Source organism: Ruminobacter sp. RM87 (assembly GCF_000701925.1).
Lineage (GTDB): Bacteria > Pseudomonadota > Gammaproteobacteria > Enterobacterales > Succinivibrionaceae > Ruminobacter > Ruminobacter amylophilus.
This window is the reverse complement of sequence record NZ_JNKD01000015.1, coordinates 1-54376: the sequence shown is the minus strand read 5'-3', so window position 1 is coordinate 54376 and position 54376 is coordinate 1. Positions and strand designations below refer to the sequence as shown.

The following is a 54376-nucleotide window of genomic DNA, read 5'->3' as shown; positions in this document are numbered from 1 at the left end:
AACAGTTCAACGTCTTGTGAAAGGATCTGATTAGCAAAATTGTCATATTCATCAATCATTACATAAAGTCGGCCTTTACTTCCGCTGCCTTGGCCGTTTTTTACGTAAAAATCGTTTGCATACCTCGAATAGGCTGATGCAAATTTATTAAACAATGTAACAGAGTCAGATGTATCCAGATTATTGTAGCTGAATACAAAGTCAGGATAGCGAATCATGAAGTTGTCTATGCCGTTTGCCACGGCAGAGAAAAAGCTGTTCATCATGGCTGTAGTGCTTTGAGTGTTAACTTTGGAAAAGTCAAAATTGATAACATGGTAGGAGTTATGGCTGGGGAGATTTTCAGTGTAGATGGCCTTTCCGGAAAAGATTTCCTCATATCTGTCTTTGTATGAAATGTCATAGAAGCATTTCAGCATCTGGATAAAGGTGCTTTTACCAAAGCGTCTCGGACGAAGGAGAACCGGGTAGCGCGGCGTGTTTTTACTTTCCAATTCTTTAATTACGGCACTTTTATCCGCAAAAGCAAATCCGAGTTCACGGAATGATTCATAAGCAACCTCACCATAAGGAGTGCTTAACAGTTCAACTTTATATTCACTCATAACGCCGCCATCTTCTCCATTAATCCTCAAGCCGTACTTTTACTTCTGTAGGATAGCAGATAATATTTACATTGTTCTAATTAATTACTCTTTTTGCACAAAGAGACAAAATATGCTTAAACCGCTACTATCAAATATTAAAGACATTTGCCCCAAATATCAACATCGACGGCTGTTTTATGGAATGTTTATGGATTTGAACAGCCGCATAACAGTGAAGCCGGCATTGTTTAAAAGTCCGGACGGGAGCCGGCAGAATGTAAGACAAAACTGAAATTCTGACTCGGTTGTACATTTGCCGTCATAAAGCTGTCGCCACGGATTCAATGGTTAATACAGGAAGTTAAACTTGGCTTGAAAGCTTGATTTTTGGCATAAAACATCCAAAAATCCCCGATTATTTCGCGGAATTTTGATAAAATACGGCTGTTAGGGGTGTGCTTTTTTGGAAAGCACTCGCTGTTAGTTTCACCATGGGACACTGTTTTTTCATGAAGTCTTTTATTATCCTGCCATTAATGATAATGCTGGGCATTATTCTGCTGACAGGGCCTCAGGCCTCTGCGGATGCCGGTATGACACAGGACAGTCTGATATACTGCTCAGAAAAAAACATTTCTCATATGAACCCTCAGCGGCATCCGATTTCCTCAATGGCCTCCTCCATTTCCTTTGCCGTGTATGACCGTCTGCTGAGCATTGATCCGCAGACAAAATCCACTAGAAGTTCCATCGGCACCCTGGAAAAAATTTATCAGAACGACACCGTATACGTTTTTAATATTGCAAAGGATATTTCGTTCCAGTCAAACCAGTTCTTCACTCCAACCAGAAAACTCAACGCTGAAGATGTTGCGTTCAGTTTTGACCGAATGATTAACAAGGGTAATCCTTTCTACAGACCTATTGAAGATTTTCCGTACATATCTCATATGGATATCGTGAACAATCTGATAAGCGTAAAAGCCGTCGGTCCGTACAAGGTTGAATTCAAAGTCAAACAGCCAACAAACCTTCTTCAGCCGTTCCTTGCCACCGACAATTCAGTAATTCTCAGCAAGGAATATGCCGATACCATAATTAAAAAGAACCTTCCCATAGATACCATCGATCACTATGCAATCGGATCCGGCCCGTATCAGCTGAACACTTTTGTCAGGGGCAGATATGCCAAACTGAAAAAATTTTATGATTATCACGGTCCGAAACCGCAGGTTCAGAATCTGATTCTGACCAATTCTTACAGAGCAAACAAGCTTCTGTACAAACTTTTTACCGGCGAATGCCACATCATCAGTAACCCTACAGCCAGCCAGATGAGTTTTCTGCAGAAGGTTCCAGAGGATTTCAACATCCTTCAGAAAAACACCATTAACGGCACCTTTATAATCTATAACACGAAGAAACCTTATCTGAGCACGGGAGCCCTCAGAAGAACACTGTCATCAATGTTCAGTCTGGAAGAACTGAACAGTACCGTTTTCTTTGATCAGGGGCATTACATTGTCGAACTGTTCGATGAAAAACCTGCCGATTTTCTGAAAATTCAGAGTAACTCCCCTTCGCCTGCTACCGGCTCTTCCTCCATAGATGATGTGGAAAAGGAACTGCTCGGAGAGAACGTAAGCAAACCGCTGGTACACGAAAGATCCGACAAGTTCGTCAATCAGTTTAATGAAGATATTCCTGAATACGCCATTCCTAAAAAAGAGATTCCAGAACCGGGATACGAACTGTTTGCTCACGTACTGACAAGAGATGAATATCTTGAAGCCTATGAAACACTTAAGCAGCAGGAAATTGAAATCACCATATTCCAGTCTAACGTGATTTCCAATACCGCCCACTCCAAGATTGCCCAGTTTCTCAAATCAAATTTTGAAAAAAAGGGAATCAAAGCCAGAATTAAGACATACAGAACAAATCAGGGGCAGAACAGACTTAAAAAGGGACTGTTTGACATCGCCATCGTAAACGTATACTCAGATTCAGAAAGTCTTATCTATCAGATGATTTCCTGCAGAAAAAACAACCGCAGACGCTCATCACTGAATTCAAACATCAGCTATACCGGAAATTACACCGGCTGGTGCAATGATACTCTGGAAAACATGTACGAGGATCTTTCTTACCTTGATAAGAACGATCCCGACGCCATACGTCTGCAGAAGTACATTATGAACATACTGGTAAACGAAATGCCGGTATATCCGCTCATATACAACATTAATCTGTTCGTGGCCATGGAATACATTAAAGGACTCGAACCAACCCCTTACGGCGGTGTATCCTTTGTCAACGCCTATATTGAAAAAAACAGGGGGACAGATAAATGATTGAGTTCATTTTCAAAAAGATGCAGCTTTTTCTGATCACCATGTTTATTCTGACTCTGATCCTTTTCTGGGCTCATATCAGACTCGGCGACCTGGAAATCAACAGAATAGTTCCCGACTACATTCATTATGCGACAGACCTCATCACCTTAAAATTCGGAAACAGCAGTGAAAGCGGCATGCCTATTATCGAAGAAATGAAGCTGTTCTTCCCCCCTACCGTTGAACTCCTGCTGCTGTCGCTGGTAATATCGTTCGGCTTCGGTATCTTTCTGGGAATAGTAGGTGGTCTGAACCATCACAGTTTTACAGATAAATGCATCTACGGATACTGTCTGCTGAGCAGTTCGGTTCCCGTATACTGGAGTGCACAGATTTTTATTCTGCTATTCTGCATTTACATAAAAATATTTCCGACAAGCGGTAATATATCACTGCTCTACGACGTTCCCAGATACAGCGGATTCATGACCATCGATGTAATCATCTACGGAAACTACGACGTATTTATGGACATGCTCAAGCATCTGGCCCTGCCACTGACGGCACTGAGTATAGTGCCTTGTGCAACATTCGCCAGAATCACCCGCAGAGCTACAATAAATCTTACTCAGAAATACTTTATAAAAGCGGCATACTGCCGCGGTGAAAGCAAGTTTGACATCGGTGTTCATCATGTACTGAGAAACATTCTTCCGGACATTATCCAGAAACTGAATATTATTATCTGCAATCTGTACTCCAGCTGCATCCTTGTGGAAGTTATATTTGAATGGCCGGGTACCGGACTGTGGATTACCCAGAGTATTTCAAACTCTGACGGCAGAATCATTGAGGCAACTACCTTTGTGCTGGGAACCAGCTTCCTGATACTGAACATAACCCTGGATATTCTCAGTACCCTGGTAATCAACCGAACCCGTTTAACACACAGCTGATAACACAGGAACCGCCATGTTTGATTTAAACAGAGAAGCAAAAGAGCTCCAGTCTGACAAGGACATAGCCTGGCAGATATACAAAAAGAGCACTACGGATGTAATCGGTCTCTACACACTGGTTCTCTGTATCTGTGTTATTTTCATTCTGCCTCTGTGCGTCAACTTTGACCCGCTGACTCAGAATGTGGCCGAAAGACTGCTGCCTCCGTCATGGAGTGACAGAGGTAACCTGCATCACTTTCTGGGTACGGATGAATTCGGTCGAGACTTCCTTTCCCGACTGATGATCGGCGCTCAGAACACCACCAAATACGCCTTTCTGGCATGCACTGTTTCCATGATTGTGGGAACCTGCTTCGGACTTTCAAGTGCCATGTCCCGGCGCAGAGCGCAGAAAAGCGTGCTTCATCATATATTCGATATTCTGTTTTCCATACCGTCCATCCTGATAGCCCTTATTACCATCGGCATACTTGGCCCCAGTCTTCCCCACGCGGCCCTGGCAATAGGCATATCCCTGCTGCCGAGATTTATTCATGAATCATATCATGCTTCCCAGACGGAGTTGGAAAAGGAATACGTGCGTACGGAAATCGCCGAAGGTTCTTCCAGAATGCATCTTTCCTTAACAACCATTCTGCCGAACATAATGAGTACCATTATCTCCAACATGTCTCAGGGGCTTTCCATCGCCATCATGGACATAGCCGCGGTCGGTTACCTCGGTTTCGGAGCCCAGCCGCCTACTCCGGAACTCGGAAACATGATGGCATCAGGCATAGACATCATCTACATAAGCACTTCCAAAGCAATTATTCCGGGAGTGGCAATGATTGTACTCATTTCATCCATTCAGCTGGTGGGTCACGGTATCTGCCGCGTTCTGAACACGGGGGTGTCTGATGCTGCTTGATATCCGAAATCTTACCATTCTGCTTAGAAATGAAACGTCATATGTTCAGGTATGCAAAAACTTTGACCTGATGATAAATGACGGGGAAATCTGCAGTCTTGTAGGCAGTTCAGGCTCCGGCAAGAGTCTGATTATCAAGGCCATCATGGGAATGTACGGTCATGACATGAAGGTTACCGTGGACTACTTTAAATTCAGGGACATGGATCTTACAAACCTCAGCGTCAGCGAACGCCGTAAGATACTCAGCAGAGAGGTGGGCATCATCTTTCAGGAGGCGAGAGCCAGCCTGGATCCGGAACTGCCTATCGGTGTGCAGATGAGAGCATCTCTGAACAACAGCTGTTTTGACGATAAATGGTACCGCTGGCCGTTCTGGAGATTCAGAGCGGTTAACAATATTCTGCACAAGGTAGGCATCAAAAACACCAAACCGGTATTAAGATCCCTGCCGTATCAGCTTTCCGAGGTTCTCTGTCAGAAGATAATCATAGCCATGGCTCTGTCCAGAAAACCGAAACTGCTGATTGCCGACTCACCCATCAGCGGTATGACCAGTACGTCACAGGTACAGATTCTCAAACTGTTCCACAGCTATATTGAAAACAATAACGGCACTCTGCTGTATATAACCAATGACCTGGGACCGGCCTCCAATCTGATGGATAACATAAAAATGCTCTACTGCGGCCAGATTGTTGAAAGCGGTCCGAAAGAACAGGTTATCAACTCCCCTCATCACCCGTTCACCCAGTCAATGATTAATGCCATTCCTGAATTCAACCGTCAGGTAAAAGTAAAAATGAAACTGGACGTATTGAGAGGTGACCCGCCGGAGTTTACCCAGACACCTATCGGATGTCCGCTGGGACCGAGATGTCCTCACGCGGATCGCGAATGCAACACCATGCCGCCTGTAGTCAAGACCAAGAACGGTTTCTTCAGATGTTATTATCCTTTGAATATGGAGAAGGAAAATGAGTCAAAATAAGCATATTCCTTTACTTCAGGTAAGCAATCTGGGAGCCACTATTCGCAACCGCAAGTATCTGTTTTTTCACAAAAAGATTGATATACTGAAGAATATCAGCTTCACACTGGAACAGAATCAGACTCTGGTACTGACTGGTGATGCAGGCTCCGGAAAATCAACACTGCTGAAAATTCTGAATAATCCGTACATATCGCATACGGGAGAAATTCTCGTTCACGGAAAACCGTTAAGGGATTACGAACGAAGAGACAGAATAAGCTTTATCCAACTGCTGTCATCCGACTATGAAAATGCGGTAAATCCGCATAAACGAGTCAATTTCATTCTTGAACAGCCGCTCAAACTCAATACCGATTACTCGGCGGTTCAGAGGGATTACCGTGTAGACCAGATGCTTGAATATGTCGGCCTGTCCTCCACCATAAAATACAATTATCCCAGCTTTCTGACATCAAATCAGCTGCTGAGACTCGCTTTTGCCAGAGCGCTTATCATGGAACCGGAAATTCTGCTGGTTGACTCAAATATTGAAAAGCTGGATGCACAGCTGCGTTCACACTGTCTGAACCTTCTGATGGACTGTCAGCAGGAAAAGAAAACAGCTCTCATCATCTGTCTCAATGACATCGGTCTGATCAAGCACATTGCCGACAATATTCTGGTACTGAGTCACGGCAACCAGGAAGACTACGGCAATGCAAAGTTTATTATCAGCAAGCCTGAAAAGGAAATCACCAAAAGACTGATTCAGGACTACAACAACGAATACAGAATAAGACCGGAAAGATAAGCCGCTGAACCGGTAGTCTGTCAACTGCCATTAAAGGAGACAAAACCCTTATATGAAAAATTTCTCACGATATGCAATGCTGAGCCTGCTGATTATGACGGCACTCTCCGGATGCAGCAGTCACAGCGATAAAAAGCCCCCCCTTTCGGATGAAAATTTTGAGCTGGAAATTCTCCATGTCAACGACCTGCATTCCTACACCGATCCCGTAAGCATAGGTATCAATACTCCGAAAGGAATGATTAAGGTTGACGTCGGCGGTGCCGAAGCCCTGAAATCCGTTGTTGAAGAAAGGAAACGGCAGAATCCGGATCTTATTGTGATTTCGGCAGGAGATCAGATTACGGGCAACGCACTGAACTATGATACGTTTCACGGAGAAAGTGACGCCGTACTTCATGGTCTTTTACACACGGACTACTACATGCTGGGAAATCATGAATTTGACCACGGAGGGGACGGCATTGAAACCTTCATGAATTTCATGAAACATTACAGTCCCCAGAGCCTGATGATAAATTCGGATATGACCGCAGCACCGGACAGCAAAGTGACTGACAGAGGTTTATCCTCTCATATCCGAAAAGTATCAGGAAAAAACGTAGCCTTCTATGCCGTAACCAACGAAAGCAAAATTGTAAGAAGTTCATCCCCCGAAGAAGGAATGAGCTTTAAAAAGACGGTTCCGACCATCAACGAACTAACCTCTGAAAATGCTGACAGAGCGGATATCCATATTCTGATTACCCATCAGGGGATTACTTCAGATAAGACCAATGCATCCCTGCTTAATGATGTAGATATCATTATCGGAGGAGATTCTCATACCCTGTGCGGTAATTTTTCAGACAAGGGAATTTCGGTGGACTGTCCTTATCCGATAACGGCAACCAATGCCTCCGGGCATAAAATCTGTATTGTGCAGGCGTACGAATACGGCAAGGTCATCGGGGATCTAAAGGTTACCTTTGACGGACACGGCAATGTACTGCAGTGCGGAGGTACTCCGGTTATGCCTCTGTGGACCGATACCGCGGAACCTCATAAAAACAGTACACTGTCAAAAAAAGAGGCTGTTGAGGAAGCCGGCCGTCTGCCGAATCTGCCGGACTCTCCCTACATAAGAGCCTCTAAGAATAATGAAGCGACAGCCGCCCTTAAATCATACAGGGATGTTCTTGAAACCAGAAAGAAGGTTATCGGCAGATCACCGAGAGACTTCTGCAATACCAGATACCCTTATGCCTACTGCAACATAAAAGGCAAAAGCAATCCGTACGGTTCTGAAACCTGTCAGACTCTCGGTAAAGTCATTCTTGAAAACACCGGTGCCGACATTTATCTGGTAAATTCAGGCATGTACAGAACCGACATCAGCAAAGGAGATTTTACTGAGGAGGATCTGCTGAACGTTACACCGTTCGGAAATGACGTTGTGGAAATTACAATGAGCGGAAAGGACATCTACGAAGTTCTCAACGATACCATGAAATTCGTCAATGAAGACCTTCAGTCCAGATCAGGCGGAGTACCGTGCGGGTACGGCTTCAGTTACAGTCTTAGGGGAAAAGGCAATACCCCTGTCTCCGACATCAGTATTCTGACACGCGAAGGCAGAGAGGAATCCCTGGACATGAACAGAAACTACAGAGTACTGATAACCACCTACATCCTGAAGGGAAAGGACGGCTATAGTCTGTTAAAAGGGAAAAAGCCTCTGAAAAACATCGGCAGTGATGCAGATATCATCCGCAGTTATCTCAGGGATCACGCACTTCCTGATATTCCTGAAAACATCAGAACCATCAGATCCTTCTCTGCAGAATAACCCCAAATTTTGCGGGTATAGATAAGTACGCAATGTAAAAAATTCAAAGAAACACCATTTTTCGTGGTGTTTCTTTGTTTTATATGTTATACAAGATATGTTGTATTAATATCTATCTAGGCGAATTATGTTAGTTACTAAACCGGAATTACCTTCTCTTCTCTGTATGAAATCAGGAAAATGCTTCTCCATGTATTCTTACAAAAATGCATGGGATGAAGTCAAAAAACGCTCTTATCGTGAAAAGGGTTCAACCAAGGCTGTCGGTACCATCTTAGGCGGTGAAAAAACCGGAAAAATTCAATGGAAGGATGACTTTGTTGCGCTTCATCCTGAGCTTGAAGATTTCACTGCGCAAAGAATGGAGGACGGTTCCATTGTGTTCTCTCCGATTGATACCGATAAACAGATTACGGTTAAAGATGCTCTTTCTGCCAAAAAATATGCTGCAGGCGCCACCTGGGTATTCGATCAGATGATTGCAGGAACTCCTTTGGCAGAGGCTCTTAACAGAGTTTTCTGGGCTCGTAACGTCAATAAAAAAATTCTTTCTCTGGCCTACTTTTTAAACATAAACGAAAATAATGCCATGAGCAGATATGAAGGTTTTGCCGAAAAACACAGACTGCCATGGCAGAAGCAGTTGACTCCTTCAGCCATCACCAGAATATTCCAAAACATAACATCCGATAAAATAGACAGGTTCATTGCTCTTCTGAACGAACTGACAATGAAAAGGGATGAAAAGCTTAAATCCTGTAAATACTGGGCGCTGGATTCAACTTCCATCTCCACCCACTCAGTTAAACTGGCAAAATCCGCATACGGACACGACAAAGACGGGGACATGCTTCCTCAGATAAATGTTCTCATGGTGGTTAACCAGCTCACGGGTGAACCTGTGTATTACAGAACATATTCCGGAAACATTCCCGATATCTGCACCGTAAAACACCTGCTTCAGGAACAGGCCCGGATTAAACTTGACGGCAATGCTGTATTTGTTGCCGACAAGGGATATTCAAGCATTAAAAACATTAATCGTTTTTGCCAGAACAAAGTCTCCTTTCTCATGAATTTAAAAACTTCATTCACCACGTGCAGGAATCTCTTTAAGGATATACAGGCAGATCTGCTTGATCCTGCCGCGTACGATGATGAAATAGACTGTCACGCCATGACCGTTGAAACGGTATGGAGTTATCCCGTTAACTACAGGACAAACTGCACCGTACGTCCGCCCAGAGAAAGAGACAGGGTTTATCTGCATTTCTACTACAATGACGAAATTTTCAATTCAGAAAAGAAAAACATTACCGCCAAGATTTCAAAGGTCATAAAACTGCTTAAGGAAAACAGGGAATTTCCCCAAAACCTTAAGTTAATCAGAGAGGTTTTTGTCACTGAAAAACACGAAGTCCGCATCACTGACGATAATAATAAAGAAACAGTGACAACTTATGCCACAAACCGTCAGGCTTTGAATGACTACCTGCTTATGAAAGGCATTCGCGTTCTTATCAGCAATGAGGTACGGGATCCGATAGAAGCCCATAAGGCCTATTTCGACAGGAATGAAGTGGAATACGCATTCAACCTCTATAAACAGCGTTTGGGCTGTAACAGATTCAGGGTAAGTTCCAACGAATCTCTTGAAGGAAAAGCCTTTGTTCAGTTCATTGCAACATCAATAGCCATCATGTTCCGCAGACGTGTTAACAATGCCACCAAAAAAATGCAGAATCTAAAGCTTAAATACGACAGCGATTCTGCAGTAATCGATAAGCTGAATACGATAGAAATGACTCAGTTCAGCTTCGGCAATTATTACACGGAAATTGTTGGCGGACTTAGAGACCTGTTACACGCAATGGATATCCCGGAGCCGAGTGAAGAACTTGCGCAACAGGAATGTCAGGAGGATTTAAACGCATCTCTTGCGGATGAACTGGAAGAGGAATTCTCTGAATTGGAAATCTCCGACTACGAAAAACTCTAGAAATGTAAAATCCCTCTCTCGAGAGATTTTTATGAATCTAGTTTTTATACCAGATCAGTTAAAACTCGCAAAATTTGGGAATAACACTCCGTTTAAAAGGATACGGGCTTTCCGCCTGTATCCTTCCATATGAAAAGACCTGAAAACATCAGCTTTCAGGTCTTTTCCGTTCAGTTATGACAGTCTGAATTAAGCTAAGAGCTTATCAAGTTCAGCGCTAACTTCACTAACCTTCTTGGTACCGTCAACCTTGATGAACTTGCATTCATTCTTGGCAGCCTTGGCTGAGTAGAAGGCAACCAGAGGTTCAGTCTGAGAATGATATACATTCAGACGGCTGCGTACGGTAGCTTCTTCATCGTCCTTGCGGATAACCAGATCTTCACCGGTAACGTCATCCTTGCCTTCAACCTTAGGAGGATTGAATACAACGTGGTAGGTACGGCCTGAAGCGAGGTGTACTCTGCGGCCGCTCATACGCTTAACGATTTCATCGTCAGGTACGGCGATTTCAACAACTGCATCGATGCTGATATTGTTTGAATCAAGAGCTTCAGCCTGTGGAATGGTACGAGGGAAACCGTCAAGAAGGAAGCCCTTTGCACAGTCAGCCTGAGCAACACGATCCTTAACAAGACCGATGATGATATCGTCAGATACCAGCTGGCCCTTATCCATAACTTCCTTGGCCTTAAGACCTAACGGAGTACCGGCCTTAATGGCTGAACGAAGCATATCACCGGTAGAAATCTGAGGAATACCAAACTTCTGCATTAAGAACTGAGCCTGAGTACCCTTACCGGCACCTGGAGCACCTAAAAGAATAATACGCATGAGTAATACCTTTAATTATCTGTAAAAAAATATGCGGAAAAATCCGCCGCAAAAAAACCTGTAACATTATAAGCAAATAGAGCCCTGCGTACAAGATATAAGGAAGGCCATACGGAAATCCGTACGGCCTCCTGCATTACAGTGTTACCCGTAAACTGTCAGATTAAGCCAGTAATAATGAATTTACCAGTTTAACGTAGGCAACAGGATCCTTTAGACCGCGCTGATCGGCAAGTAAAGCCTGATCCAGAACCAGGGTAGCCCAGTCCTTGAACTTGGCATCGTCTGCTTCAGCACTCATCTTCTTGATGATTGCATGATCAGGATTGATTTCAAGAACAAACTTTTCTTCCGGAAGCTTCTGACCGCTTGCTTCAAGAAGTCTGCGCATCTGAGCGGTTAACATGGCGTTACCTTCGCTGATTACACAGCTTGGGGTATCAACCAGACGGCCTGAAACCTTAACTTCGCTGACTTCACCTGCAAGAGCGTTCTTGATTCTTTCAAGAAGATCCTTGTTTTCGGTAGCCTTGGCTTCCTGTTCTTCCTTTTCAGCCTTGTCTTCAAGCTCACCTAAATCAAGGTCTGCAGAACATACGTTGATGAACTTCTTGTCCTTGTATTCAGAAACCTGATTCATTACCCATTCATCTACACGTTCCCACATCAGCAGAACTTCAACCCCCTTCTTCTTAAGGGTTTCAAGATATGGACTTGCAACGGCAGCCTGATATGATTCAGCTGTGATGAAGTAAATGTTCTTCTGCTTTTCAGGCATGCGTGAAATGTAGTCTTCAAGTGAAACATTCTGTTCACTGCCGGTATTGGCGGTTGAAGCGAATCTTAAAAGACCGAAGATTTCATCACGGTTTTCATAATCTTCAACCAGACCTTCCTTGAGCACTGAACCGAACTGAGCCCAGAAGGTTTCGTACTTGGTCTTGTCATCATCCTTGGCAAGCTTTGCAATCATCTGCAGAGCCTTCTTGGTGCATGCCTTCTTCAGCTGGGCACTGATCTTGTTGCTCTGAAGAATTTCACGAGATACGTTAAGAGGAAGATCGTTTGAATCAAGAACCCCCTTAACAAAACGTAAATATCCAGGCATGAACTGATCAGCGTCATCCATGATGAATACACGCTGAACATACAGCTTCAGACCGTGCTTCTGTTCTCTGTTGAACAGATCAAACGGAGCACGCTGAGGAATGTACATCAGGCTGGTGTACTCCTGACTGCCTTCAACCTTGTTATGAGTCCAGGTGAGAGGATCCTGGAAATCATGAGAAATGTGCTTGTAGAATTCCTTGTATTCGTCATCGGAAACATCTTTAGGATTCTTGGTCCACAGAGCCTTGGCGTCGTTAACCTGCTTCCATTCGGTGTATTCGGCTTCTTCGCCTTCCTTCTTGTCATCACCTTCCGGCTTAACGGTTTCAAGCATCTGTACAGGTACGCTGATATGATCTGAGTACTTGCTGATGTTTGAACGGAGAGTCCAGTCTTCAAGGAATTCAGTTTCGTCATCACGGAGACTTAAGATAATTTCGGTACCGCGGTCAGCCTTTGTAACCTGACTTACTTCGAATTCACCGCTGCCGTCTGATACCCAGCATACCGCTTCATCGGCATTTGACTTGTATGAACGGCTGATTACGGTAACCTTGTCGGCTACAACGAATGCAGAGTAGAAACCTACACCGAACTGACCGATAAGCTGTGAGTCCTTTGACTGATCACCGGTAAGATTCTTGAAGAATTCGGCGGTACCTGACTTGGCAATGGTACCTAAGTGATCAATGGCTTCCTGTCTGGTCATACCGAGACCGTTATCGGAAATGGTCAGGGTCTTCTTTTCCTTATCGGCTGAAACACGGATACGGAATTCAGGATCGTTACCTAAAACTTCAGGCTTTTCGAGAGAAATAAAACGCAGTTTATCGATAGCATCTGACGCATTGGAAATAAGTTCTCTTAAAAATACTTCCTTGTTTGAATATAAACTGTTAGCCAGCAGACCTAAAAGCTGTTTAACTTCTGTCTGAAAACCATGCTTTTCAACTTCGCTCATAATATCCTCTGTTTTTTTCAAATGGATTATCAAACTAAATAAAATCGGTAAAAACAGACCGCGACTTATGCATATGCGGCTGTTTTTTCATATATCTAAAGTCAATATGGGGTTAAAAAACAGGATTTCAAGAAAATGATGTCAATTCGTGCAAATTTTCTTAAAAAAGCATAAAAAAACATCCATTTATAAATTCTGAAACGGAAAGAAAAGACCGGAGCAGCGGCTCCGGTCATCTGTCTATAAAGGACTTCTTCCTGCAAGAGATCTCATGATGGTCGAACCGTCAATCGATTCGAGTTCTCCGCCTACAGGTATGCCTCTGGCAATTCTGGTGGCAACCACATTGCGTCTTCCTGCCATATGAGCAATGTAATGAGCCGTTGTATCACCTTCCACCGTAGGATTGGTGGCAAGAATGATTTCATGATATCTGCCGGTATCGAGAAGTATGGCAAGTTCATCAAGTCCAAGTTCACCGGGACCGATGCCTTCTATCGGAGACAGATGTCCGTGAAGCACGAAATAGGTTCCGTTATATTCACCTGTCTGCTCTATGGCCAGAACATCGGCTGGACTTTCAACCACACAGATTATTCCGCTGTCCTGACGTCCGGCATCCCTGCAGATTTCACATTCCTCGCCGTCACTGTACGAACGGCATTTAGGACAGTAACTGATATTGTTCATGGCCTCAGTAAGAGTTTCGCCAAGCTTTAACGCACCGTCTCTGTTGTGATCCAGAAGATAAAAAGCTATTCTCTGGGCACTTTTTGGACCGATACCCGGCATTATCTGCAGATCATTTATCAACTTTTCAACCAGAGGACTGAACTTCATAACAAAAGAGCTCCACTACAATCAACCGCGGTACGACGGAACATCCGCCGTTATTCCGCTTCAGGCTTCCGCCGAATTATATTCAAATAGGGAACGGAAGTTTCACCATATTAAAAAATCCCTTCAGTCAGAAATCGTGAAGGGATCTTTCAAAACCTAAAAATATTCCAGACGTGTTTTAGAACGGGAACTTGAAGCCCGGTGGTAAAGGAACGCCGTTGGTTACCTTACTCATACGTTCGGTTGAATATTCACTGATCTGACGGGCTGCGTCATTTGAAGCAGCAACAATCAGGTCTTCACACATTTCACGATCATCACCGAAAGCTGATTCAGAGATTTCAACCTTCAGTACCTGATGTGCACCGTTCATGCGAACCTTGACAAGGCCGCCGCCGGCAACACCTTCAACTTCATGAGCTTCAATTTCATCCTGAGCTTTCTTCATGCGTTCCTGCATTAATTGGGCCTGTTTCATCATGTTGCCCAAACCACCCATACCATTGAACATATTAAATTCCTTTTTAAGTTATATTATTTATCAAACAGTCACGATGTCATATCTGACAGTATGCGTGACTACATAGCTCTTATTATGCAAGATTTTTGCAAACTGTCAAACTAAGACAGTCAAAGTATCAGAAAATTAAGACTGATCTTTAGTTTTAGGCTGAACCAGTTCAATTTTTGCCTCACCGATATCAAGTCCCAGCATGTTCTGAACTTCGGCAAAGCCTTCAGATTCGACAATACTACGCTTCTCGCTTTCAAGATTCTGCTCATAGAACTGATTATCCAGAGCTTCCGGACTTCCTTCAATTTCCCCGGCATCCACAAAATCAAATTTAAGACTGATGTTTCTTCCAAGTCCGGCACTGATCTCGGCTGCCATGTCGCTTAAGGCATTTCTGTTCAGAATACCGTCGATAACCTTCGGCAGACGGATAATCCACTCGTTTTCATTCGCTCCGAATTCTCTGATTCCGCGATTGAGTATTACCAGATTCTCCATGGATACACCGGCCGCAACCAGATCCTGAGTATAGGAATCAGATACCTGACCGAGCAGATCCATAGGCATTCTGATTTCACGTCCGTTAATCTTTCTGCGGTGGTGAACATTCTTCTGCGCGTCAGATGAAGGAGCTCTGCCGCCGTTCTGAACTGAAGGAGTGAGATCAAGCGACGTGTAGTCAACACTGTTCGCTCTGTCTGCCTCATCATCACTGTCTGAAGCAAAATCCCTGTATTCAGGCATCGGCACGTCATCGAACTGTTCGGCATAATCGCCGCCGTTCTGACTTTCAGGGATATAACCTCCGATGTTACGTCCGCCTGCATAATCCGGAACCATGCCGCTCATAACGTTATTATTTACGTTCCCGGACTGAACAGGCATCTGTGGCTGATTCATGCGAACGGAGGAATTGACAGTCCCCTGCTTCACGTTACCGGCAGCAGGACCCCTGCCCGGCTGACGCTGTTCATGCTGAACCGCAGGATGAGAAGCATCCTGAACCGGATGTCCGGCATTGACCTGATTTCTGCTTGAACGGGTCCAGCTGTTGACCGGAACCTGCTGATGATTATCGGGAATGTACCTCGGAACAGCATTGCTTTCCTGACGTCTCTGACTCATTACCGGTCTCTGAGGTCCCATTGAAGCATTGGAAGCCGCGGTCATCTGCTGATGCTGAGTTGATGCCGGAGCCATGCCGTCACCGTATTGCATATCCCCGGAAGAAGGCATGTTCATCCCGGTCTGAGCCTGAATTGCTCCCGCAAGGGTGCTGCCAGGAATATTCTGCAGAGCCTGACTGCTTCTGTCCTGCTGAATTCTGTTTGCCAGCGCATGTTCACGCTGTTTGTACTCTTCCTCGCGCTTCTGTGTCTGCAGTTTCTGTTCGTTGGCAGTAATCTTGTAATACTGGTTTTCTATTTCCTTGTCCTGCCTGTCAATTTCCTTCTGAAGCAGGGAAATATAATCAAAAAGGTTCAGGTAGCCGTTAACTGTTTCACTGCTGATATGACTTTCCGAGGACTGCTGCTGTTTTTTCTGCTTTGCCTGAGTCTCGTTTTCCTGTCTCGCGGCATCTCGCTGCTCATTGAGATGGTCAAAAGCCACCAACGGATCATTGATTTTATCCAGCGCCAGATCCGGAAAATCTACCTTTCTGAAACTACCGGCTGTTTTTTTTTTAAATTGAACGCCAGAAGACGAAGCATGGTCATCTCAAAAGCAGACATGCCGTCAGGTGCGAAAGGAAGTTCTCTTCTTCCTTCAAGAATAATCTGGTAATAAAGCTGAACTTCTTCAGGACTGAAGAGACCTGAAAGTTCGGCAATCACATCACTGCGCAGAGAGTATATGTCAGCCTTGCTGCCTGCCACCTGGTAAAGAGCGATGTCATGAAACACTCTGGCAAGACTCAGATGCAGTGTATCAAAATCAGGAGTTACCGAAGCCACGGTATTGAGTACTCCGGACAGGGCAACGCCGTCATTGGTTGCTATAACCTTAAGGATTTCAATGAGGTATGATGAGTCCAGAGTTCCCACCATGTCGTATACGCCTTCAAGGGTAACCTTTCCTCCGCCAAGGGCTATCGCCTGATCAGTAAGACTCAGAGCGTCACGCATTGAGCCTCTGGCAGCTCTTGCCAGTTCAACCAGACCGTCTTCCTCATAGGAAATCTTTTCCTCGTCAAGCACGTATTTAAGCTGTCCCTTGATGTCGTCAATTGACAGAGCCTTCAGCTGGAACTGCAGACAGCGTGAAACAACGGTAACGGGAAGCTTCTGCGGATCTGTTGTCGCAAGGATGAATTTTACGTATTCAGGAGGTTCTTCCAGAGTCTTAAGCAGAGCATTGAAAGAACTTGTTGAAAGCATGTGTACTTCGTCGATGAGATAAACCTTGTAACGGCCCGCTATCGGCTTGTACTGGACATTCTCCAGTATCTCGCGAGTATCCTCCACCTTGGTTCTTGAGGCGGCATCGATTTCAATGAGATCCGGATAATTGCCGTTGGCAATGGCCCTGCAGCTCTCACACTCACCGCACGGATGAGCTGTAATCCCCTTTTCGCAGTTGAAGCATTTGGCGAGAATACGGGCGATTGTGGTTTTACCCACACCTCTTGTTCCGGTTAAAAGATAGGCGTGATGAAGTCTGCCTGTTTCCAAAGCATTTATCAAAGCGGCAAGAACATGTTTCTGACCGACCATATCCTCAAAGGACTGCGGACGGTATTTTCTTGCTAAAACTGTGTAATCTGCCATCTGCCTTTCTCAAAATGAAATAACCTAAAACCGCCTGACTGAAACCGGACTTCTGTACAACAAACAACCAGCTTCCGATATACGGATTTCCCCGTACCGTCAATGCGCTGTATAGCTTATCACTATCACGCCAAAAATCAAAATATAAATTGTCAGTCGTAGGGAATGATTCACAATACGCAAACAATCTTCATCCGTCCGGCACTGACTTTCTGCAGGCCGGGCAGGATGTTCTAAATGCAGCTGCCGGCTTTCAGATTAATGTCCCGGAAACTCCATGATGCAGCGGCTGTCGACACCATATCTGTTCTTAAGCATTTCCACTCCGCCGAGATCCGGAAGTGAAATTGCAAATACCGCACCGGCAATGGTGGCATTGAAGCGGTTCACCAGTTTAATCTGAGCCTCAACCGTACCGCCGGTGGCAATCAGATCGTCAACAATCAGAATTCTGTCGTCACTGCTGATGGCATCCTGATGCATCTCAAGCACGTTGGTACCGTACTCAAGTTCATAGCATTCACTGTAGACTTCTCTTGGTAACTTGCCCTGCTTTCTCGCCATGACAAAACCGCAGCCGAGAAGAGCGGCGACAGGAGCACCGAATACAAAGCCTCTGGCTTCACTTCCAACCACCTTGGTAATGCCCGCATCGGCGTACAGCTCAGCCATCTTTTTACAGATAAGAGGGAAAGCCTCAGGATTTTCACATACGCTGGTTATATCCCTGAACACGATTCCAGGCTTAGGGAAATCCTTAATTGACTTTACACAGGACTTTAAGTATTCAATCTCATCCATGTTGCGCTACCTTGATATGTATCTTTACTGAAAATATTCCTACTGATTTCATTTTATTAGCAGAGACCGAAATGTCAACGAAAACAATGCGTGATTCATAAGTTTACGAAATGAATATACCGGCCTCCAGAAATCTGTCAGGTATTTCAGACGCATCATGACCAGTGTTCATCTTTCGCCACCGTTCTCAAACTGAGGTATTCTATCAGAATATATAAAAAAACAGACAGCGTTCCCTGTCAAAGGTAAAGAGTGAGATAATCGTGTGGTATAATCTGACGTAGATTTTTCACTTTAAAACCGATAACAGACACTATGAGTTCAAATTATGAAGCCGTCCTGTTTGATCTGGACGGAACCCTTCTCGACACTGCCCTTGATCTGGGTAAAGCCACAAATCACGTTCTGTCTCTCTACAACAGGGGACCGATTTCCGACGACACGGCAAGAATGTATGCCTCAGACGGAATGAGAGCCCTGCTCAAATCAGGCATACCGGAAGAAGAACAGGCGCAATATGATTTTGAAAAGATGAGACTGGAATTTCTTCCCTACTACCATGAGCACATAGCTGACAGAACCTGTTACTTTGACGGCACGGCCGAACTGATTAACGCCCTGAAAAAGAACGGTATTCCGTATGCGGTGGTAACCAGCAAGCCGGATCATCTCGCATGCAGGGTTCTCGGCAAATTCAAGGAACTCTCGGACATCGGAGTAATCGTCGGCTGTGACACTCTTCCGGTATCAAAGCCGAATCCGGAACCGCTTCTCTACGCCTGCAGAAAACTCAACGTGGAACCTAAAAACTGTCTTTATGTGGGAGATCACATCAGAGATATTGAAGCCGGCCACAATGCGGACATGAAAACCGCCCTGGCTCTGTGGGGATATATCAGGGACAAGGAGCATCCTGAAGTCTTCGGTGCTGATTTTGTTGCCAAAGATTTCAGGGAACTGGCCGGAATCATTGGAATCAGCCTCTGATACACCGAATGAAAAAAACCGTAATCTGACGGAAATTATAAAGGCAAAAAAAAAGTGCATTGACTTACAGTGGATCGGCAGGTCAATACACTCCGCAAAGATGCATAATAAGATAAAAGTTTAAGGATAAATCAATCACTTTTCACAAAGTCATAGTGAATACTCCCGCATTCACTGATTATTATTATACAAACAGTCTCAGCGGAATGTGTTTCAATCTCTATACAAATTGTTACAAAATGTTACAAATGATTTTAAAAACGTACAGTTACTGAAATATTTATAAAAATCTGATTACTGACCGCAGGCCTTCAGAATGGTGAACAGAGCCTCCCTCAGCTCTCTGGCTTTTTCCGGAGTAAATTTACATCCCCTTTCAGACATTGAACCGCAGACATGTTCCGGAATATCCTTTGCCTTTTCGTAAAGAGCCATTCCCTCTTCAGTTATTCTGACAATCACAACCCTTTCGTCATTCTCACTTCTGAATTTGCTGATATACCCGTCCTTCATCAGTTTCTTGATGACGGGAGTAATCGTACCTGAATCGAGATAGAGTTCCTGACAGAGATCCTTTACCGAAATCTCCTCTCTCTCCCACAGAACCATCATGGTGACATACTGTGTGTATGTGAGGCCGAGAGGTTCAAGATAAGGAGCATAGTTATTTACCACCTTTCTGGCACAGGCATATAAAGGGAAACATAACTGACTCTTTAATGTCATGGATTCATCTATTTTCATGGCAGTTCCGGTATTTAACAAATCATCTTCAGATCTCTGAAGAATACACTTTATCATGCCTCCCTTCGGGAAAGGCGGAATGAGTCACAGTTCTATTGAAATCAGAATACGTATCCTTCTTATTTCAGTAAAACAGTTCTTTTGCATATCAGTTCCGTGGAAGAACCGTAAACCGGTTTCCACATTCGACCTTACTTATATTTTACAGCAATTATCTGAATTTTTTAATTAGATTTTTAAAATTTAATTTGATTAAATTAAATTTAGTGTTATACTAAAAACATCGAAAACAGATTTACATCAGATTAATCTGATGTTTAAAAAACATAAAACAATAAAAAACTGCACAAAACAACCAGACAATATTTATTCAAAAATAACTGCAACATCTCAAGGAGATTTACTATGAGCATGATTATGATCAATAACGAAAACTTCAAGAGTGAAGTTCTTGATGACAAGGAGCTCAAGCTTCTGGTTTTCGGCGCTGAATGGTGCGGACACTGCAAGGTTTTAAGACCTCGCATTATGGAATACGGTCAGGCTCACCCTGAACTCAAGATCTGCCTGCACAACGTTGATGAAGCAACTGTCGCCGCAGAAACATTCCATATCACCGGTGTTCCGTGTCTGATTGTTCTCAAGGACGGTCAGGAAGTTGAACGTCACGTGGGAGCATTAAGCCTCAATCAGCTGGAAAGTCTGATTGAAAAGAACAGATAATAACTGTAATCGATGATTGAAACCGATAGACATTAGTCAATGTCTGATATTTCTCCAGTACGGCCACCTGCCGGACTGGAGTTTTTTACATGCGGACAGAAAAAAAACTTACTCTAGAATTCCAGAACATCTCCGCAGTGCAAATAATGAAGCCTGCCCCCCATTACCTCCTTCATTACCGCAAAAGCCTCCTCTCCGGTACAGTGACAGGTGTAGAAAACCGAACGGAAGCTTTTCAGTTCCCGGGCTATCCCCCTGATTTCCCTGATGTCATCAGCCGTATAGGCGGTTTTCTTCTTCAGATGGAAACCGCTTATCACCACATCCGGCTCGGTTTCATATATGCTTCTGAACTCATCCAGAATATTCAGAATACCGTGATGTGCACATCCGGAAAGCAGAATTCTTTTCTCACCGACAGTAATCACCAGACACTGCTCATGCCGGAAATCATCCTGAACAAAACCGGTTCCGGTTTTTATCTTCAGAGTTCCGTTTGCCGACGGTACAGGTCTGTTACTCACTATTCCGGCAAAAATCTCCAGCTCATCGTCAATTCTCATGCAGCCGTTCAACATCACAATCCGGGATGTTTTTTTCAGTTCTGAGTCAAGACCGATGAACTTCGGAGCTTCATGAATGGAATAGTACTCGCCGAATGCAGACGTCTGCATATAGATTTTCGCGACAGAGTTGCACTGCAGAAAACAGGACAGTCCGCCTCCGTGATCATTATGTCCGTGACTCAGTACAACCGTATCAATCAGACTGAGATCCGTATGCATTATTCCGGCATTTTTAAGAAACAGATCTGAAGCCCCTGAATCAAGAAGCAGCCGGTGATGAGGTGTCTCGACGTAAAGACAGAGTCCGTGTTCAACCTCCAGGCGGCCGTTGGCACATGTATTCTCCACCAGTGCGGCAATTTTCATTTCCACGCCCCGACATATGATTAATGCTTTAATACAGATAACGGAAACCTGCATAAAAAGCAGGCTTCCACACAAACAATCAGTTCACCGGAGATTTTCTCCGCATAAACCGACCTTAATCACCAAGGTAAAATCTTTCAGAATTTACTGAAACGGAGTCGGATCACCGGAACCGACTCTCACAACTTCCACGGATCCCTCTTCAGAAAGATTGATCACCGTGGTAGGTTGTTCCACCAGATAACCGCCGTCCACAATCACATCCACCAGTTTACCGATTTTATCATCAATTTCATAAGGATCATTTTCCGCCTTGTCGCTTTCAGGCAGAATCAGGGAAACGCTCATCAGCGGTTCTCCCATGTATCTGAGCAGTTCAGCGATGATGTTGTTTTCCGGAACTCTCAGACCTATGGTCTTACGCTTTTCATTCATCAGCTTTTTCGGAACTTCCTTGGTTCCCTTCAGAATAAAGGTGTATGGTCCCGGAGTATTGTTACGAATCAGTCTGAAAGCAGTGTTATCCACCTTCGAATAGGTGGACAGTTCACTCAAATCAGCACACAGCAGGGTAAAATTATGGTTCTTATCCACGTTTCTGATTCTGATGATTCTTTCACGCGCTTCCTTGTTTTCCAGCACGCATCCCAGCGCATATCCTGAGTCCGTAGGCAGCACAGCCACGGCTCCGTCCCTTAAAAGTTCGGCAATACGATGTATGTTTCTTTCCTGAGGATTCTCAGGATGAACAACTATAACCTCTGCCATGATAATCAAACCTCCAGCTTAAACTTTTTATGATTCCATACGGGATTGACTCTATCGGGCAATCTTCCGCCACCGCCGATACTAATATATTTACATTCTCGATGAAAATCTGAGCCGCATGAAGCAAAAAGCTCATATTCCACCGATAAAACCTGCAGAAAATCACGATCAGCAGGTGACTGCAGAGATCCGCTGACCTCCATGGCCTCTCCGCCGGCGTTTTTAAAATCGGTTATCAGCATTCTTAGCCACTTGTTGTTGAGATCATAGGATCTCGGATGAGCAAGTACCGCTATTCCCCCCGCAAGATTTACGGCATTTACGGCATCCTCCACCGAACACCACTGCGCCCTGACATACGCTTTTCTGCCTTCGGCCAGATATTTGGCAAAACACTGATTCATGGTTTCTGCCGCACCTACACTGTACAGGTACGCAGTGTAGTTTCCCCTGGTAATGGTGGCGGTGTTCCCTGCCATTTCCCTGGTTTTCTGATAAGCATCCTTAAAGCCGCACTTTTCCAGCTTTTCCCCTATTGCTCTCGCCCTGTCATCCCTGAGTTTTTTCTGCTTCTCAAGAAGAGATGTCATGGCAGGATGATTCGGGTCAAAACACAATCCCACAATATGAATTTCCCTGCCTCTCCAGATCGTGGAAATTTCAATACCGGTAGTCATGTGCACATTATGTTCAGTACAGGCCTGGACGGCTTCTTTGATACCGTCGCAGGTATCATGATCCGTCAGAGCAAGAAGCACGACACCTCTTTCACGGGCTGCGGCAACCACTTCCGCGGGGCTTAATTTTCCGTCTGAAGCATTGGAGTGCAGATGCAGGTCCGCTCTTGCACCGTCAGTGATAAGAAACTGCTTCAGTTCATCTGTTGTTATTGTCATTTATATTTCCGGAGTTCCTTGAAAGAAATCTGTTTTCCTCAGATACGTAATGTAATACCTGCAGCGGAAATTTACGGGATTTTCCTAACTGCCGCTGATTCCGGCGATATGATAACACCAATCATGTTTTTACACGCAGGTTGTTTCAGTGTTCATGTGTTTTTTGCATGCCCGCAGGCATTATGCAGTTTCCGGGACTTCACGGGAATGTCAGTTGTCAAAAATAAAAAGCTGCGGGAACAACAAATTCCCACAGCTTTTTGCCATCAGGAGCGGATATTAAACCCTGCGTCTTCTGATTAAAACAGAAGCCAGAGCCATCAGCAGAATACTGCCGAAGCCGATACTGCCGCCGCGCTTTGTGGAATAGTTTTTGGATATATGACGATCATATGTTACCTTTCTGCTCTCATTGACGGTCATAACTCCGGTCTCATCCGTAAGAAAAGCATCATCAGCCGGTTTTAAAAGAACTGTCTTCACTGAAGCATTGACACTGTTCTCCCAGTCACTTCTGGTCGCATACTGGAAGGCGGTCGCATAGATGATATTGCTGTTGTTAATATCCACGGCCCACTGGATGTGGTAATAGTATCCGTCTTCAGCCTGACAGTCGGTATTTCCATCACTGTCCTTGTGACAGGTAAAGTCGTTGATGTAATGGTACTTGTCAGCATTGATGTCATAGAACAGGGCTTCAGTATCACGGAAACTGCCGCCTACAACCGCACGTTTGTCATCTCTTCTGTCTGTCCAGCCTACAATGAAATTATTATCATTGATTGCGGCACCTTCAGAGTTTGCACCGTCAAACGGAACGTTGTACATCGGAATACTGATTGATGCGAATGTACCGTCATCCTTCAGGTAGGTATAGGCAAGGTTCATTGCATAGTTACTGCTCTTTGCCTTTGCCAGTTTTCTGTTGGCAAGAACATACCCCCTGGCATTAACATCGGCAGTCCAGGTATATTCATTCCAGTTGTCATTATTACCGGGACGGCTCAGACCAGGATATTCACTTACGGAATCATATGAAACCGTGTCTCCGTCCAGGGAAAGCTTCCAGTACACTGCTGTATTTGACGGATTTACGCCGCCTGACCAGTCATTGGTGACTGAATATCCCATGGCGTAAAGAACACCGTCCTTCTGATGGAATGAATTAACGGCGGCTGAAACCAGAGCATCAGGATCCCTGTCGTAGTCTATATAATCCTTTGCCTGCTGTCCGATGATTTCCGCACCGTCCGGATCCTTTTCCGGATCAACCACCCATACGGTAGCCTGCATTTTATGGCCCGGACAGAAATGATAATCACCGTCGCTGTTGTCATTACCGGAATAGCAGCGGTAGAAGAAATTTTCCCTGGCACTGGCGAAATTACTGTACCCGCCAACCAGAATTCTGCCGTCATCAAGCTTTATGAAATTAAGAGCTGAGGCATAGCTTCCGAGAGTAAGACCTTCACTTTTGTCTATGGTAGGGCTCTTAAGAATAAAGGTTTTATTGTTGAATTTTGCTATGCCGTAGGAAGTCGGATTGGAATAATGAGACAGAGAGGCATCATAGTCATAACGATACCCTACTCCTTCAGAACCGTCCTCACCGAGCTTGGCATAAATGATTTCCTCGTCATCGGCAATAGTCTGATTATGAAATGATTTAAGATTTGACACTCCCCTGTAGAGACTGTATCTCCAGTTGCTTGCCATCTTATCCCCGTCCCACAGCGAATCACAGAAGCTCGAACTTACTCTCATACCGTAGCAGCTCTGGTGACGATACATTTTCTGTCCCAGATCCACCTGATGCGGAGGCAGATTGAAAAAAGAGAAGAAATCAAACTGTTCATACAGTCCCGCAACATCCGGATTTTCCCCTTCGCCCATGGAAACGGCAAAAGGACCGAATTTAAAAGAAGATTCCGGAACATCAACGACCTCAATGCTGTACATCGGAGTCGTTGATTTGTCTTCTGAATCTGCAGCATACACTGCAGAACCTGCCGCCACAAAGCCGGCAGTCAGAACAAATGCCTTTTTAAAATTCATAAACATCCTTTCTCATGCATTACAAAAATCTATGCATTATTAATTTTTTCAAGTTCTTCCCAGCGCTGATAAAGCCATTCCAGTCTCTCGGTCAGAGCATTATATTCCTGCTGGATATTCTTTTTGTATTCCTCAGACTGACTGCCGTAATCCACGCCTGCAAAAATCTCTTCTATTTCCTGAATGCGACCGTCGGCCTTTTCAATTTCCTGAGGAAGCTGCTCAAGTTCCTTTGTCTCCTTAAAGCTGAGCTTTCTCTTGCGGTCACGCTTAGGCTGAACCGGCTCTTCCTTTTTCACCGGTTCGGAATTTTTTGCCTTCTGTTCACTGCCGTTTGACAGTTCCATTCTGGCTAAAGTTTCCTTAAGGTCGGTATAACCGCCCACATTTTCGAATATTTTTCCGGATCCGTCAAAATACCAGGTATCCGTAGCCACGTTATCAATAAAGTAACGGTCGTGACTTACCACTATCAGTGTGGCCTGATAACTGTCAAGAAGCTCTTCCAGAAGATCCAGAGTATCAATATCCAGATCGTTGGTCGGCTCGTCAAGTATCAGAATATTGCACGGACGCAGAAAGATTCTGGCCAGAAGCAGACGGTTCTTTTCTCCGCCTGACAGAGCCTTTACCGGAGTCCTTGCTCTCTGCGGAGAGAACAGGAAGTCCTGCAGATACCCCAGCACATGCTGTTTTCTGCCGGCGACCTCAACTTCAGATTTGCCGTGCGCCAGATTGTCCATAACCGTTTTTTCGGGATCTAGCTGCTCACGATACTGATCGAAGTACGCTATTTTCAGATTGGATCCCAGCTTAAGAGTTCCCGAAGTAGGCTGAAGCTGCCCCAGAATCATCTTAATCAGAGTGGTTTTACCGACACCGTTGGCCCCGACCACGCCGATCTTGTCGCCTCTGAGGACAATGGTGCTGAAATCCCTGATGATGTCCTTTTCACCGTTGTTAAAACAGAGATTTTCCGCCTCGATAACTATCTTTCCTGAAATTTCCTTGTCGTCTATGCGCATTCTCACGTTACCGAGTCTTGCGCGGCGTTCCCTGTGCTCGCGGCGCATTTCCTTCAGACGGCGGACACGGCTGTCGGAACGGGTAAGACGTGCCTTGATGCCTTTTCTTATCCATGCTTCTTCAATGGACAGACGACGATCAAAATCGGCATTGGCTATTTCCTCAAGTCTCAGGGCCTCCTGCTTGGCCTGGACATAGGAATCGTAATTGCCGTCAAACACGGAGATACGGCCGCGATCAACGTCGGCAATACGCAAAGCCACGTCATTGATAAAACTGCGGTCATGGGAAATAAACACCACTGCTCCCCTGAATGATGACAGAAAATCCTGGAGCCAGATGATTGATTTGATATCAATATGGTTGGTAGGTTCGTCAAGAAGCAGCAGATCCGGTGAACTTACCAGAGCCCTTGCTAAAGCCACCTTGCGAAGCCATCCGCCGCTGAGTGATGACATACTGGTTTCAGGTGAAAGTCCCACAAGATTCAGAAGACGGTAGATTTCAGTATCGTAGTTCCAGCCTTCCTCCTTGTCGAGCTGGCAGCTTATCTCGGCCATTCTGGCGCTGTTGTCTGCTCCGGAGTCATCATTTATCAGCTGATAGTATGCCGACAGCTGACTGCCGATTCCCGGAATGCCCTCCGCAACATAGCAGTAAACCGGAAGCTCCAGATGGGCCGGAGGATCCTGTTCCAGTCTGGCGATTCTTATACCCTGCTGGACAATGCATCGTCCGTCATCAGGCTTTATCAGCCCCTCAATGATTTTCAGAAGTGTTGACTTGCCGGCGCCGTTACGGCCGACGATTGCCATGCGATCATGCTCTTCAATGGCAAGACAGGCATGATCAAACAGAGGTGCATCACTGTAGGAAAGATAGATATTGTCTAAAGTAACCAAAGCCATCTGCCGTTATTCCTTATCGCTGCCGTTGTTACTCTTGATTCTTCGCTTGAGGCGGGGACCGCGTCCCGGCTGCTCCTCGTCTCCTGAAAGCACTGGCTGTTCAGGGACTGTCTTTCTGCCGGCATACTGCGCGTCCTTTCCGCGGAATGAACGGCGTTCCTCCCCGTTTTCACCGCGGGCTCTGTAATCTGTACGCTTTCTTTCCGGACCGAATCGGCCTGAAGCCCTGTTATCCCTGCGTGAACCGCGATCCCTGCCGGAAACTCCGTCCTTCAGATAATCAACTCTGGTTCTCATATTGGCAGCCGACCCGAAGTCCGCGGATGCAATTTCCTCAGGAATTTCCACTTCGGCAGTCTTGGTCAGAATGAAGCAGCAGTGAATACGCTTGTTGCGCTTGAAATCTTCCTGTACGGTCTTTTCACTTACATCCTCAACCTCGAATCCGAAGCTCTTTATAACATCTTCATCAAGTCTGAAGCTGCGGTTATTGTTTGAGAAAATCAGGGTTCCGCCAACGTTAAGCTTTCCTGAAAGCTTGGCAATCAGGGCAACGTGGTCTCTCTGAACATCAAAGGTTGCCTCCATTCTCTTGGAGTTGGAGAAGGTTGGAGGATCGCAGAAAATGAGATCGTATCTTCTGCCCGGAATATCCAGCCATCTCAGACAGTCCGCCTGCACAAACTGGTGGTTTCTGCCGGAAAAGCCGTTGGCCATCATGTTATCCTTTGCCCAGGCAAGATAGGTTCTGCTCATATCCACTGTGGTGGTATCGGCGGCTCCGCCGATGGCTGCCGCCACGGTTGCACTGCCGGTATAGGCAAAGAGATTAAGGAAGCTCTTGCCTGAACTTCTGGCGGTAATCATGCGTCTTACTTCACGGTGATCAAGGAACAGTCCGGTATCGAGATAATCCCACAGATTGACAATCAATGAGGCGTTATATTCCCTTACCAGAAGCGTGTGTCTGGTTTCATTGAGCTTTTCATACTGGGAATCGCCCTTTTTGCGTTCTCTAACCTTGACGATCACGTGATCGCCCTTGACTCCGGTAACGGCCACTACCACCTGAATGATGTCCAGCATGCGCTGATGGGCTATGCGCGGGTCAACGGATCCCGGAGCTGCATATTCCTGAATCACTATATAGTTGCCGTACCGGTCAATGGCCGCGTTGTAGTTAGGCAGATCCGCATCGTAGATACGATATGCTTCTATGCCTTCACGCTGAGCCCACTTCTCCAGCTTTTTGATATTCTTTTTAAGACGGTTGGCAAATTCCTCAGCCACCTTCAGTGTTGTCTGGCTGATGGTAAAGCCGGAACCTTCACCTTCCTTTTCAGAAGAAGCCGTATCAGATTCACTGATGGTGTAGGTTCGCAGCTGACACTCAAGAGCACCGTTGTATAACTTGTAAACCCTGTCCGCACGCAGACGGAGACAGCTCAGAAGATCTTCGGATGATGAAATGATACCTGCCTTCCAGCCGCCGAATTCTCTTTTAAGACAGGCGCCGATGGCGGTATAGAGTTCCAGAAGTTCAGGTACGTTACCGAGACGTTCACCGTATGGAGGATTGGTTATTACCATTCCCCTGTTGCCGCTGCTTACCGGATTTCTGAGCTCGTGCAGATCCCCGACGCTGAATTTTATGAGCTCCCCAAGTCCTGCTCTTCCGGCATTCTGGACAGCCTTTTCAACCACAGAAGCATCTTTATCAAAGCCCTGAAAAACGACCTTGGCGTTCAGAAGTCTCTGTTTGCCTTCCTCTGCCATGGCGAAAGCCTCTCTCTTCATGGTATTGAAGGCCACCGCATCAAATCCTCTGAGCTTTTCAAAACCGTATTCCGTTCTGAAAAGTCCGGGAGCCATGTTACAGGCCTTCATTGCGGCCTCAATCAGAATGGTGCCCGAACCGCACATCGGATCCACAACGGATCCGCCGGTATATCCGCTTCTTGCCACGATGGCCGCAGCCAGATTTTCCTTTAAGGGAGCAATACCGGCAACATTGCGGTACTCGCGACGGTGCAGTGATTTGCCTGAAAGATCCAGTGAGACGGTAACCATGTTGCGCTTGTCCAGATGAGCATTGATCCTCACGTCCGGATTTTCCCTGTCAACGTCAGGACGTCTGTCGGTCAGCTTTACGAAGCGGTCACACAGGGCATCCTTTATTCTCAGGGCTCCGTAGAGAGTATTGTTTATGAAACTGTTCTGACCGTTGAAATCAACCGAAATGGTGGCATCATTGGTGAAATAGTCCTCATAGTGAAGACTGTAGGCTCCGTTGTAGAATTCTATGTCACTGTCAGCATGGAAGGTTCCGAGGGTAAGAAGAACCCTGGTGGCGAAACGGGTCCACAGACACACCTTCACTGCCAGAGACAGATCTCCGGAAAATGACACGCCTGCCACCGTTTCCCTGACGGATTCAGCTCCAAGTTCAGTTAATTCGTGATTTAAAAGACTTTCCAATCCTTTAGGACATGTTGCAAAAAACTTAAGCATTACCGTTTCTTCTATACTGTGAAAATAACAAATCATGAGTCGGAGCAGTGATAAAATCAGCCTGTTCCGGCATAAGGCTTTATAAATTGTGCTATTGTATCAAAAAATCAGATCCGTATCTAAAAAAACAGTGACCTTTTCCGCATGATTTAGGTCACGGCGTCACTGCGACACCGTTCCGTAAACTATGGACATGCCTGTTTTTATCACGGTCTTCTCTCCTCAGTCCCGGTCACAGGCCTTACTGCCGGACGGAAAAATCCCGATTTAAAAGCTTTACGGGCCTCATAAGTTTAATCCGCTTTATTTTAGCCGGGCCGTCCAAATTTTGTGAGCAAAAACACTATTATCGTTGTATAATGCACCATTATTTTAATTAGCAGGAAAGTCGATGCTGTTTTCGCTGACGGCCTTACCGGGTTTTCAGACGGGCACCGGCTTTCATAAAGGCGGTGAAGTACTGACAATACGGACGTTTAAGCAGATACGCCGTACTCAGACGTTCCTTCGGAGGCTTTTCCGGAAACACCGGAAAGGTCACGGGCACCGGCTCAGGCTACAGCCTGCTAACAACTTATTTTATGGATAAATTACTAATTTAATAAGAGCTCTGATTAAATCATGTCTACTATTCTTGAACAATACAATCCGCATGACCTTGAACCAAAGGTTCAGGAACACTGGGAAAAAAACAATACCTTCAAGGCTGTGGAAAACAGCAACAAGGAAAAATTCTACTGTCTGTCAATGTTCCCATATCCGTCAGGAAAACTGCACATGGGGCACGTACGTAACTACACCATCGGTGACGTTATTGCCCGTTACCAGAGACTCAACGGCAAGGAAGTAATGCAGCCAATCGGCTGGGACTCTTTCGGTCTTCCTGCCGAAAATGCGGCAATCAACAACAAGACCGCTCCAGCCAAGTGGACCTACAGTAACATCGACTACATGAAGGGTCAGCTCAAGATGCTCGGTCTTTCTTTCGACTGGAGCCGTGAAATCGCCACCTGCAAGCCTGAATACTACAAGTGGGAACAGTGGTTCTTCACCGAACTGTACAAGAAAGGCATTGTTTACAAGAAGACCTCAACCGTAAACTGGTGTCCGGTTGACCAGACCGTTCTGGCTAACGAACAGGTTCAGGACGGCAAGTGCTGGAGATGTGACGCTCCAGTACAGATCAAGGAAATTCCTCAGTGGTTCCTCAAGATTACCGATTATGCCGAAGAGCTTCTCAACGGTCTCGACACACTTGAAGGCTGGCCTGATACCGTTAAGGCCATGCAGCGCAACTGGATCGGCCGTTCAGAAGGCCTCACCATCACCTTTAACGTAAAGGACAGCGATGCCAAGCTGGACGTGTACACCACCCGTCCTGATACCTTCATGGGCGTAACCTACGTTGCCATCGCAGCCGCACATCCGCTGGCAAAGAAAGCCGCTGAAAACAATGCCGAACTCGCCGCATTCATTGAAGAATGCCGCAATCTCAAGGTTGCCGAAGCTGATATCGCCACCATGGAAAAGAAGGGTATGGCAACAGGTCTCTACGCCATTCATCCGCTGAACGGACGTACAGTACCTATCATGGTTGCAAACTTCGTTCTCATGGACTACGGTACCGGTGCGGTTATGTCCGTACCGGCTCACGACCAGAGAGACTTCGAATTCGCAAAGAAGTACGGTCTTGACATCATCCAGGTAATCAGACCTGCAGACGGCTCAGAAGTAAGCATTGCCGACTGCGCCTATACTGAAAAGGGTCTTACCACCAACAGCGGCAAATTCGACAACCTGAACTTCAAGGAAGCATTCGATGCCATCGCCGCGGAACTTGAAAAGAATCATCAGGGTCACCGCACCGTTAACTACAGATTAAGAGACTGGGGTGTATCACGTCAGCGCTACTGGGGGGCCCCTATCCCGATGATCTACATGCCGGACGGTTCAGTACAGCCTGCAGAGGAATTCCCTGTACGCTTACCTGAAAACGTGGTTATGGACGGTGTACAGAGTCCGATCAAGAGCAATCCTTTATGGGCTCAGACCAAGGTAAACGGTGTTGACGCCCTGCGTGATACCGACACCTTCGATACCTTCATGGAATCATCATGGTACTACGCAAGATACTGCTGCCCTGATTATCAGGACGGTATGCTTGATCCGACCAAAACAGGTTTCTGGCTTCCTGTAGACCAGTACATCGGCGGTATTGAACACGCCTGTATGCATCTGCTCTACGCACGTTTCTTCCACAAGCTTCTCCGTGACGCCGGTCTGGTAAAGGGCGACGAGCCGTTCACCAGATTACTGTGTCAGGGTATGGTTCTGGCTGACGCCTTCTACTACGTGGGACCTAACGGAAACAAGGTATGGGTAAGCCCTCTGGATGCAATCTGCACCCGTGACGAAAAGGGCAACATCAAGACCGCAGTAGACAAGGAAGGTCACGAACTGGTTCATGCCGGCATGACCAAGATGAGTAAGTCAAAGAACAACGGTATTGACCCTCAGCGCATGGTTGAACAGTACGGTGCGGATACCATCAGACTGTTCATGATGTTCGCTTCTCCTGCAGAACTCACTCTTGAATGGCAGGAATCAGGCGTTGAAGGTGCAAAGCGCTTCATCGGCCGTTTCTGGAACAGCATTGTTTCACTGGCTCAGAAGGCTCGTCCCGCAGACTACAATCCTTCAGCTCTCAGCTCTGAAGAAAAGGCTGTTCGTCGTGATCTGCACAAGACCATTCAGAAGGTTACCGACGATATCGGTCGCCGTCAGACCTTCAATACCGCCATTGCCGCCATCATGGAACTTCTCAACAAGACTGCCAAGGTTGACACCTCAACCGACAGCGGCTTAGGTCTTGCCTACGAAATCTATGATGCGGTAGTTGTTCTTCTCTACCCTATCATTCCTCACGCATGCTACAGACTCTATGAAATCCTCGGTCACAACGAAAGCATTGACGAAGCTTCATGGCCTGCCGTATGCGCAGCTGCTCTGGTTGAAGATGAAAAGCTCATTGTGGTTCAGGTTAACGGCAAGGTTCGTTCACGTCTGACCGTATCAGCCGAGGCATCTGAAGACGACATCAAGGCCAAGGCTCTTGCTGATGAAGCCGTTAAGAAGTTCACTGACGGCAAGGAACTGAAGAAGATCATCTACATCAAGGGCAAGCTCCTGAACATCGTAGCCGTATAACCGGAAAATAATGCGGAATCAGCCGTTTCACGCGTCTGATTCCATTTTTCCGGATCATACGGGTAAAAAAAGCAGGTGACGGATACTGCATATCGGAATCCGATAATGTGTAAACATGCGTCATCTGCTTTAAAATACCGATTGAGCAGAAGGACTGGCAGTCAGACCTTAAACCCATCAGGACTGTTTCCGAAAGACGGAGTCCTTATAGGTTTAAGGTTTTAACATATCCTGAGCCCCGTGTTTTAAGCAGACTCATGTTTCCCCGCGAACAACAATAGGACCAATCAACATGAAAAACATCCGTGGAATACTCCCTATTATCCCGTTAACCCTTTTATGCGGCTGCGGTTTTCATCTGGCTGGCACCAATGACATCACCAATGATTTCGATGAAATAATTCTGGCGGGAAACAACAACGACATTCTTTTCAAGAACCTGAACAAAGAACTCTCTCTCGAAGGCGTCAAAGTCATCATCGGTTCTCCCGACATCAGTGAATATCTCGAAGGAGACATTCCGGTACTAAGCTGCAGTGAACTGAAAAATGACAGCAAGGTGCTGTCAGTATCCAGTGATTCTCAGGAAATCGAATACGCATACAAGAATCAGATAAGCTGTACATTCTTCTCCAGGGGATATGAACCGTATCTGATTTCATCAACCCTCGACCGTTCATTTCTGAACAAGTCAGGTGCAACCCTGAGTCAGCTTACGGAAGAACAAACCATCCGCAATGAAGTGGTTGATATTTTTACCGATCAGATTCTTTTCAGAGTCAGACATGCCAGTCTGAAACCTGTCAAAAAGGCAGATGAACAGAATACCGAAGGAAAGGAAGAACCAATCACCATCGTAATCAACGGCACCGGAGGAACATCATCTGAAGAGAAAACCGAAGTATTCGAAATTCAGAGTGACGATGATTTAAAGAAACTGGAACAGGAAAAGAACATCAGTATCAATCCTGACAGATAATCATTCTTTTTTAGTTACGGCAGGCAAACTCCACAAGACGCAGAACCATGAAAATAAACTCTTACGAACTGGAAGGAAAACTGAAACAGCAGATTGAAGGTGTTTACATCTTCAGTGGCAATGATCCATTCTGGTTGGATGAAGCCACTGCCACGGTTCAGAATTATGCCGTTAAAGCAGGATTCACCAAAGACAACATCTACACCTTCTCGGATGACGAACTCAAAACCGACGAACTGATTGAAGCAATGAGCAGTCCGGGGCTGTTTGCCGACAGGGTTCTGGTTAAACTCAAGATTCACGATCTTAAGGTCAAAGGCAAAAAACTTCTGGAAATATGCTCGGAATGCATCAATCCGAGTCTGCTTCTCATCATTCACGTACCGAGACTGAGCCTCGCTGAACTGAATAAAAACAAGCCTCTGCTTTTTCTGGCCGACCACGGCATCATTTCCATATTCTACGATCCGGATCAGCGTCAGATAATTGACTTTATCCGCCGTCGCGCCTACTCCCTCGGACTTTCGCTTAATCAGGGAGCGACAGCCATCCTGTACAGCGCCTACGAAGGAAACGTGGAAGGCATGGTTCAGGTTCTGCAGAAGATGGAGCTTTGCGGTCTCAAGGGAGAAATAAATGAAGAGCAGATGAGAGAGCACATATCATCCGATGCCCACTTCTCTGCCTTCGACTATATCGAATCCCTGATAGATCCTTCCGTTCCCGTGGAAAGAAGAGTTCAGATCATGGAGGTTCTTCTGGAAAACGGAGTAACCGCCATGGAACTGGTGAGCAGAACGGGATCTGCCCTCGGCACTCTGCATGAAATGAGAACCATTCTGGATACCACCGGAAGTCTGGAAAACTACTTCAACAACCACCGTCTTCTCAAGAGCTACAAGGCCAAAAGAAACCTTTACCTTAACGGAGCCAGAAACAATTCACTCAAAGAGCTGCATCACCTTATAGATCTGCTGACAAAGGCGGATTTTCTGGTGCGTAATTTTGAGGACAAGGAAGCGGTGATGGTACTGAAGGAAATTGCCGTTGCCCTCTCCAAAAAACAGCTGAGGCTCTACACTGATGATTAAGAAAGGACTGCTCGGAGGCTCATTCGACCCTGTACATCTGGGGCATCTCAACATGGCCGTATCAGCCGGAAAGACACTTCAGCTTGACGAGGTGATTCTGCAGCCAAACAGGATACCATACTACAAGAAACAGGCGGCCGCATCCGATGCCGACAGGCTGGAATTGCTCAGACTCTCTGTCGAAGCCCTGAAAACTCCGGGAATAAAGGTAAGCGACAGCGAACTTAAGGCGGATGATTATCTTTCCACTTCAGAGGTTCTTAAAAAGTGGCGTGCCGAAGAACCGGACACCGCCCTGGTATTCATTATGGGTATGGACTCATGGCTTTATTTTCACAAATGGCGGAACTACCGTACCATTACCGAATATGCCAGCATAGCCGTATTCAACCGTCCCGGACATTCCCTGAATGTCATGGAAATGCCTGAAGAGCTGAAGGAACTGTATGAAAGACACTTCACCGGTGAAAACAGGATAACCAGACCGTTCGGAGAACTTTTTTTTATTGAAAGCCGACCTTTTGACATCAGCTCAACCAGACTGAGGGAAATGCTGAAGGAACGGAACGCAGGAGTATCGGAATACCTGCCGGATGCCGCCCTTGAATATATAAAACGCAACGGACTGTACCTCTGATATCCGTACAAAAAACACACAAAAAATATCAGAGAGGGAAAACAAGTTTTTTTCGCAAAAGTGTACACGCAATTAGTATTTTTTTGGAATTGCTGTAAAATTACATTAAAATCTGCATTATCATCGCAGAAAACATCACAGACACACTCAGATCATTTATCAGCCCTGTGCTCCTTCCGTAAAAAGCCGGCAAGCCGTAAAAAGATCTGAAATTTATCGAAAAAGGAACCTATAAAATTGACTAATCAGGCTATTATCGAAAACATCACCAGTGCCATTGAAGACATCAAAGGCAGAGACATCAGCGTTATTGACGTTCGCGAAACCTCTGATGTTGCGGACTACTACATGATCTGCACCGGCACCTCTACCCGTCATACCACCGCCATTGCCGAAAAGGTAAGTGAATCACTGCACAGAAGCGGCATCAGAACCTACGGCATCGAAGGTGAAAAGAGCGGCGACTGGGTTCTGCTTGATGCAGGCTCCGTAATTCTTCATGTAATGATTCCGCAGGCCCGTGACGACTATCAGCTTGAAAAGCTCTATACAGCATAAAACCGTCCGTTTCTTAATCCAGCACTGCTTAACATCGTAGACAGAGTCATGAAAATTTATCTGATAGCCGTCGGTACCAAAATGCCGGCTTTTGTGAATATGGGTTTTGAGGAATACGCCAAGCGTTTTCCCAGAGAGGTTTCATTGGAACTGGTGGAAATTCCTGCCGGCAAGAGAACCAAGAACTCCGACATTGAAAAAATCGTCAATCACGAAGGCGAGCTGATGCTTGCAGCAGTTCCCAAGGGAGCCATGATTGTAACCATGGATATTCCAGGGAAAATGCACAACACCCATCAGCTGGCGGAAGAACTCAACAAATGGAAAAGCAGCGGCCGTGATATAGCCCTTCTGGTCGGCGGACCGGAGGGACTTTCAGATGCTTGCAAAAGGGCGGCGGAGGCCAGCTGGTCTCTTTCCCCTCTTACCCTGCCGCATCCGATTGTAAGAATAGTCATAGCTGAAAGCCTGTACAGAGCCTGGAGTATCACTGCAAACCACCCTTATCACCGTGAGTAGCAAAGATGAACAATTTTTTCTACAGACCTTTTCGATTCAGGGACAATGCCGCTGAAAAGAAAATATTCGTCAGAAGAACAAGGTTTGCCCTGTTGATGGTGATCCTGGCGCTGCTGGTATTATGGGGAAACCTGTACTATCTGCAGGTTTTGGGGTATGACAACTACCATACCCGTTCCAACCAGAACCGCATCAAAATCGTTCCTCTGGCACCTCCGCGCGGGCTGGTTTACGACCGCAATCACTATATTCTGGCCGATAACCGTCCGCTGTTCAGTCTTGAAATCATTCCGGAAAACAGTAAGAACCTCCGCGCAGACATAGAGGGACTCAACGATCTGTTAAAGCTTGATCTTGAAAGCGAGGATATCGATAACATTATCAGACTGAGTAAATACAGACGCAAATTCCTCTCCACCATGATTGCAGAAAACATCAATGAGGAACAGGTGGCAAAATTTGCCGTCAACCAGCATCGTTTTCCGTGCGCACACATAGAAGCGAACCTGAAACGTCACTACCCTCTCGGCGAAACCATGACCCATGCTCTTGGATACGTGGCAAGAATCAATACCGATGATCTGAAAAAGCTGAGTGAGGACGGCTTTGCGGAAAACTATGCCGCCACCAACGACATCGGTAAACAGGGTATCGAAAAGTATTATGAAAATCTGCTTCACGGCATCAGCGGCTATAAGAAGGTGGAGGTAGACTCCCTCGGCCGTATTCAGAGAACACTGAACCTTGTTTCTCCGAAACCTGGCAGAGACATAACGCTGAGCATTGACATCCGCCTGCAGCTTCGCGGAGAACAGCTTCTTCGCGGCAAACGAGGCGGTCTGGTGATGATGAATCCGAAGAACGGGGAAATCTATGCCTTCGTATCATCTCCAAGCTACGATCCGAATCCTTTCGTGAGAGGCATCAAGAACAAGGAATATCAGGCTCTGCTTTCAAATCCTGACAAGCCTCTGATAAACCGCGTAACTCAGGGCGGATACGCTCCGGCATCAACCGTCAAACCGCTACTGGCGGTCATGGGACTTGAGGAAGACCTTATCACTCCGCATGCAAAATTCTTCGGGGCTCCGTTCTTCCAGCTTCCGGGTTCAACCCACAAGTTCCGAGACTGGAGACGCTGGGGACACGGCATGATGGACATGTTCAGAGCCATCGAAATTTCCGCGGATACCTACTTCTACGATCTGGCCTACCGTGCCGGTATCGACCGTATCCATGAATACATGTCAAAATTCGGCATGGGACAGCGTTCAGGCATAGACATCATGGAGGAATCACTGGGCAACCTGCCGTCAAAGGCCTGGAAAAAACAGAAGTACAAGCATGACTGGGTTCCCGGAGACACCATTTCCATCGGCATAGGTCAGGGATACTGGACCACCACGCTGATTCAGCTCGCCAGGGCTCATGCCATTCTTACCCAGAACGGCACCAACGTGGTTCCGCATCTGCTCCGCAATGCGCACGACCCTACAGGTTCCGATCCTGAAATTGTGATTCTGCCAAGAAGAGACAAGGCAGTACAGGTAAGAGACGAGCGTTTCTTCGAATATGCCCGTGAAGGCATGTGCCGTGTTATCAACGGCAACGAGGGAACCGGGCGCAAGGCCTTTGCCAACACCAAATACACGGCCTGCGGCAAATCAGGTACGGCTCAGATTGTAAGCATCAAGCAGGACGCCAAATACAATGCGGCCGCACTTAAGGAAGAACATCGAGACAACGCCCTGTTCGTAGCCTTCGCACCAAAGGAAAATCCGGAAATTCTGGTAGCTGTGATTGCCGAAAACATCGGTGGCGGAAGCCGCGAGGCCGCACCTATAGTAAGAGCCATGATGGATGACTATTTCAAATATCAGTCCGAACCTACTCCTACAGAACAGGAAATTGATGACTACGTTAAAGAGATGAAACAGAGTTTTGCTGAAGAAACACAGGAGGTCAGACAATAATGAGTGAAGTCTATGACAACTACTATGACGGCTTCAGTCGTAAAAAGACCCTAAGCGAAAAGCTGCATATAGATATTCCGCTGCTCGGTGGTCTTGCCGCGGCTCTTGTGCTCAGTCTTTTTGTGCTGTACAGTGCTTCCGGTCAGCATTACGAAATGCTTCTGAAACAGATTCTGCATACCGGACTGAGTTTCGGCCTCATGGTGATAATAGCCCAGATCAACGTTAAATTCTTCGAACGCTGGGCACCGGTGATTTTTGTATTCTGTCTCCTTATGCTTCTCGGCGTTACCTTCTTCGGAGAAATAAGCAAGGGAGCCCGGCGCTGGCTGAATCTGGGAATCATCAGAATACAGCCGTCGGAATTTTTCAAGATTGCCATGCCAATCACCATTGCCGCGGTAATAGCCAAGGAAGCCATACCGCCGCGCATCATAAGAGTTATCTGGGCAGGCATTCTGGTAGCCATTCCTTCCGCCCTGATAGCCAAGCAGCCGGATCTGGGAACGGCCATACTGGTTGCCACCACGGGCTGTATCGCCATATTTCTCGGAGGCGTAAGCTGGTGGTTCATAATTGCCTGCATCATGGTTACCATCCCTATAATACCTTTTCTGTGGATGTACGTTCTGCACGACTATCAGAAACAGCGAGTTCTCACCTTCCTGAATCCGGAATCGGATCCGCTAGGCACCGGATACAACATCATCCAGTCCAAAATAGCCATCGGTTCAGGCGGCTTTTACGGCAAGGGATGGCTGCACGGCACCCAGTCACAGCTCGACTTTCTTCCGGAACACCATACCGACTTCATTTTTGCCGTGTACAGCGAGGAATTTGGGATGATGGGTTTTTTCCTGCTGATTGCCATCTACATGTACATTATCCTGAGATGTCTGTACATTTCCCGAAAGGCTCAGACCACTTTTGAGAGAATTCTGGCGGGAACACTGTCACTTACCTTCTTCTTCTACATTTTCGTAAACATCGGCATGGTAAGCGGCATTTTACCGGTTGTGGGCGTTCCGCTGCCTCTCATCAGCTACGGCGGTACCTCAATGGTTACCCTGTGTGCGGGATTCGGAATCATCATGTCCATCAGAACCCATCGCAGAATTACCGATTACCGCTACTAGAACACCGTTTCGAAACAGATGTTCTCCGGGAGCCTGCATCTTCATTTTCATGAAAAAGGATGCAGGCTTTTCCCATATCGGGAAACATGACGCTTTTCTCTGTATAAAGTTTGGTATTTTGTGAGTTTTCCGTTTATTGTAACAGCCTAAATTATGCTATATTAGGCAACCGTGAAACAGATGTTTCAATGATTACCGGACGGGGATGTCTGATGAATGCCTGCAGCTTTTCAGACACTGTACAGGAGAAAGACAGTTCCTCAACGTCAGTCCTTTTTGAAAAAATTCGGACAGGAATGCAACAGACGGTACACAGCCCTGTCTTACTTAACAGGTCCTGATAAAACAGAGAGGCCCGGACTGACAGTACTTACATGATGTGGAGATTTATTTTGAACAGATTATCCGCCCTTATACTTGGAACCTTAATCGGAACCATGGGCTTTGGCCTTCAGGCTGAAGCCGCCCAGAACACTCATGCACATCACCATGTGCAGAATCACGGCAACAGAGCACAGAACATCAAATCAAAAATTCCGCCAAAGGACGATGCACTGCTGAAGAAGCTGGCAGCGGATGCCGGCGGAATCACTCACGAAGAACTCAGATCCGCCTACCTGCAGGCAGAAAAAAAGCAGTCCATCATTGATGCCATGAACCGCCCCGGCGAAGCCAAGCCCTGGTACAAATACCGCCAGATTTTCATTGTTCCGAAAAGAATCAACGAAGGACGCAAGTTCCTCAAAGACAACAGAGCCATCTTTGACAGAGCGGCATCAACATATCAGGTTAATCCTGAAATCGTGGCAGCCATCATCGGCGTGGAAACGTACTACGGCGCCAACATGGGTAACTATCGCGTGCTTGATGCGCTCTACACCCTCGGCTTCCATTATCCGAAAAGAGCCGAATACTTCAGCAAGGAATTCGCCAACTACGTAAAGCTTGCCAAACAGCAGGGATGGAAGCATAACGAAATCAAGGGGTCATATGCCGGAGCCATGGGTATGGGACAGTTCATGCCGTGGAGCTATATGAGATGGGCCGTTGACTTCAACAATGACGGTCACAAGGATCTGTTCCACAACAAGGCGGATGCCATCGGCAGTGTAGCCAACTATTTCCATGAACACGGCTGGATATACGGAGCTCCCGTAACCGCAAAGGTTAAGGTGGAAAGACCTGAAAAGATTGAATCACTGCTTGCAGGTGACACCAAACCAAATACCACTGTCGGTGAACTCAGAAAACTCGGAGTTACCGTTCCGGCCGTTTACGAAAACAAGGTCAGATGCCGTCTGTTCAAGTTCCAGACTGAAAAAGGCTGGGATTACTACATAGGCTTCCATAACTTCTACGTGATCACCAGATACAACAAGAGTCCTCTGTATGCCATGGCCGTATATGACCTAAGTCAGGAAATCATTAAAAAACCTGCAGCCGAAAACAGTCACCATAAGAAGCCTGCTCACGGCAAACCGGTCTCCCACAGTCACAAGAAGTAATAATCCGGGATAGTCTATGAAAAAATTTATACCTCTCCTAACGGTTACCGCGGGACTCTCTCTCGGACTTGTCACGCAGGGGTGCGTTACCTCTTCAGGCAGCCCGGTCGTGGAAAACGGCAGTAACCCCGCCGTAACCACCGGAGCCGGAACCGATGCTCCGTACTACGGCACCGGCCCCAACAACAGCATGCCGGCACCTCAGACCGCTTCGGTTGATCTCAGAAACGTAACCGGAGCCAGACTCACCTCTGAAAAATACAGTGTAAGAGGCAACAAGGACTATACCGTTCTCGGACAGAAGTACAAAGTATGGCGTGACGTGGAAAGCTATTACGAGGAAGGCACGGCCTCCTGGTACGGTCCGGGATTTCACGGCCAGAACACCTCCAACGGTGAACCCTACAATATGAACGGCTATACGGCCGCCCACAAGAACCTGCCTCTGCCGAGTTTTCTGAAGGTTACCAATCTGGAAAACAACAAATCCGTAATCGTGAGGGTAAACGACCGCGGTCCGTTCCACGGCAACCGCATACTTGATCTGTCACGCGGAGCCGCCTCAAAAATCGGGGTAATCGGTCCGGGAACCGCCAGAGTCAGGGTTGAACTCATTAAAACCGTGGCCACCAAGGATCAGACCAACGAAAATCTGATGAACGGTTTTAAACCTTATATTCAGGTTTTCAGCACCATGGATTATAATAAGGCGCTAACTATAAAAAACAGTCTGTCCAGAGAAACCGGCAAACCTGTTTTTATCCAGAACTACCAGCAGGCATACAGGGTAAAAATGGGACCGCTTAAACAGGACGAGGCGGACAGAGCACTGTCTGCAGTCAGAAAGTCCGGATTCTCCGGAGCTTTCTTTACAGCTGACTGATGAATTTAATGAAAGGAACCAGTAAACAAATGTTATCAAAGATAATATCTACTTTTATCGCATCCGTGTTACTTGCAGGATCTGTCACAGCCATGGCCGATGCCACTGTGGAAGTACCGGAATCATCCACCCTGCCGCCTCCGGCTCCTAGCGATCAGATTCCTGAACCGCCGTCTCCTAATGTTCGCGCCTACCTGCTTATGGATTATGCTTCAGGTCGTGTTCTTTTTGGAAAGGCATATGAGGATCAGATAGATCCTGCTTCCCTGACCAAAATGATGACCTCATACGTAATCGGTCAGGAAATCAAACTCGGACGTCTTCACCTGAACGACATGGTAACCATCAGTGAAAAGGCCTGGAGCAAGAACTACTCCGATTCTTCAAAGATGTTCATTGAAGTCGGCCGTGAAGTTCCTGTTGAACTCCTCAACAAGGGAATCATCATTGCTTCAGGCAACGATGCCTGTATCGCCATGGCGGAACACATTGCCGGATCTGAGAGCTCCTTCGCCTCACTGATGAACGAATGGGCCAAGATTATCGGCCTCAAGAACTCGCATTTCGTGAACAGCCACGGTCTCTATGACGAAAACCACTATTCAACCGCCTACGACATGGCTCTTCTGGGAAGAGCGCTGATTAAGGATCTTCCTGAAGAATACGCCATTTACTCCGAAAAGGAATTTTCATTCAACGGCATCAAGCAGTACAACAGAAACAAGCTTCTCTGGGATACCACCATCAATGCCGACGGCATCAAGACCGGTCATCTCAGTCAGGTGGGCTACAATCTGGTGGCTTCAGCAGTTAACCCTTCCAACGGCATGAGACTTATTTCCGTAATCATCGGCGACGTAAGTGAAAAGGAGCGTGCGGCTCACTCCAAGGAGCTGCTGCGCTACGGCATGCGTTTCTATGAACCTTACACTGCATTCAAGCAGGGACAGGCCTTTGCCACCAAGGAAGTACGTTTAGGCGACAGAGATTCCATCAGCATCGGAACCCTTAACGACGTAAGTCTGGTTGTACCAATCAACTCAGTAAGCCGTTTAAAGGCTGAATATTCACTTGATCAGAAGAATCTTACCGCTCCTATCAAGAAAGGTGCAAAGATTGGCGTGCTTAACCTGTCTCTTGACGGCAAGGTCATCTACAAGACCAATCTGGTATCCCTTGATGAAGTCAACGAAGGCGGTTTCTTTTCAAGAACCTGGGATCATATTGTGATATTTTTTAAGGATTTATTCTAATGACCGACAATACAAACGCTCCTGAGAAGGAAGAACCGAAGCTTGAAGAGCTTATTCAGTTTCCGGCCAAACTGACCTTCAAATTCATCGGCAACAACAACGACGCCGTTGAAGGCATCATCAAGACTTTTTTTGATGAAAAACTGGCTATCGGAGCCCAGATAAGCGAAGGTCGAAAAAGCCGTACCGGCAAATACGTCACCTTCAATGTATCCGCTACGGTAAATGACAAGGAAACCCTTCACAGAATCTATAACGAAGGGGCTGAACTTCCTCACGTTCAGCATGTATTATAATAACTGATAAATAACGGCTCTGCCCAGGGACATTCCCCGGCAGAAAAAACGGCGGACAGGGAAATATGTCTCACAACGCATTCATAAGGGAATACGGCAACTTCATGCGCAAGGTGTTTTACGTATTCATTATCACGGTTCTCATGATGCTGGTTCTCACCTGCATCATGATGAGCGATATTTCCCGCATGTCCGCCTACACCTATAATTCAGTTGAAAAAATACCTCACAACCGTACCGGACTTCTTCTCGGAACCTCAAAGTTCGTATCCAAAAACAGAATCAATCAGTATTACCAGAACCGCATCAATGCGGCCATCGAACTGTTTCACAGCGGTAAAATCGATTATATTGTGGTATCAGGGGATAATGCCCTCCAATCATACAACGAACCCCGCACCATGCGTAAGGATCTGATTAAAAGAGGCATACCGTCAGACAGAATCTACCTTGACTACGCAGGCTTCAGAACCCTGGACAGCGTGGTCAGAATCAAGCACATCTTCAAACAGAACAGTGTTACCATCATCAGTCAGGACTTCCATAACGAAAGAGCCGTGTACATCGCAAGACATAACGGTATCAACGCCATTGCTTTCAATGCTCACGTTCCGAAGCAGGATTTCTTTGTTTCCAACATCAGGGAATTCTTCGCCAGACTGAAATGCATCCTTGACGTCTATATTTTTGACAGCAAGCCTAAGTTCCTGGGCGACTCCATTGAAATCGGCGGAGAGAACATTTCTCCTAAGCATGCCCAGCTGCATGACACAACACATTCAGCCGAAGGCAAGCCTGAAGCCATTATTCCGGAACAGAACGATGCCGCCGACGGAATCATGAACAACAGTGACTATGAGTATGAAGAGAGTGTTCCTAACGACGAAGGCAGCTATCAGGAACCAGCCGGCGAACAGGATGCTTCAGAACAGATGCCGGACGCCTCAGGTACTCATCACTGACGGGAAAATTCCGTGCTTTTCATTTTTCAATGAAAACGCGCCCCGTTTTTCTTTTAAGTACATCACAAATTTCAGTTGAGAGAAAACTCCGAACTATTTACAATAACTGCCAAGGACTCTCACATATTCCCTTTGAGTAATCAACTGCTGTTTTACCCAGAATTCGGACTCAAGGAATAAAGCCCAGGTTTTTACAGAAATACGGACACAGGATTTATTATGTACAGCTGGAAGGATTGTATATTTCTGACCAAAGACGGCCAGGCTCATTTCATTTTAAAGAATCTTACCCTTGAAGATCACTGCTTCTGCACCATCATAGGACAGAACGGTAGCGGCAAAACACTGTTTGCAAAATCCATCTGCGGTGAACTCAAGAACACCAGCGGAACGGAACCTGAATCAATCAGCGTGGCCAATATTTCATTCGAAAAACAGATGGAATTCATTGAAGAGGACTTCAACAGACGCAATTCTGACACCGAAAGCGATCTGGTAGGCTATACTCCCATGGAAATGTTCCTCAGGGTAAACGAGGATAAGAGAGTAATCAGCAGCCTGTGTGAAACTCTTCATTTCAGCTATGCGCTTAACCGTTCATATCACAAGCTTTCCAGCGGTGAAGGCCGCAAGGCGCTGATTATCGAAGCCCTGCTGAAAAATCCTGAACTGATTGTTCTTGATTCTCCTTTTGACGGACTTGACGTGAAAACCCGTGAAGATCTTCAGCAGATGCTGATTGATATCTACAATCAGGGAAAATCAATCGTTGTTACCGTTAACCGTTTTGATGAAATATCACCTATGTGCCAGAAGCTCGGTCTCATCATGGACAAGGAACTGGTTAAATTCGGAGATAAGGACGAAATTCTCAACAACAGTGAAGTAAAACAGCTTACCCACTACGAAAAGCTTCCGAAGATCTACAGTCTTCCTGAAGTTCCTGAAGACTGCCGTGACACTCTTGACCGCTCAATTCCTATTGCCGTACTCAAAGACGTTACCGTTCAGTACGAGGATCACGTGATTCTGAACAGGCTCAACTGGACCATCAATCCTTACGAACACTGGCAGATAAGCGGTCCTAACGGCTGCGGCAAATCCACCCTTCTTTCACTGATTACCGGTGACAATCCGCAGGGATACAGCAATGATCTGACCCTTTTCGGAATCAGACGCGGCAGCGGTGAAACCATATGGGACATTAAAAAGCATATCGGCTATGTAAGCCCTTCCTTCCACCTTGACTACCGTGTAAGCTGCTCCATCATCAATGTGATTCTTTCAGGATACTTTGACACCATCGGTCTTTACGAACAGCCTGGAGACAAGAAAATCAGCCTGGCATTACAGTGGCTGAAGATTCTCGGTCTCAAGGAACAGGCCAACAACAGCTTCAAATCACTGTCATACGGCCAGCAGAGACTGGTACTCATTGTAAGAGCCCTGGTCAAGCAGCCTCCTCTGCTGATTCTTGATGAACCTCTGCAGGGACTTGATTCACTGAGCCGTGAACTCGTAAGACGCTTTGTGGAATTTCTGATGAAGAACGGTGAAACCCAGATTCTTTTCGTGTCTCACCATGCCGACGATGCTCCAAGAGGCATTACTCATCATCTGGTATTCAAGGATAACGGCACCAGAACCTTTGATGTGGAAATCAAATAATTCACCCACTGAAAGGACACCCTTAAACAAAGCGGGAATTCACTGTTTTCAGGATCATATTCTGAAAAAGCCGAAGAGGAGGAATGTTGACATCATTTCTCAGTTCTAATAAAGTAGGTCGGAAGGTTTCCTCCCGGCCTTATTTTCTCCAACCGACATTTTATGTTTTCAACAGACATGATAATCATAAAGAACGGAAGATAACCGAGAACTCCGATCAAACCGATAACCATAATTAAGGAGCACACGCCTGACGGCCCGTGTTTCGGAACATTTTCAGGATAAAACAGATGCCAAAAATATCAGTAATAATTCCTATATACAATGTCGAAGAATATCTGCCTGCCTGCCTTGATTCTCTGCTTTCACAGACATTTACGGACTGGGAAGCGGTATGCGTGGTGGACGGAAGTCCTGATAACAGCGGTGAAATACTGAAGGAATATGCACTTAAGGACTCAAGAATCAGGGCAGTTTTTCAGGAAAACCGAGGTGTTTCCGCAACACGCAATACAGGTCTCGGACTCGCAACCGGAGAATATGTATGTTATCTTGATTCCGACGATGAATATTCTCCATTCTTTCTCGAAAGGATGTATGATGCGGTAAGGGACGGCAAAGCCGACATTGCCTACTGTGAAATCGCAAGAGACAAAAAACTTCTCAGCACAGCTCCGGTGGCGCCGAATTACCATGACAACGTCTTTGAAAACTTCGTCACCAAAAAACTCGATATAAAGATATATACTCCCAACAAGATCTTTCGAAGGGACTTGATAAACGACATCTCCTTCCCGGAAAACATTGCCATTGGAGAGGATGTGGTATACATATACAAAATCATGTACCGCACCAAAAAAATAGCGTATGTACCAGAACGACTCTATTATTACAGAGACAGAAGCGGTTCTGCCGTAAAAACCTCTCTCTCAGAAAAAATCATCATGAACAACTTCATGGTGGCTGAACTCATACTGAAGGAATTTAAGGATAAGGAAATGTCCTGCCTTTCCAGAAAATACGTAAACAGAAGAATGGCCTACAGATTCTTCAAGTTCGCAGTTACCGAACCCATTCACTCAGATAACGGCGCACGTAAGAAGGAATGGTACGTTTACACCTGGCCGCTGCTAAAGAAGTTTAAGGATGCAGGCATGTATAAGCCGCAGCATCTGTCGCTTAAAAACCGCATAAGATCCTGGCTGTTCCTTAACTTTACCGGACGTCAGAAGAGTTAGACAGGACCAGAAAAACATAAAGGGATTTACGAATACGTAAATCCCTTTATCGTTATCATGCATACTGAGGATTAGCTGCGAACGACGTAATCACCTTCAATAATCCACTTGTAGCTGGTAAGCTCAACCAGTCCCATAGGACCTCTGGCATGGAGCTTCTGAGTGGAAATGGCAACTTCGGCACCGAGACCGAACTGGGCACCGTCAGAGAAACGGGTGGAAGCATTTACGTAGGCACATGCAGAACCAGCTTCATTTACGAATCTCAGAGCGTTGGCGTGATCGTTTGTCAGAATGGCATCTGAATGGCAGGCCTCATACTTCTGCATATGAGCAATAACCTGATCCAGACCGTCGACAATGGTCACGTTCATGCAGAGAGAAAGCCATTCGGTGGCAAAATCCTCTTCCTTACCTTCGGTAACCATGCTGCCGGCAACTGATGATGCCAGAGGCAGAGCTTCACCGTGGCATACCATTCTCACCTTCTTTTCAGTCATACGGGCGGCGAGCTTGGGAATGAAGGAAGATGCAATATTCTTATGAACAAGAATGGTATCAACACTGTTGCAGGCACTAGGCTTCTGAATCTTGGAGTTTTCGATAACGTCCAGAGCTCTTTCCTGATCTGCTGATTCATCCACGAAGATATGACCGACACCGAATCCGCCGATGATTACAGGGATGGTGCTTTCATGCTTGCAGAGCATGTGGAGCTTGGCACCGCCGCGTGGAATAATCATGTCCACGTACTTGTCCAGATGCAGCAGTTCGGTTACGTACGCACGATCCGGATTTTCAATATACTGAACGGAAGCTGCAGGAAGTCCGGCTGCTTCAAGACCTCTCTGGATGATCTTAACAATCACCGCATTGGTATTGTAGGTTTCCCTGCCGCCGCGGAGAATACATGCGTTACCTGTCTTGAGACAGAGAGAAGTAATGTCCACGGTTACGTTAGGTCTGGCTTCATAGATTACGCCAACCACTCCTAAAGGCACTCTGCGCTTTAAAAGCTTAAGACCGTTAGGCAGAACCCTGCTGTCATATTCTGCACCAACAGGATCGTCAAGAAGAACAACCTTTCTCATATCTCCGAGAATGTCGTTCACACGCTTTTCATTCAGCATCAGACGGTCAAGCATGGCTTCACCGATGCCGCTTTCACGCGCATTCTTAAGGTCAACGGCATTGGCCTCCAGTATTTCCTGAACTGATTCCTGAAGAATATCGGCAATTTTGGAAATAGCTTCGTTTTTACGGGCTGTTGAGAGAGATGCCAGAACATAAGAGCTCTGCTTTGCTCTCTGGCCTAATAAATTCATATCCATTTTTTCTTTACTCCAAAATTACTAAATCGTCACGATGAACCGCAACCTGGCCATGTTCGTAACCTAAAATATTTTCAATCTCTTCAGACTTGTGACCTGAAATGGCATTGAGTTCAGCACTGGTATATCTGCTGATACCGTGAGCTATCACCCTGCCGTCGGCACTGCTGATGTTTACCACGTCTCCGCGTAAAAAATCTCCTTCAACACGGGTAATGCCCTTAGGAAGCAGACTTGAACCGTTGGCGGTAAGAGCCCTGACGGCGCCCGCATCAACCACGATTGAGCATCTAGGTTTAGGTCCGGAAAGAATCCAGGCCTTTCTGCCTTCGAGAGGTGAACTTTCAGGCTTGAATGAGGTTCCCACGTAGTTATTGTCAACAATGCTTTCAATAATGCGCGGATCGTCGCCGGAGGCAATTACAACCTCAATGCCGCTTCTGGTGGCAATTTCCGCAGCCTGAAGCTTGGTAGCCATACCGCCGGTACCGAGACCGCTGACGCTGTCACCTGCCAGAGCCTTGATTTCAGGAGTAATCTTCTCCACGGTTCTGATTAAGGTGGCATCAGGATTTGAACGGGGATCGGCGGTGTAGAGACCTTTCTGGTCAGTCAGCAGAATAAGCATGTCCGCATCTGACAGAATGGCAACTCTTGCTGAAAGGTTATCGTTGTCACCTACCTTGATTTCCGCAGTGGCAACCGCGTCATTCTCATTGATTACGGGAATAATGTCATTGGCAATAAGAGCACCGAGAGTATCTCTGGCATTCAGAAAACGTTCGCGATCCTCGAGATCCGCTCTGGTAAGCAGAATCTGACCGATATGCAGGCCGTAAATCTCAAACAGCTTCTGCCAGGTATTCATAAGGAAAGTCTGTCCTACGGAAGCCAGCATCTGCTTGTTTGCAATGGTTCTCGGCAGATCCGGATATCCTAAAACCTCACGTCCGGCAGCTACTGCACCGGAACTTACCACCACAATATGATGTCCTTTCTTTGCCAGTACGGACAGAACTCTCACCACCTCAATCATATGAGCGGGATCGAGGCGCTTGGTACCGGATGTAAGCATGGAGGTACCGAATTTCACTACTATAGTCTTTGCGTTCAATTTATTATATCCGGCAGTTTTAAAGCCGTTCCTTCAACCAGTCTGTTATCTGATCAATTACCTTGGTAAACAATTCAAAAGCTGTTGCCGCCTTCAGTTCCATGAATTCAGTCTTGTCGCTGATGCTTCCTATAAGCTTTGCGTCGCCGATGGTACTGATGGACTTTCTGTCTGAGGTTACCACCAGAAGAGGCTTGCTGAGCTTTAATCCTGAAAGAAGCCCCTGTCTCTTCACTGAAAAAATCTGCAGTCTCGGAATCAGCTGCTCCCATTCTGCTGCATCAGTCCCCATGCGGTTGCACATGGAGGCTCTCTGAATCGGAGAGGCCAGTTTGAGCAGCTCAGGATCCACAAGCACGTCATTCACAATCGGAGCTATCATGCACGCGGCTTTGATGTCCGATGAATGAGTAGCCAGCAGATGCGCGGCACAGTTACAGCCGAAACGCTGAGCAACGATACCTATGCGTGAACGATCAATGTAAGGGAGCTTTTCCTTCACATAGTCAAGCACAGCCTCATGCAGCACGCCGGTATTTGCTGAAAGCGTAATACCTGTGTTCATCCCCATTCCCGGAAGATCCAGCGTAATCATGGCAATGCCGTTAGGGAAAAGATTCTCTCTGTAGAAACGGAGATACTCGGTAGCCAGATTTATATAGTTACCGCAGATGATTACGCACGGCAGACACTTAAACCTGTCCGGAGTATGAACATAGGCCGTACCTTCGCCTGCCTCGGATTTGAACTTGATAATCTCAAAATGACCGGAAAGATAGCTCGCGGCCTTTTTGTAGTTCAGATGGTTCATCAGCAGCGCATGATTGGCCATTTCGTCACCCTGAAGGTGCGGATAGCTTGCCATGGCATAACAGAGATAGGCCAGACGGAAGTGCTTGAAGGCCTCTTCCTTCTTCCCGGAATCCTCTTCAATACTTTTCGCATATGAAGAATGTTTTTCCGCAAGCATGGAAAACTCATAAACCCAGTTGCCCGGACCGTATTCATATACGGTATCCAGAACCCCTTCTCGAGTTCTCTTGTTCTCTGATCCTGATATATCTGCTAAAGCCTTCTGGATTTCCAGAATATCAAGCCCCATCCAGCTCCAGTAGTCGCGATGAAGCTCCCTGAACCAGCGACGGGGAGTTCCGTCCCTGTTCGGCAGCAGTTCTTCAACTGAATTCGATATGAAAGAAGTCTCCAGACTTGAACGGTGAGGTTTGAAGAGAACCTCGCTAAGATTTTCGGAAGATATCTCAGTCATATGTGCAAAACTTAAAATAAATCAACTAGAAACAGGCAATCCGTGACAGTCAGACTGCGGATTGCCGGACAACAATCATAAGTTGCACAATTTTACCATAAATCACCGATAAACAATAATCATAAATCCGCATATGCGCAAAATACGGAACATCACGGAAACGTCAGGTTAAAATAAAGGCTTTTTACCTCCGCGGCTACAGAAATAATCTGTCAGACGCCGACATAAAACCGCAGTTAACCTCATAACCTTAATGCCGTTCCGGCCGACATAGTTTTCTGCTTTAAATTTTCACAGAAGCTGTATGAATTACACACTTAAATGCACTGCGATTCTTCACAGAAGAAAAAGAAAAATATAACTCATGCTCATGAGTGTTCAAAAATGCTCATTCGTCACATATTCCAAAAAATGTTGCTGCGTTTTACGAATAAAACTCTTCATGATGTATTCCTGTCATCAGTCAGGAACACAGATGTTTTTTAAGCATTATCAGACTGAATAAGATATATCGTTTTCATATCAGTGTACACGGGAAACCCGCAAAATATGAAACTGTTTTCATAAAACACCGGTCATGAGGCTCGCGAATATTTTCTATTCTGCAGGCCAAACGATGAAAAATTCCCCAACATATCAACAATTAAAGAAATTTAATATTACTCTGTTTCACATGTATGAAAATTTAATATATACAAATTTAAAAAAGTGTGAAACACATTGATTTCACTAGACTTTTAAAATGCAAGCAAAAAATTTATAAAAATTTTTACATTTTTCAAAAGTATTAAAAATCAAGTGATTAGAGACTTATCCACAAATTTATTGACATGACTGTAAACAATTTTAGGGTACAACACGGCATAATATTTTTTTTAAACTCTTGACTTTTATATTTTATTCTCCATACACATAAATAATATCTTTTCTTTTTTAACACAGATCACACAGACACATATGTCCGATTGATTTTTTTTAAACCGTTTTCTGTTTGTAATTCCACCACAAATCCTAAAAATGAGCATAATGCAGTCAATATTCCGGGATTATCCGGGAAAAAAACTCTGATAATATTTCACCACCTTTATTAAAAGGTGACATCGGTTAAATCTTAACTGCAGAAAATGACAGACTGTGAATAAAAAAACCGTTTACCTGACATCACTGCCGCATCAGAAAAAAGTCTAAATAATGTTCAAACAGAATCTAAAAATCGTATTTATGCAGCCCGGCGGGAACTGGCTGAATTTCTGAAAAACGCCCCGCATTATCTTACTTAAAGAATTTTCTGTGCTATACAAAACAGCTTTTGGCCGATACCGGAAATGTTCTCGGTCTTACCTTTTAACCGACATTTTTCCACTGCATGTTTCTGTCTGAAACATAAAGAAACAACATCAAAAGCTTTATACGCACGTGTTTTCAGGTTTTTTGTTTTTTAAAAAATACCCACATCAGATAAACTCGCTTTTTCTTCGCACGCACGAAATTGAAGAACTGTGTAAAATAATCACTTATACTCTCAATCCCGAGAGCAGATGCCGCTCCTGAATCACTCCAGAACTCCGAAATCTTATCCCCCAATGCCGAGAGCTTTTCCCTCCCTATATCCAAGAGAGACTTCCAGCCTTCGGCAATTGTGCTGAAGAACTCGGAAAAGGCAGGATTCGTCAAACAATCAGCAAACCAATTAAGCAAATCAGTAGCATTATCGACAAACACAGTTAAAACACTGCCGGCACCATTACTCCCGTCCATGATTCGAGTGGTCAAAGTTCCCCAGGCGTTTTGCAGTCGTTCAAAAGATGCAGTCAGTGTTCCTGTTCTTGCTTCAAGAACTCCACCGAACTGCGTATCCGCCAATTGCCCAAGATACTGTTCCAATGCTTCTGAGGTTGATTCAATCTCCTTCTTTTCACCTCTGAAAGACATTACAACCTTGTTGCCGTTCCTCTCAGCCGTAATTCCGTACTCCTTCAGCGACTGAAGACGACCGTTCACAAAGTTACTAATGTTCTGGGCAAGCCCCGTTATATCCTTATTGGTGCCTTGAGCAATGGCAGCATATTTTTCTAACTGCTTAGAAGTTCTGTTCAGACCATTATTACCCAAGGTAAGATACGCCTGAGCAAGCTTGTCAGTGGCAATTGCAGTCTTGTCTTCGAGCGCATTAAGTTCCCAGAACTTATCTTTTGCAGAACCAATATCTCCCGTAAGTGCACTGAGTTTGGCTGACATATCCTCGTATACTTTATTAGCCTGGATACCTGACTGTACGATCTTTGCTGTATATTCAACAATGCCGGCACCAATTCTTGCTCGTAGCCCCTGAAGTATTTGTCCGCTCCGAGTTGCCGTACCTTCCATGATTCTTGTTTGAGTATTTATCTGCTGCTCTTGTCTTGCTATAACATTCGTAAGGTGGTTATTTGTTGTCACCGCATTGGTTCGCATGTCGACCAATGCATTGTTGACCTGCTCGAACCGTTGAACTATCTGAGTGTTGTATTGATTTACCTGATTATACATTCTAGACATATCAACATTGACATTATTTATCGTTGTATGAATTGTCTGGGTATAATTCGTCATGTTATGGATAACTTGCTGGAACCCATTGTTTACATTATCAGTATTAACACCAACATTGATAAACCCAAATTTTGCGAGAATAGATAAGTACACAATAAAAAAATTCAAAGAAACACCTTTTTTCAGTGGTGTTTCTTCTTTTTGCATGTTATACTAGATATGTTATATTAATATCTATCCAGGCCAATTATGTTAGTTACCAAACCAGAATTACCATCTCTTCTCTGTATGAAATCAGGAAAATGCTTCTCAATGTATTCTTATAAAAATGCATGGGATGAAGTAAAAAAACGCTCTTATCGTGAAAAAGGTTCAACCAAGGCTGTCGGTACAATTTTAGGTGGGGAAAAGACCGGAAAAATCCAATGGAAGGATGACTTTAT

Annotated in this window: 43 protein-coding genes; 24 read left to right on the top strand and 19 right to left on the bottom strand. The window is 45.7% G+C overall.

Annotated elements, in window-relative coordinates:
- Window positions 1–605 (bottom strand): AAA family ATPase (locus tag T489_RS0105090; RefSeq protein WP_031578968.1); only part of this gene is annotated, 605 nt, incomplete at its 3' end.
- A 575-nt stretch (window positions 606–1180) separates the two neighbouring features.
- Here T489_RS0105090 and T489_RS0105085 point away from each other — a divergent pair.
- From T489_RS0105085 to T489_RS0105055, 7 genes are all read left to right on the top strand, one after another.
- A complete protein-coding gene (locus tag T489_RS0105085; RefSeq protein WP_198020422.1) occupies window positions 1181–2941 on the top strand; it encodes an ABC transporter substrate-binding protein in 1761 nt (586 codons plus the stop codon).
- Window positions 2938–3879, top strand: a complete 942-nt coding sequence (locus T489_RS0105080) for an ABC transporter permease (RefSeq protein ID WP_031578966.1) — start codon at window positions 2938–2940, stop codon at window positions 3877–3879. The genes T489_RS0105085 and T489_RS0105080 overlap by 4 nt, the downstream gene beginning before the upstream one ends.
- Before the next feature lie 16 nt (window positions 3880–3895).
- Window positions 3896–4795: an ABC transporter permease subunit gene (locus tag T489_RS0105075; protein WP_051621799.1), complete on the top strand. Its 900-nt coding sequence runs from the start codon at window positions 3896–3898 to the stop codon at window positions 4793–4795.
- Window positions 4785–5786, top strand: coding sequence for an oligopeptide/dipeptide ABC transporter ATP-binding protein (locus T489_RS0105070; RefSeq protein WP_084155411.1), 1002 nt, complete (start codon window positions 4785–4787; stop codon window positions 5784–5786). Before T489_RS0105075 ends, T489_RS0105070 begins: the two co-directional genes overlap by 11 nt.
- The gene (locus T489_RS0105065) at window positions 5773–6579 is read left to right on the top strand and encodes an ATP-binding cassette domain-containing protein (protein ID WP_031578963.1); all 807 of its coding nucleotides are present in this window, start codon (window positions 5773–5775) and stop codon (window positions 6577–6579) included. Before T489_RS0105070 ends, T489_RS0105065 begins: the two co-directional genes overlap by 14 nt.
- A 52-nt stretch (window positions 6580–6631) precedes the next feature.
- On the top strand, window positions 6632–8407 hold the full coding sequence (locus T489_RS0105060; RefSeq protein WP_031578961.1) for a bifunctional metallophosphatase/5'-nucleotidase: 1776 nt from the start codon (window positions 6632–6634) through the stop codon (window positions 8405–8407).
- Window positions 8408–8597: 190 nt separating this feature from the next.
- Window positions 8598–10406, top strand: coding sequence for an IS1634 family transposase (locus T489_RS0105055; RefSeq protein WP_031578960.1), 1809 nt, complete (start codon window positions 8598–8600; stop codon window positions 10404–10406).
- A gap of 189 nt (window positions 10407–10595) precedes the next feature.
- Here T489_RS0105055 and adk read toward each other — a convergent pair whose 3' ends face one another.
- The 7 genes from adk to T489_RS0105015 all read right to left on the bottom strand — a co-directional run bounded on the left by adk (window position 10596) and on the right by T489_RS0105015 (window position 18234).
- Window positions 10596–11240 (bottom strand): adenylate kinase, encoded by a 645-nt coding sequence (gene adk, locus T489_RS0105050; protein ID WP_031578959.1) that lies wholly within the window; start codon window positions 11238–11240, stop codon window positions 10596–10598.
- A 163-nt stretch (window positions 11241–11403) separates the two neighbouring features.
- The gene (gene htpG, locus T489_RS0105045; protein WP_031578958.1) at window positions 11404–13311 is read right to left on the bottom strand and encodes a molecular chaperone HtpG; all 1908 of its coding nucleotides are present in this window, start codon (window positions 13309–13311) and stop codon (window positions 11404–11406) included.
- Between the two features lie 240 nt (window positions 13312–13551).
- A complete protein-coding gene (gene recR / locus T489_RS0105035; protein ID WP_031578957.1) occupies window positions 13552–14151 on the bottom strand; it encodes a recombination mediator RecR in 600 nt (199 codons plus the stop codon).
- Window positions 14152–14329: 178 nt separating this feature from the next.
- Window positions 14330–14662, bottom strand: coding sequence for a YbaB/EbfC family nucleoid-associated protein (locus T489_RS0105030; protein WP_031578956.1), 333 nt, complete (start codon window positions 14660–14662; stop codon window positions 14330–14332).
- 135 nt (window positions 14663–14797) lie between these two features.
- A complete protein-coding gene (locus T489_RS0105025; RefSeq protein WP_031578955.1) occupies window positions 14798–16276 on the bottom strand; it encodes a polyadenylate binding domain-containing protein in 1479 nt (492 codons plus the stop codon).
- 41 nt (window positions 16277–16317) lie between these two features.
- Window positions 16318–17433, bottom strand: a complete 1116-nt coding sequence (gene dnaX, locus T489_RS0105020) for a DNA polymerase III subunit gamma/tau (protein ID WP_051621798.1) — start codon at window positions 17431–17433, stop codon at window positions 16318–16320.
- 258 nt (window positions 17434–17691) lie between these two features.
- Window positions 17692–18234, bottom strand: coding sequence for an adenine phosphoribosyltransferase (locus T489_RS0105015; protein WP_031578953.1), 543 nt, complete (start codon window positions 18232–18234; stop codon window positions 17692–17694).
- A gap of 315 nt (window positions 18235–18549) precedes the next feature.
- Here T489_RS0105015 and T489_RS0105010 point away from each other — a divergent pair, with 315 nt between their 5' ends.
- A complete protein-coding gene (locus tag T489_RS0105010; RefSeq protein WP_051621797.1) occupies window positions 18550–19221 on the top strand; it encodes an HAD family hydrolase in 672 nt (223 codons plus the stop codon).
- A 294-nt stretch (window positions 19222–19515) separates the two neighbouring features.
- Here the strand turns inward: T489_RS0105010 and T489_RS0105000 are convergent, their stop codons facing one another.
- Complete coding sequence (locus tag T489_RS0105000) at window positions 19516–20022, bottom strand: MarR family winged helix-turn-helix transcriptional regulator (RefSeq protein ID WP_198020421.1); 507 nt, start codon at window positions 20020–20022, stop codon at window positions 19516–19518.
- Window positions 20023–20370: 348 nt separating this feature from the next.
- Between T489_RS0105000 and T489_RS0104990 the strand changes: the two genes are divergently transcribed.
- Window positions 20371–20688: a thioredoxin family protein gene (locus T489_RS0104990; protein ID WP_031578950.1), complete on the top strand. Its 318-nt coding sequence runs from the start codon at window positions 20371–20373 to the stop codon at window positions 20686–20688.
- Window positions 20689–20801: 113 nt separating this feature from the next.
- Here the strand turns inward: T489_RS0104990 and T489_RS0104985 are convergent, their stop codons facing one another.
- The 6 genes from T489_RS0104985 to rlmKL all read right to left on the bottom strand — a co-directional run bounded on the left by T489_RS0104985 (window position 20802) and on the right by rlmKL (window position 29784).
- Window positions 20802–21620, bottom strand: coding sequence for an MBL fold metallo-hydrolase (locus T489_RS0104985; protein WP_031578949.1), 819 nt, complete (start codon window positions 21618–21620; stop codon window positions 20802–20804).
- Window positions 21621–21764: 144 nt separating this feature from the next.
- Window positions 21765–22388 (bottom strand): L-threonylcarbamoyladenylate synthase, encoded by a 624-nt coding sequence (locus T489_RS0104980; RefSeq protein WP_031578948.1) that lies wholly within the window; start codon window positions 22386–22388, stop codon window positions 21765–21767.
- 5 nt (window positions 22389–22393) lie between these two features.
- On the bottom strand, window positions 22394–23284 hold the full coding sequence (locus T489_RS0104975) for a PHP domain-containing protein (protein WP_051621795.1): 891 nt from the start codon (window positions 23282–23284) through the stop codon (window positions 22394–22396).
- 279 nt (window positions 23285–23563) lie between these two features.
- Window positions 23564–25339 (bottom strand): DUF3466 family protein, encoded by a 1776-nt coding sequence (locus T489_RS0104970; protein ID WP_031578946.1) that lies wholly within the window; start codon window positions 25337–25339, stop codon window positions 23564–23566.
- A 29-nt stretch (window positions 25340–25368) separates the two neighbouring features.
- Complete coding sequence (locus T489_RS0104965; protein ID WP_031578945.1) at window positions 25369–27273, bottom strand: ATP-binding cassette domain-containing protein; 1905 nt, start codon at window positions 27271–27273, stop codon at window positions 25369–25371.
- 6 nt (window positions 27274–27279) lie between these two features.
- Window positions 27280–29784, bottom strand: coding sequence for a bifunctional 23S rRNA (guanine(2069)-N(7))-methyltransferase RlmK/23S rRNA (guanine(2445)-N(2))-methyltransferase RlmL (rlmKL, locus tag T489_RS0104960; RefSeq protein WP_369791970.1), 2505 nt, complete (start codon window positions 29782–29784; stop codon window positions 27280–27282).
- Window positions 29785–30405: 621 nt separating this feature from the next.
- On the opposite strand from rlmKL, the gene leuS reads away from it, so the two are divergent.
- From leuS to T489_RS14135, 15 genes are all read left to right on the top strand, one after another.
- Window positions 30406–32991, top strand: a complete 2586-nt coding sequence (leuS, locus tag T489_RS0104950; protein WP_198020420.1) for a leucine--tRNA ligase — start codon at window positions 30406–30408, stop codon at window positions 32989–32991.
- A 292-nt stretch (window positions 32992–33283) separates the two neighbouring features.
- Complete coding sequence (locus T489_RS0104945; protein WP_031578942.1) at window positions 33284–33970, top strand: LPS-assembly lipoprotein LptE; 687 nt, start codon at window positions 33284–33286, stop codon at window positions 33968–33970.
- Between the two features lie 47 nt (window positions 33971–34017).
- Window positions 34018–35061, top strand: a complete 1044-nt coding sequence (gene holA, locus T489_RS0104940) for a DNA polymerase III subunit delta (RefSeq protein WP_031578941.1) — start codon at window positions 34018–34020, stop codon at window positions 35059–35061.
- Window positions 35054–35698, top strand: a complete 645-nt coding sequence (nadD, locus tag T489_RS0104935; RefSeq protein WP_031578940.1) for a nicotinate (nicotinamide) nucleotide adenylyltransferase — start codon at window positions 35054–35056, stop codon at window positions 35696–35698. Before holA ends, nadD begins: the two co-directional genes overlap by 8 nt.
- Window positions 35699–35935: 237 nt before the next feature.
- Window positions 35936–36256 (top strand): ribosome silencing factor, encoded by a 321-nt coding sequence (gene rsfS / locus T489_RS0104930; RefSeq protein WP_031578939.1) that lies wholly within the window; start codon window positions 35936–35938, stop codon window positions 36254–36256.
- Between the two features lie 48 nt (window positions 36257–36304).
- A complete protein-coding gene (gene rlmH / locus T489_RS0104925) occupies window positions 36305–36775 on the top strand; it encodes a 23S rRNA (pseudouridine(1915)-N(3))-methyltransferase RlmH (protein WP_031578938.1) in 471 nt (156 codons plus the stop codon).
- A gap of 5 nt (window positions 36776–36780) precedes the next feature.
- Window positions 36781–38748: a penicillin-binding protein 2 gene (gene mrdA, locus T489_RS0104920; RefSeq protein ID WP_084155407.1), complete on the top strand. Its 1968-nt coding sequence runs from the start codon at window positions 36781–36783 to the stop codon at window positions 38746–38748.
- Window positions 38748–39884, top strand: coding sequence for a rod shape-determining protein RodA (gene rodA / locus T489_RS0104915; protein ID WP_031578936.1), 1137 nt, complete (start codon window positions 38748–38750; stop codon window positions 39882–39884). The genes mrdA and rodA overlap by 1 nt, the downstream gene beginning before the upstream one ends.
- A 392-nt stretch (window positions 39885–40276) precedes the next feature.
- Complete coding sequence (gene mltB, locus T489_RS0104905; RefSeq protein ID WP_177178444.1) at window positions 40277–41389, top strand: lytic murein transglycosylase B; 1113 nt, start codon at window positions 40277–40279, stop codon at window positions 41387–41389.
- A gap of 16 nt (window positions 41390–41405) precedes the next feature.
- Window positions 41406–42272, top strand: a complete 867-nt coding sequence (locus T489_RS0104900) for a septal ring lytic transglycosylase RlpA family protein (RefSeq protein WP_051621794.1) — start codon at window positions 41406–41408, stop codon at window positions 42270–42272.
- Window positions 42273–42301: 29 nt separating this feature from the next.
- On the top strand, window positions 42302–43525 hold the full coding sequence (locus T489_RS0104895) for a serine hydrolase (protein ID WP_157608057.1): 1224 nt from the start codon (window positions 42302–42304) through the stop codon (window positions 43523–43525).
- Window positions 43525–43821, top strand: a complete 297-nt coding sequence (locus tag T489_RS0104890; RefSeq protein WP_031578931.1) for an HP0495 family protein — start codon at window positions 43525–43527, stop codon at window positions 43819–43821. Before T489_RS0104895 ends, T489_RS0104890 begins: the two co-directional genes overlap by 1 nt.
- A 65-nt stretch (window positions 43822–43886) precedes the next feature.
- Window positions 43887–44783, top strand: coding sequence for a SanA/YdcF family protein (locus T489_RS0104885; RefSeq protein ID WP_051621793.1), 897 nt, complete (start codon window positions 43887–43889; stop codon window positions 44781–44783).
- A 219-nt stretch (window positions 44784–45002) separates the two neighbouring features.
- A complete protein-coding gene (modF, locus tag T489_RS0104880) occupies window positions 45003–46451 on the top strand; it encodes a molybdate ABC transporter ATP-binding protein ModF (RefSeq protein WP_031578929.1) in 1449 nt (482 codons plus the stop codon).
- Between the two features lie 290 nt (window positions 46452–46741).
- The gene (locus tag T489_RS14135; RefSeq protein ID WP_051621792.1) at window positions 46742–47689 is read left to right on the top strand and encodes a glycosyltransferase family 2 protein; all 948 of its coding nucleotides are present in this window, start codon (window positions 46742–46744) and stop codon (window positions 47687–47689) included.
- Window positions 47690–47760: 71 nt separating this feature from the next.
- On the opposite strand, the gene T489_RS0104870 is transcribed toward T489_RS14135, so the two are convergent.
- The 4 genes from T489_RS0104870 to T489_RS0104855 all read right to left on the bottom strand — a co-directional run bounded on the left by T489_RS0104870 (window position 47761) and on the right by T489_RS0104855 (window position 54140).
- Window positions 47761–49020 (bottom strand): glutamate-5-semialdehyde dehydrogenase, encoded by a 1260-nt coding sequence (locus T489_RS0104870; protein ID WP_031578927.1) that lies wholly within the window; start codon window positions 49018–49020, stop codon window positions 47761–47763.
- Window positions 49021–49027: 7 nt separating this feature from the next.
- Complete coding sequence (proB, locus tag T489_RS0104865; RefSeq protein ID WP_031578926.1) at window positions 49028–50134, bottom strand: glutamate 5-kinase; 1107 nt, start codon at window positions 50132–50134, stop codon at window positions 49028–49030.
- Between the two features lie 19 nt (window positions 50135–50153).
- On the bottom strand, window positions 50154–51401 hold the full coding sequence (locus T489_RS0104860; RefSeq protein WP_031578925.1) for an alpha/beta hydrolase: 1248 nt from the start codon (window positions 51399–51401) through the stop codon (window positions 50154–50156).
- A 1422-nt stretch (window positions 51402–52823) separates the two neighbouring features.
- Window positions 52824–54140 carry a hypothetical protein gene (locus T489_RS0104855; protein WP_031578924.1) on the bottom strand — a complete coding sequence of 439 codons (1317 nt, stop codon included), beginning with the start codon at window positions 54138–54140 and terminating at the stop codon, window positions 52824–52826.
- Between the last annotated feature and the right edge of the window lie 236 nt (window positions 54141–54376).

Excerpts from the sequence above, each read along its gene's own strand:
- holA (WP_031578941.1), top strand. The coding sequence starts at position 34,018 with ATGAAAATAAACTCTTACGAACTGGAAGGAAAACTGAAACAGCAGATT.
- mrdA (WP_084155407.1), top strand. The coding sequence starts at position 36,781 with ATGAACAATTTTTTCTACAGACCTTTTCGATTCAGGGACAATGCCGCT.
- T489_RS0104870 (WP_031578927.1), bottom strand. The coding sequence starts at position 49,020 with ATGGATATGAATTTATTAGGCCAGAGAGCAAAGCAGAGCTCTTATGTT.
- T489_RS0104985 (WP_031578949.1), bottom strand. The coding sequence starts at position 21,620 with ATGAAAATTGCCGCACTGGTGGAGAATACATGTGCCAACGGCCGCCTG.
- rodA (WP_031578936.1), top strand. The coding sequence starts at position 38,748 with ATGAGTGAAGTCTATGACAACTACTATGACGGCTTCAGTCGTAAAAAG.
- adk (WP_031578959.1), bottom strand. The coding sequence starts at position 11,240 with ATGCGTATTATTCTTTTAGGTGCTCCAGGTGCCGGTAAGGGTACTCAG.
- T489_RS0104890 (WP_031578931.1), top strand. The coding sequence starts at position 43,525 with ATGACCGACAATACAAACGCTCCTGAGAAGGAAGAACCGAAGCTTGAA.
- T489_RS14135 (WP_051621792.1), top strand. The coding sequence starts at position 46,742 with ATGCCAAAAATATCAGTAATAATTCCTATATACAATGTCGAAGAATAT.
- T489_RS0104980 (WP_031578948.1), bottom strand. The coding sequence starts at position 22,388 with ATGGCAGAGGTTATAGTTGTTCATCCTGAGAATCCTCAGGAAAGAAAC.
- T489_RS0104990 (WP_031578950.1), top strand. The coding sequence starts at position 20,371 with ATGAGCATGATTATGATCAATAACGAAAACTTCAAGAGTGAAGTTCTT.
- T489_RS0104945 (WP_031578942.1), top strand. The coding sequence starts at position 33,284 with ATGAAAAACATCCGTGGAATACTCCCTATTATCCCGTTAACCCTTTTA.
- T489_RS0105030 (WP_031578956.1), bottom strand. The coding sequence starts at position 14,662 with ATGTTCAATGGTATGGGTGGTTTGGGCAACATGATGAAACAGGCCCAA.
- dnaX (WP_051621798.1), bottom strand. The coding sequence starts at position 17,433 with ATGGCAGATTACACAGTTTTAGCAAGAAAATACCGTCCGCAGTCCTTT.
- T489_RS0104860 (WP_031578925.1), bottom strand. The coding sequence starts at position 51,401 with ATGACTGAGATATCTTCCGAAAATCTTAGCGAGGTTCTCTTCAAACCT.
- T489_RS0105055 (WP_031578960.1), top strand. The coding sequence starts at position 8,598 with ATGTATTCTTACAAAAATGCATGGGATGAAGTCAAAAAACGCTCTTAT.
- T489_RS0104885 (WP_051621793.1), top strand. The coding sequence starts at position 43,887 with ATGTCTCACAACGCATTCATAAGGGAATACGGCAACTTCATGCGCAAG.
- T489_RS0104855 (WP_031578924.1), bottom strand. The coding sequence starts at position 54,140 with ATGCAAAAAGAAGAAACACCACTGAAAAAAGGTGTTTCTTTGAATTTT.
- T489_RS0105010 (WP_051621797.1), top strand. The coding sequence starts at position 18,550 with ATGAGTTCAAATTATGAAGCCGTCCTGTTTGATCTGGACGGAACCCTT.
- T489_RS0104970 (WP_031578946.1), bottom strand. The coding sequence starts at position 25,339 with ATGAATTTTAAAAAGGCATTTGTTCTGACTGCCGGCTTTGTGGCGGCA.
- T489_RS0105070 (WP_084155411.1), top strand. The coding sequence starts at position 4,785 with ATGCTGCTTGATATCCGAAATCTTACCATTCTGCTTAGAAATGAAACG.
- T489_RS0105085 (WP_198020422.1), top strand. The coding sequence starts at position 1,181 with ATGACACAGGACAGTCTGATATACTGCTCAGAAAAAAACATTTCTCAT.
- rlmH (WP_031578938.1), top strand. The coding sequence starts at position 36,305 with ATGAAAATTTATCTGATAGCCGTCGGTACCAAAATGCCGGCTTTTGTG.
- T489_RS0105075 (WP_051621799.1), top strand. The coding sequence starts at position 3,896 with ATGTTTGATTTAAACAGAGAAGCAAAAGAGCTCCAGTCTGACAAGGAC.
- htpG (WP_031578958.1), bottom strand. The coding sequence starts at position 13,311 with ATGAGCGAAGTTGAAAAGCATGGTTTTCAGACAGAAGTTAAACAGCTT.
- T489_RS0105000 (WP_198020421.1), bottom strand. The coding sequence starts at position 20,022 with ATGATAAAGTGTATTCTTCAGAGATCTGAAGATGATTTGTTAAATACC.
- T489_RS0105060 (WP_031578961.1), top strand. The coding sequence starts at position 6,632 with ATGAAAAATTTCTCACGATATGCAATGCTGAGCCTGCTGATTATGACG.
- nadD (WP_031578940.1), top strand. The coding sequence starts at position 35,054 with ATGATTAAGAAAGGACTGCTCGGAGGCTCATTCGACCCTGTACATCTG.
- T489_RS0105080 (WP_031578966.1), top strand. The coding sequence starts at position 2,938 with ATGATTGAGTTCATTTTCAAAAAGATGCAGCTTTTTCTGATCACCATG.
- T489_RS0104975 (WP_051621795.1), bottom strand. The coding sequence starts at position 23,284 with ATGACAATAACAACAGATGAACTGAAGCAGTTTCTTATCACTGACGGT.
- recR (WP_031578957.1), bottom strand. The coding sequence starts at position 14,151 with ATGAAGTTCAGTCCTCTGGTTGAAAAGTTGATAAATGATCTGCAGATA.
- modF (WP_031578929.1), top strand. The coding sequence starts at position 45,003 with ATGTACAGCTGGAAGGATTGTATATTTCTGACCAAAGACGGCCAGGCT.
- T489_RS0105065 (WP_031578963.1), top strand. The coding sequence starts at position 5,773 with ATGAGTCAAAATAAGCATATTCCTTTACTTCAGGTAAGCAATCTGGGA.
- T489_RS0104965 (WP_031578945.1), bottom strand. The coding sequence starts at position 27,273 with ATGGCTTTGGTTACTTTAGACAATATCTATCTTTCCTACAGTGATGCA.
- leuS (WP_198020420.1), top strand. The coding sequence starts at position 30,406 with ATGTCTACTATTCTTGAACAATACAATCCGCATGACCTTGAACCAAAG.
- T489_RS0104895 (WP_157608057.1), top strand. The coding sequence starts at position 42,302 with ATGTTATCAAAGATAATATCTACTTTTATCGCATCCGTGTTACTTGCA.
- T489_RS0104900 (WP_051621794.1), top strand. The coding sequence starts at position 41,406 with ATGAAAAAATTTATACCTCTCCTAACGGTTACCGCGGGACTCTCTCTC.
- T489_RS0105015 (WP_031578953.1), bottom strand. The coding sequence starts at position 18,234 with ATGGATGAGATTGAATACTTAAAGTCCTGTGTAAAGTCAATTAAGGAT.
- rlmKL (WP_369791970.1), bottom strand. The coding sequence starts at position 29,784 with ATGCTTAAGTTTTTTGCAACATGTCCTAAAGGATTGGAAAGTCTTTTA.